Below are 45,932 nucleotides of genomic sequence, written 5' to 3' on the forward strand. Positions count from 1 at the left end.
ACCAACTCCCCGCCAGCGGGGAGAGTCCCGCGCACATGCGCAAGGGCGCCGGCTTCGCCGGCATCGGCCGCACGCCGGACACCCCGCTGTGGACCGCGCACCCACCGCCCTCATGGGCACGGCCTCCAGCTGCACCCTGGCCTCCGCCCGCACCCAATCGGGCGGGCGCGGCCCACAACCGGGCACCGCCGCCCGGACTCCAACGAAGAACCGACCACCCCCAGACCCCCGCCCGCGGGGGATCAAGGGCCGGCTTCGCCGGCATCGACCACCAACGGGCCCGAGATCCTGACCCGGCCACGGCCGGGTGCCCCCCAGCCCCCGCGCCGCGGGGGAGTAGGCCCGGCTGCCGCCGGGAACGCGCCTACGGCACAGCTCTCCCTCCGGGAGTGGGTGTTCTTGAGCCGCAGTCTTTGACGGCCCGGACTTCGCTGCCAAATCGGCACTCACTCGCGCGGGCGCTCCCTCGACCCGGGGCCGGAGATTGGAGCAGAAAACCTTTCCGCCGCCCACACATCCACTCGGACAACCCACCGAGTGGACGGCGAAAAGCTCGCTCGCGAGCTCGCGCCCTACCGGGTTTCACCCCAATCTCCGGCCCCGGGCAAACCGATTTGGCGCTCCGCCCGGGCCGCACAAACGGCGGCCAATACAAGAACACACCGCCCGAGCAACCCGGGCCAGCCCCCGAGGAGGACACCGTGCGCGCACCCCGTCACACCGCCTACTGGAACCGCAAGAGCGGCAACGTGTGGATCCAGCCCGCCGACGGCGGCCCCGCGATCCAGATCGCCCAGGGCATCACCGGCAAGCTCCGCGCCTACGAGGTGGTCAGCGCCGCCGGATACACCCGCTGGAACAACCAGCTCCCCGAACCCGGCACCAGCGGAGCCATCCGCACGTGGACCGTCTCGCTGCTCTCCGACGTCGCGGCCACGAACTAGCCCACCGCACCCCATCGAACGAAAGGCACACCATGACCACCGCGATCGCCACCAAGTGGACCCTCTACCGCGACAGCTACAGCGCCACCGGCAGCAGCCACGGCAAGAGCATCCCCGGCGAGCCCTACACCGACCGCGCCGACGCGCTCGCTGCCGCCGTCGCGATCGCCGAGCAGATCGCCGGCCCCGACCGCGAGGGCTACCGCCGCCCCGTCATCTCCATCGTCGACCGCGCGCCCTACGGCGTCTGCATCCACATCGACGACCAGGACCACGTGACCATCATCGCGCCCGTCGAGCACTACGTGCCCGTGACCATCAGCGCCTAGACCGCTATCCCACAAGCAGATTCGAGGGGAACCGCCATGAACGCCGAATACACCACCCGCCAGATCTCGACTGCCGACACCGCCAAGGAGATCCGCAAGGCCCTGCGCGCCCAGTGGCCCACCGTCACGTTCTCCGTCCGCAAGGGAACCGGCACCGCCGCACTCTGGATCAGCATCGCTTGGGTCGACGGCCCCCGCGAAGACCAGGTCAAGCGCATCGTTGAGCGGTTCGAGGGATCGACGCACGACTCCATGACCGAGTCCTACCAGCAGAACCCCGACCAGCTGGTCGTCACCAAGGCCGGCGAGCTGCCCGAGGTCGTGCACTACTCATGCTGCGGCACCGCGCTCAGCCGCAGCATCAGCGAAGACGCCACCCGCTACGTCGCGCAGCGCGTCGCCGACCAGAACACGCACCTGTTCGCCGACAACCACGCGCCCGACTTCACCGACATGAGCGCCCGCGCGATCTACACCGCTCTCATGCGCGTCGAAGCCCCCGACGAGCACGTGACCTACAACCACCACATCATCCGAAACGAGTTCAACGACTTGGAGATCGTCGTCAGCGCCGCGTGCAACCGCACCGACTTCACCGTCGACTACGACGCCGACGACCGATGCCCCCTCTGCGGCGAGCACATCGCCGAGCCGCACGACCCGCTCTGCCCCCGCGCCGACGCCGACTAGCCCGACCGGCAGACACCCCGGTTCGAGTCCGGGGACGGGCACGACCGCCTCACCACCGAGGCGAAACCCACCCGCAGCAGGAGACCAACCATGCCCGCCAGCACGAAGCCCACCACGCCCACCCTCGACTACCAGGTCGTCGACGGTGCCCACGTGCTCACCATCACCACCCCGGGCGGCGTCCTCACGCTCACCTCCGCGGCGACCGGGGGAGCCGCCACCATCACCGTCGGAGGCGGCACCGCGGCCCTCGACAGCGACGCGATCGACTCCTTGATCCTGTGGACCAGCCGCGCCCAGTTCGAGCAAGAGATCGCCGCCGCCAGCGCCCGCCGCGAGGCGGCCCGCAACGACCCGGGCCGGGACTCGACGACCAAGCTCTACGTCTCGCTCGGCGGCGAAGTCCTATGCACCGAGCACATCGGCGCCGCCGCACAGGCCCAGATCGAGGCCTACCCGCGACGCAAACGGATCGAGACCACCATGACCGTGTGGGAACGGATTTCCCCCGACGACGGATACCCGTGCGAGACCTGCGACCGCAAGGCCAAGAAGGGCTAGCGCACTCCCGGAGCCGCTCCACCGACCAGGTGGGGCGGCTCCCGTCGTTTCCGGGCCCTTGGGCGCCCCCAGGGGCCGGCGTGCCGCCGCCAAGCTGCCCCGACACCCTGCGGGCGCCGGCACAGTGCTCCCCGGGCCCCTCCGGGGCCATCCACCCCCAGGCCCCCGCCCGCGGGGGATCAAGGGCCGGCTTCGCCGGCATCGACCACCACAGGGCGGTGATCCTGACCCGGCCACGGCCGGGTGCCCCCCAAGCCCCCGCGCCGCGGGGGAGCAAGGCTCGGCTGCGCCTCGCAACGACGGCCCGCACGCGGACCGACACCCCTTTCCAGGTCTCGTGTTCTTGACGCCGCATTGTTTGACAGCCCACCCTTCAATCTAAATCGCTCTCACTCACTGCGTTCGCTCGGCGCACTCTCCTCCGAAAATCGCCTAAAAACCTTGCAAGCAAGCTCGGCCAAAGGCCGCCCTAAAGGGTTTTGACGATGTTTCTCCCCCGAGCGCGCACCACGATTTTTCATTCCCGGGTGGGCTGCACAATCGCGGCAAATATCAAGAACACACCGCCCGACCAACCCGCCGCCCAGCGTCAGGAGCCCACCGTCATGAACCTCGGACTGTTCACCTTCCAGACCATCAACCAACCCGGCACCCTGCGCACCGTCGACGCGGTCACCGCGCTCAGCTTCCCGGCCGCCGCCACCACCGTCGCCGAGATCCTCGACCGCGAAGTGCTCTGGGACATGTACCCGGACGGCACCCTCGACGCCCGATTCAACGAGCTCTGCGGCACCGACCCCGCCGGGGGAGAGATCCGAATCCGCTACCGCGGCCCCGTCCCGCAGACCACCACCTAGACCGCCACCAACCTCGCCGCATCCCGCCGAACCCGAAAGGCCCCGCCATGACCACGACCGCCACCCGCAGCACCAAGCGCCGCAGCACCAAGCGCCGGCCCGGCGGCGACGCCGCAACGCGCGCCGAGCAGACCGCCCAGCTGCACGCCACCCTCACCGCCGCCGTCGAGCAGCTCCACCAGACCGACAACTGGACGAACTACCTCGAGTTCCTGCGCAGCTTCCACCGCTACTCGATCCGCAACGTCATGCTCATCATGTCCCAGCGCCCCAACGCCACCGCCGTCGCCGGCTTCCGCGCATGGCAGGAGAAGGGACGCCAAGTCCGCAAGGGGGAGAAGGCAATCAAGATCTTCGGCTACAGCAGCCGCAAGGTCACCGAGACCGACGACCAGGGCACCGAGACCGAGAAGAAGGTGCCGATCTTCCCCATCCTCAGCGTCTTCGACATCTCCCAGACCGACCCCATCGAAGGGCACCCCCTCGCCGGCGCCACCACCGCGCCCGAGACGCCGCGCCTGACCGGCGACGACACCACCGGCATCTACGACCGGCTCGTGCAGGTCCTCGAGGCCCGCGGCTGGACCATCATCCGCGGCGAGACCCGCCACCACGCCATCGACGGCACGACCACCTGGGGCAAGGACGGCACGCGCACCGTTACCGTCCGAACCGACTTCGACGACGCGCACGCGATCCTCACCCTCATCCACGAAGCCGCCCACGTCCTCATGCACGACCCCGACGACGCCCAGAACCGCGCCGGCGGATCCGACCGCATGGAAGTAGAAGCCGAATCAGTCGCCTACGTCGTCGCCGGAATCTACGGACTCGACGCGATCAACAACTCCGGCCCGTACCTCGCCAGCTGGACCCAGAAGAACCCCGACCTCATGCACGAAACGGCCGAGAAAGTCCGCGACACCGTCGCCATTCTCACCGCCGCCATCGACAACAACCCCGACGACAACACCCAGGACGAATAGGAGTCAAGACCAGCCCGCAGGACGGGCCGCCTCACGCAACCAGCGGAGCGCGGCCCGTCCCGCACGCCAGCTGCATGGCCCGGCCGGCGGCGACCGCCGGCACCAGGGCGCCGCCGACGACGTCACCACCGCCGCCACCGCAGCAGCGCGGCGATCCAAGGCCGCCCGGCGGCGAACCGAACAACGAGCGCCGCACGCGGCGCACAGCCCCGCCTCCCCGCACAAACGCTCGCTGCCGCAGGCGAACCCCGCGCGCACACGCAAGCGCGGGGGCCGGCTTCGCCGGAACGACGGCTCCGCCGACCTCCACCCACGCGACCCCGACGTCAGGCAGATCACCACTGCGTCCCACCCCGCCAGGCCCGTTCCAATGACCGCCGGATTCTCTCAACAGCCGCCCCTCTCGCCCAATGTCGATCCGAAAAAACTTTCACGCAATTTCCGGCCTAGCGGCCCCAAGGAAATTACAAAGAAACTTGTTTTCGGCTCTCTATTGTCCTCGCGGGGCGTCTGCGAATCGTCGGCTAATGTCAAGGAAAGGGCACCAACAACGAGCATCAAAACCAGTCCAGCCCACCAAGATTCGTTCAGAAAATACCCGCAGAATGGTAGACAATACCGATCAGCAGGAATAGACTGAAAGAGTCTCGGGGGAGTCATTCACAGAACAGGGGAATGCAATGTCTGTCACCGTCTACACCAAGCCCGCCTGCGTCCAGTGCACCGCCACCTACCGAGCACTCGACAAGGCCGGCATCACGTACACCACCGTCGACATCACCACCGACGAGGAGGCCCGCGAGTACGTCCTGAGCCTGGGCTACCTGCAGGCGCCCGTCGTCGTGATCGACGGGACCGACCACTGGTCCGGCTTCCGGCCCGACCGGATCAAGACGCTGCAGGCCGCCTGACCTGCACCAAAACCCATCGCCACACCCCGCAGCGACCGAGGAAGGACCAGGAGCCGTGACCGCCATGCTCGACCACCCCATCACCGCCGGCACACCGGATCCCGACGCCGGCGACCCGCACGCCGCCGCAGATCCCTTCCTGCCCGACGTCGCCGACCTGCACGACGAGCTCGCCCTCCTCTGGGGATTCATCGCCGCACCCCGTGACGAAGCCCGCCGCATCGCGAAGCACCTTCTGCCCGTGGACTTCTACCACCCTTCCGCAGCAGACCTCTACCGCGCCGCGATCGCCGCACGCCGCGCCCACCGCGACCGGACCACCGAGCCCCGGATCGACGAGGCCCTCACCCACGTCATGGACGCCATCGCCGCCCTCCAGGTCGACCACGAGCGGCAGCGCGACCTCACCCGCAACCTGTTCCTGAGCCTGTTCGGCGGCCACGTCGGCTCCGACGTCGACCCCACCGACCTGCGCCCCCACGCGAACAAGGTCCTGCGCCAGGCCATGCGCCGGCACGCCCAGATGCACACCGAGCGCGTCCGCCAGATGAGCGACGAAGCCAGCCCCGACGAGATGTTCACCATCATCGCCGGCGCCACCGCCGAGCTGCACGCCACCGGCCTCGAGCGCCGCTACCGCGCCCTCAACGACTACCCCGACACCGAGATCACCTGACGGAAGGACCGCGCCATGACGACCCCCGAGCCGATCACCAGCGCGCCGGCACTCCTGACCGAGCTGCAGCAGCTGCACGTCGCCCTCGTCGACGACGGCATCAGTTGCTCGCTCAGCACGCGGCCAGTCGACACACTGCTCATCGGGACACCCAGCGGCGGCATCATCACCGTCGCCCTGACCACCGACCAAGCCACCTGGTGGGCGCACAGCACCCGCGGCCAGGACCTCACCGGCGCCAGCCTCACCGTCGCCGTCCTCGAGGAACTGCACCGGGGCACCCACCACGACCGTGAACAGGACATCGCATGAACCGGACCACCAAGCCCGCCGGCCGATCCGTGATCACCGCGGCCGTCTTCCTCAGCCTCGTCGCCCTTCTCATCATCGCCGTCGGCGCCGCCGCCCGCGCCGCGAGCCCCGACCGCGGCCGGCCCACCGCCACCGCGCCCACGCGGCCCGCCAGCGGCCTCGACGGGCCCTACCGCGTCACCGCCGTCGTCGACGGCGACACCATCCGCGTCGCGCGCGAGAACGGCGGGGGAGCGGTCACCATCCGCCTGCTCGGCGTCGACGCCCCCGAGACCAAGGACCGCCGTACGAGCATCCAGTGCTACGGCCCCGAGGCGTCCGCCCACCTCCAGCAGACCCTCGCCGGCCGCACCGTCGACCTCGAGTACGGCTACGAGAAGCGCGACCGCTACGGCCGCACCCTCGCCTACGTGTGGAGCGGGCCCATCCTCATCAACTACGAGCTCGTCGCCGGCGGATGGGCCCGCGAGTTCACCTACGCCCGGCCCACCGCGCACACCGCGGCCCTGCGCGCCGCCCAGGGCGCCGCCCGCGCCGACGGCTACGGCCTGTGGGCGCCCGCCGGATGCAACGGCGTCACCGACAAGGCCGGCGCATGATCCCCGCCGTCGACGAAGCCGCCCAAGTGATCGAGCACGCCGACGACCGCGTCGGCTGGAACACCATCGCCGAAGCCTTCGACGAGACCATCGCCTACGTCAAGCACCGCGTGCAACGCTACGAAGCCGCCACCGACGCCGCGGCCGCCGAACAGCAAGACGCCCTGTTCTAGCCGCCGATCCCGCACCGGTCGAACGTCGGTCTCGGCACCATCGGCAGCGGATAGACCCGCTCGCAAACCGTCTCGCCCGTCGCGCTCAGCACCGCGAACGAGACGTAGCGCTCCGGGCACGTGATCTTGACCGCCACCTCACCCGAACCCGTCGGCGCGATCGCCTGCTCGCACCGCGTGCCGATCGCCCCGACCGTCGGAGCCATCGTCTCGATCGACGGGGGAGCGATCGCCACCGACGCCGTCGCCGCCGCGGCCACCGCCGCGACCGCGGCCACCAGTCGAAGAACCCGCACGACGATCACCACCTGCCGAGAAGGGGCGCCTGAATCAGCCCCGGTACCGCGGAGCTTCAACCAGACCCGCGCCCCGCGCAACCAACTGCCGACGCGCACGGCGCCCTGGCGCCGCGCTAGAACAGGCGGCCGTCCTGTCGCTCCGCAACGCCGGCGCGCACATCGCGGAGAAACACGAGCTCGGCGAGCAACCGCAACGCCAGCACCGGGTACCGCGCCATGAAGTCCGAATCCGCCCGCCACTCGTACACCGGGCGCTCGACGCCCTCCTCCGACAGTGGCCGGCTCTCCGAGAAGCCCAGCCACGCCCACGGCCGACCGTGCGCGAACCCCGACGCCAGCCGCCACGGCGCCAACGACTCGATCCCGGTCAGCTCGCTGGCCTCCTTGAGGATCTCCGTCATCTGCAGGCCGCCGCGCGGCGGCAGCGTGATGCCCAGCCGCTCCGCGACCGCGACCACGGCGGCCTTGTCCTGGTCGTAGCGATCCCGTCGCGGCGGATCCAAGTCGAGCACGTCGTCACCGACGAACCGTCGCCGGTCGTGGTAGTCCTGCGCGTACCAGCGCAGCGTCCGCTCAAGGCGCACGGTGGGTTGCTGCGGCCCCAGCATCCATAGCCCCGCCGCGGTGCACTCCAGCGCCGAACGCGTCAGCGTTGCCGTCGCGAACAGGTTCTGGCGCCGCACGTCGACGAGCGTCGTCTTCACCACGTCCAGGTGATCGACCGTCGTCGTGATCAGGTGGCGCACCGCCTGGCCGACCTCGAACGGGTGCGCCTTGGCGTCGTCCTCGGCAAGAGGACTTCCTGGCTCGATCGGGAAGCCGGCGGGATCCGCTATCCGCTCGACGAGGAGAGCGACGGACTCGACGAATACACCGCCCAGGGCATCCGCCGTCGACGAGTCGCCGCTGCGATCACTCATGCGAGGACCTCAGCCCATCGGCATCGGCCGGAACACCCCGCGGGAACCGCCGATGCCGCGGCTCGCCTCCCGCAGCGCGGCCGCGCCGGCGATCGCCCCGATCGCGCTGTCACGCTGATCGCGCAGCGTCGCGCCCGCGGCCGCCAGCATCGCGCGCGCCGCCTGGGCCTCCTCAGCCGAGCCGTCACCGGCCGCCACGGCATCGCACCACGCCGCCGCCGCCTCGAGCTCGTCGGTGGTGCACGCCACGCAGTACCGCGGCCCGCCGCAGCGAACCACGACGCCGTCGGGACGGCGATAGATGTGCCCGTGACCGGCATTCGCGTCGCGCGCAGGGTAGTTCGGCCACGAACTGGGGTCCGTCACGGGGATCTGCATATCGCCAACCTCTCTGATCCCGCTCATCATCGCGATCAAGGGGCAAACCGGGCAACCAACTTCTCACCCCGGCGCCGGCGTGCCGACCATGTCGGCCCGCGGCGGTAGATTCCTTCGTCGTGACCGCCGAATACGCCACCCAGGTCAAGCCGACCCGCGCCCGCGTCGCTCTGCGCGAATTGACCCTCATCGTCCGCGTCGACGGGCAGCCCGCCGCGGTCCGAACCTTCACCGCCGACCAGGCCCGCGAGGCTCAGGCCTACGCCGACCAGCACGGCAGCACCGTCGAGACGATGCCGGCCTAACAGCACTCATCGGCCCAGGGGAGCGGTCTCTGATCACTCCGAGTCGTCGTGCTGCGCCGACCGCACCACGTCGTCGAAGTTGATCACGCCGACCTTCGCCCGCAGCGACGCCGTTCCCGTGCGCTCGAGCTGCTTCCGCATAGCGTGCGCCCCCGGCCAGCCGCGCAGCCGACCCAACGACGCCTGCAGCGGTTCCTCCACCAGCGCGTGCAGCTCCGCAATAGACGAGACCGGCGAAAGGTCGAACCCGAGCTGCTCCAGCATCTCCAAGGTCTCCAGGCCGGCACCCGGAACCTTGCCGTGCAGCTCCTCGTCGATCTCGCGCGCGAGCCGCCGGCGCGTGAAGGCATCCATGATCGCCCAGGCTAGCCGCGCAGCCCCCGCGCACACCGCCGATGGGGCATCATCACTGACGTGTCCCAGCGCGGTGTCCAACACGTTCCCGGCGGTGGTGCGCCCTCCGAACTGCACCAATGGTGGCTCTACGCGCGCGCAACAGCACGCGCCCTCGCCGCAGGCGCCCCGCCACCGACCGGCACCCGGATCTACGGACCCATCCTCGAGCCCGACGAAGAACCCCGCGTCGTCGGCGCCGTCGAGCACTCCCGCCTCTACGCCGCCGGCGACGGCAGCTGGTCCGCCCCCGGTGCCGTCGTCTTCGGCAGCAAGGGCCTCCTCGCCGCATCCCTCGCCGGATCCGCGATCGCCCGCTCCCGCGCACGCAACGCCGCCGCCGACGCCGCACAGATCCGATGGCGCGACATCCACTACACCACCGCCATCGCCACCGACCTACGAATCCTCTGCGACGTCCCCGGCTCCGGCTGGCAATCGTTCTGGCTCGACAGCGCCCGCGAGTACCACCCCTCCCTCGACGAATGGACCCTCCTCCTCGGCTGGGACGAATGCCCACCACTCCGTCTCCGCGGTCCCGCCGCGATGGGCTTCATCCCCTGGGTCTCACGCGCCCTCCTCGGACCACGCTGGACCGCTGATCCCCGCCTCACACGCCTGCTCACCGGCTGACGACCTCCGCAGGGCGCGCTGGCTCCACGAGCATCACCCAACGATCCCAACGCCATCGAGAGCGAGCAACGATGAACTTCACCTGCACTCTGCCCAAGGCGCCCGCGCTCGAGGTGGTGTGCACGCTGCCCGACGCGAACGCCTCGTCGCTGACTCCGGCGATCATCGTCGCCAGCATCGCCGCCTTCGCCGCGATCTGCGCCGCCGCGGCCGCGGCGGTCTCCGCGCGGGGCGCACGGCGCGGAGCGAAAAGGGAAGACGCCCGCGACGACCGCGCCAAGCAGCTCGTGCTCCGCGGCCTCTACGAATTCGTCACCACAGGCGAGGTGCGACAAGCGCGAAACACCCTCATGGACAAGCGCTACAGGATCAAGACTGGCCTCGACAAGGTGGAGACGATGGCCACCCACCGGCTCCGCTGTGCGGGTGGTGATAGTTTTGCCGCTGGGATCGATGAACTTTCGTCTACCCAGTCCGAGCCTGGTCAGGTGGCGGGTGACGGTGCGGCGGTTGATCCTGAACCCGAGGTCGGCGGAGCTCATCGGTGATGCGCTAACATTCCGCGTATCAAGTCGTGCATCGTATCCGGTCTGGCAGGTGCTTCTTCTCCCTCGCACCGCTCGGTCCAGACCGTCCGTGATGGTCGTGGTTGAGTAGGCGCATGACGCGCGTGGGCACGAGGGCTCTGCTGGCGGTGTTCACCTGCCTGGCGCTGGTGGCGTGCACGCCGCCCCCGGAGCCTGGACCGGGGCCGTCGGCGGCGGCGCGGGTCCGCGCGGCGGGCATCGGGCTCACCCTCGACGGCGCCCCGTGGTGGCCGCTCGGCGTCAACGCGTACCAGCTGGGCACGGACTGGTCGGTCAACGCCGGCTGCGGCTCCCAGACCGACCTCGACGCCTACTTCGGCTCGCTCCCGCCCCGCACGCTGACCCGCTTCTGGCTCTTCGCCGGCCAGGCGCGGGACCGCACGGGTGCCCTCGACTTCGACCCCCTCGACCGGGTCTTCGCCGCCGCGCGCCGCCACGATCAGCTGCTGTTACCGGTGCTGGGGAACGGCGAGGGCGCCTGCGACGGCGGGTTCAAACAGTCCGGCTGGTACCGCGGCGGGTGGCGCACCGACACCGCGGGCAGCCGCACGTTCCCGGAGTGGATCGACACCGCGGTGCGCCGGTGGCGTTCCGAGCCGACCGTGGCCGGGTGGTCCCTGCTCAACGAGGCCGAGGTGTCGGACTGCGGCGACGCCGCGTGCACGTGGAGCGCACGACGGTGCCCCTCCGACGCCGGCCCCGTGCTCCGCTCCTTCGTCACCGACGCCTCGGCGCTCGTGCGCCGGCTCGACCCCGACCGCCTCCTGTTCGCCGGTATCGCCGGCGGCGGCCAGTGCGGCGCGGCGGGCGACGACTACCGGGCGTTGTCGGCCCTCCCCGCCGTGGACGTCGCCGAGTACCACCACTACGCGAGCGACGGCGCGACCTTCCCCGGCAGCCCGTACGACGGTCTCGCGGTGCGCCTGCGGCAGGCCACACAGGTCGGCAAGCCCTTGTTCATCGGGGAACTCGGCATGGACGCCGGCTCCGGCTGCGCCGTGAGCCGGGAGGCGCGGGCGGGCATCGTCGAGCGGAACACCGCGCGCCTGCGGGAGGCGGGCGCCACGGGCGTGCTCCTGTGGTCGGCGGTGCCGGATCGTCGGGTCAGCGGCTGCACGATGGACATCGGCCCCGACGATCCGGTCTGGGCCGTGGTGGCCGCCGCGGCGACCCACACGCCGCCCTCCTCGCCCGCGCCGCCGGCGTCCGCGCCTCAGGAGCCCGCGCCGAGCACGCGATAGAGCCGCCAGTCGGGCTGGTCCGGGGCGTCGTTGCGCGCCTCCACCTCGAGCTCGGCCACCCCGGCGCCGTCCTCGAAGAGGGTCGGATACCGCAGGTTCAGCGCATCCGCCTCGCCACGGCCGGTCGGCGGCACCGTCAGCAGGTAGCGCACGCCGTGCCGGGTCGGCGCGTTCACCGCCTGCGTGAAGTCGGGGTCGGCGGTCTCGATGAACTGCAGCGGCCGCTGCGACCGCGCGACGATCGCGAACCCTGAGGCCGTGTCCACGGCCACGCTCGCCCGGGGCAGCCCCTTCGCGTCGAGGTACTCCGCGATCCGGCGTTCGGTGGCGAAGGCCAGCGCGGTGCGGCGGGCGCGGTCCAGCTCGGGGCCGGTGTCGGCCGGGCCCGCGAAGACGGTGCGCAGGGCGAACTCCTGCGCCGCGTAGGTGGGCGAGCCCATGCCCACCGTCGTCGTGGGCAGCGCGGCCGCGAGGGCGAGCACCGCCACCGTCGGGGCCACGACGGACCGGCGCGGCGGGCCCGACAGCGCGCCCGTCCACCGGAAGCGACCGGGCCGCGGGGAGGTGACGGCCCGGCCCGCGGGCGTCGCGAACAGCGCGAGGATCGCAGCCAGTGGGATCGCCGTGATGGTGAAGCGGAGGAAGCCGAAGGTGCCGCCGCTGAGGAAGGTCGCCGTCTGGAACAGCAGGACCGCGCCGAAGACCGCGAGCGGCGCGGCCAGCACCACCGGACGCCGGCGCTGCACGACCGCGGCGCACACGAGCAGCACCGGCAACGTGGGCGCCAGGATCACGAAGGACATGGCAGACATCGCCGCCGGGGAGGCGGCGGCACCGTCGGGGCCCCCGGTCTGCGCGAGGATCGCGCTGTTGCCGTACCGGGAACTGAACTGGGCGAACAGGTCGCCGGTGATCATCCAGCCCGCCACGGCCCAGGCGAGGAAGGCCGCGAGGCCCGGCGCGGCCACCAGGTTCAGGTCCATGAAGGCGGTGCCGAAGCGGCGCTCGCCGCGGGCCCGGCGCCAGGTGATCACGAACACCAGCACGCCGGCGGCGGCGGTGGCAACGGCACCGTCGTACCGGGTGAGGTAGGCCAGGGCGAGGGCGATCCCCGCGACGATCAGCTCGTGCACGTCGTCGTCGTCCGCCCAGCGGATCAGCCGGCGCACCGCCCAGACCAGGAAGAACAGGTACGGCGCCTCGCTCATCCCGTTTGCGGCGTAGAAGACGATCATCGGGTTCACGGCGAAGACGACGACCACGGGCACCCGCACGAGGGCCCGCACCCCGCGATCGCGGGCGATGCCGTCGAGCTGGACCACCGTGCCCGCCGCGAACAGCGCGGAGACGATCACCGCGGACATCCCGTCGACGGTGAGCCACGGCGCGATCGGATCGAGCGCGACCAGCGGCAGCTGCGCCAGTGCCGTCAGCGGCGGGAAGACGAAGCCGAGCGAGGTCAGGCCGGGGCTCTGCCCGTGCACCGCCGACGAGGCGGAGGCGACGCGCGCAAGGGCGTCGCCGAGCAGGATCTGGTGCCGGGCCGTGACGACCACGCCGGCGAGCAGGTACAGCGCTGACGCGAGCAGGAAGACGACGGTGCCGGGCCGGCGCAGCGCGGCCCTCACGACGATCCCCCGGGCGGCTTGCTGGCCGACAGTCCGTGGAAGGTCTTCTCCCAGTACGACGGGTTGCGGATCAGCTGGTAGGTGCCCTTGATGGCCGCCACCGACATCATCGCCCAGTACCCGGGCACCAGCAGCGCCGGCCAGAACAGGTCCGGCCGGTGGTCCTCGCGGATGGTCACCAGCGTCATGTACACCGTCGACAGGTTGCCGATCACGAGCGAGGCGAGCGCCGGGTAGTAGACCAGCGGCCCGAAGAGCTCGCGGATGATGGAGTACTGGCCGAAGAACCACAGGATCATGAGCAGCCAGAAGGCCATGTTCATACACGCGATCAGCGGCGTACCCGCGAGCAGTGTGGTGAACCGCAGGAAGCCCTTGGCGCCCAGCTCGCGGACCAGCCGCACGGGGTGCCGGGTGTGCACGAGCCAGGTCTGCAGGTACCCCTTGTACCAGCGCGAACGCTGACGGACCCAGTTGATCCCGTCGATGTTCGCCTCCTCGTAGGTCACCGAGTCCAGCACCGCGGTGCGGTAGCCGCGGGCCGCGATCCGCACACCCAGGTCGGCGTCCTCCGTGACGTTGAACGGATCCCACGAGCCGATCTCGTCGAGCACCGACCGGCGCAGGTGGTTCGACGTTCCGCCCAGCGGGATCGGTGAATCGCTCGCCATCAGACCGGGGAGGATGTAGCCGAACCACACCGCGTAGTCGGCCGTGAACCACGCCGCCAGCACGTTGTCCGAGGCGTTGTGGAAATTGAGGTTCGACTGCACGCAGGCCACGTCGTCGTCGAGATCGGCGAAGGCGACGGCCGTGCGGCGCAGCTGCAGCGGATCGGGCAGGTCCTCGGCGTCGTAGATGGTGATGATCTCGCCGTCGGCGAAGTGCAGGCCGTAGTTGCACGCCTTCGGCTTGGTCCGCGGGTCCGCGGGCGGCACCAGCACCACCGTCACCAGATCGTCCTCCGCCACCTCCCGGGCGGCGTCGATGGTGACCTGGTCGTCGGCCTCCAGGAGCAGCAGCACCTGCAGCTTCTCCGCCGGGTAGTCGAGCGAGCGCATCGCGGCGATGAGCCCGCCCACCACCTCGGGTTCGTCGTAGGCGGGCACGAGGACGGTGTAGCTCGGCAGGTCCGCGTCCGGTACCGCCCGCGCCCGCTCGTCGGACACCCGGATCCCGGCATTGGTCAGCCCGCGGCGGAACAGCAGCAGGCGGTCGACGAGGGTCACGACGTACGCGACGGTCGCGACGGCCACCAGCACGCGCAGCGTCCCGACCAGGTCGAAGACCGCCGCTACCAGCACCACCGCGACGAGGCCCAGCAGCAGGTTGCGCTGCCACGGGTAGAAGGCCACCGACGCCGAGGCGTCCGGGTCGCGCTCGCGCAGCCCGTCGACCGCGTCGTGCAGCGCGGCCGCGCGCAGGGCGGGATCGCTCAGCCCGTCGGAGCGCCGGACCGTCATGCCGAGGCCCCGGGACGCAGGCGGGCGGCGATCATCCGGTTCGCGGTGAGCGTGAGCAGTTCGTCGTCCTTCAGCTCGCCCGAGAAGTCCCGGATCACCAGGTTGCCGCGCAACAGCACCGAGGCGAGGGTGCCGAGGTTCTTCGCGGCCGTCGGCCGGGCCAGGGGGAAGGTCGCCGACTCGCGATGGTCGTCGACGGCGATCATCGACACCGACTCGACGGTCCCGTCCCAGTGCCACTGCCACGACAGCCGGGTGTAGGAGACGCGGGTGCGGTCGTCGACGATGTTGGTCTTCGCGCCCAGCACGCCACCGTCGAGCAGCGCGTCGGCGGGGTAGCTGAACCGGCTGCCGTTCGCCTCGTACAGCAGGAGCAGCGGATACACGCCCAGCGTGATGGGGCGGCGCGTGCGCAGCGTGTCGACGACGATCGTGCGCGGCCGCTGCAGCGGGTCCCAGCGCAGGTCGCCCTGGGCCTGCCGCCAGGTCTGCCGGGTCAGTGTGGCGCCCGGTCCGTAGTACTGGCTCACCCAGTCGGTGCTCGTCTTGCCCAGCCGGTTCCAGCCGGCGGGCGGCTCCACCGTCCGGTCGGCGACGGTCACGGCGCCGCGGTAGGTCTCGCCGGTCACCGTCGGCGTCGGGACGAAGGCGAGTCCCGCGGCCACGACACTGATCACGGCGGCGGTCTTGAGCCCGTTCGGCACCGTGGGGGCGCGGACCGTGCGTGCGAGCGGGTGCCAGTCCGGCGACCGTCGCCGCCGTTCGGCGTACAGGACGAGCGACCCGGTCAGCGCCGCGGCCGTGGCCGGGATCAGCACGTAGAGGTGCTGATCGGCGCCGGGCACGAGCAGGGCGAGCACGGCCAGCGCGATCAGCCCGCCGATCCCGCCGACCGCCGCGCCGAGGAGCGCCCGGCGGCGGGTGCTCCCCGTCGCGACCGCCGCCGCGAGCATGCCGAAGCCGATGTACGCGGCGCCCAGCGCGACCGACGAGGCGCCGAAGGTGATCGCCAGGACCCGGTTCGGCAGCGGGAAGATCCCGAGCGCGACGACCCACACCCAGCGGTAGCGGGCCGTCGGGCGGGTGCCGAACAGCAGCACCGAGCAGCCGAGGAGGAACAGCCACGCCGCCAACAGGTCCAGGTGCAGCGTCAGGTAGACGGGCGAGAAGCGCGGCACCAGCATCACCTGGAAGCCGACCGCCAGGATCAGCACCACGGTGCCCACGATGAGATCGGTCTGCCGGTCCTTGATCGGCGGGCCGGGATCCGCGTACGCCGTGACCCCGACGAAGGCGATCAGCATCAGCAGCGGGACCAGGTAGATGTAGACGATCTCGGTGTGCGCCGAGGCCTCCAGCAGCACCGTCCGCCACGCGCCGTGGAAGGCGACGGCGATCGCGACCAGCAGGAACACCCAGCGCAGCACCGGTCGGATCAGCCGCCCCCGGTCGCGGCCGCGCTCGACCGTCGTCGGCTCAGCCACGACGGCGGCGGCGCACGAGCTCGACGGCCGCCGCCACCGCGAGCAGCACCGCCACCGCACCGGCCGCGGCCGCCGCGGCCACCCATCCACGGTCGGACGACGACCTCGCGGCCGCCGGTGGTGCCGTGTTCAGCTGCACCGGTTCGGCGTTCGGGGTCTGCAGCAGGACGTCGCCGGTCCGGGTCGGCCACCGGGTGGGGTCGGCGGCGAGCCAGTCGAGTTCGGCGTCGAGGAGGCCGGGTTCGCCGTTCGACGTGGCCACCACGAGGGTGCGGTCCGCGTCGGCGATCACCTGCAGCGACGCGGCGCGCAGCTGCGGGTCGAGGCGGAGGACGACCTTCGCACCGTCGGGCCGCGCGGCCTCGACGGTGCCGCCCGACCCGGCCCGCACACGCAGTGGCAGGTCGGCGGAGCGGGCACCGTCGGCGTCGATGAACAGGGCGGGGACGCGCGACCGGACGGCCTCGTCCGCGTCGACCACGTCGACCCCGAGCGGCGCCCGGGCCATCCGCCCGAGCGAGGAGACCACGGCCACGGCGCGGCGCACGTCGGGCAGGTCGCCGCGGGTCCAGGCGACCTGCATCCGGGGCATCAGCGCCTGCGGCAGGGATTGGAAGCCCGACGGGGCGGGCGGCGAGGCGGTGGCGCGCCGGATCTCCGACGAGCCGTCGACCGAGAGCGTCGCGGCACCGCCCTCGCCGCAGCCGCCGCGCGCGACGGGACGGTCGAGCGCGACGGTGAGCGCCGTGTAGCGCGCGAGCAGGTCGTTCGGCACGTCGACCCAGCGGTCGAAGGTCCCGGTGGCGTCGGCCGGCCAGGACGCGAGCGTCCGGTCCCCCGCGGAGACGACGACACGGCCGGCCGCGCCCGTGGTTCCGGGGCTGTAGGTGCCGGCGAGGCGGACCCGGACGTCGCGGACCGGGCCGCCGAGCTGCGTCTGGTCGATCCCGACGGTCACCGTGGGCCGGTACAGCGCCGTGGCGGTGAGGGTCCCGATGCCCAGCTCGTCGAGGGTGCCCATGACGCGGGGCAATTGCGGCGCGGCCACCGGCTGTTCGACGAGGACGCCCGACGAGGCGGCCAGCGGCGCGAGATCGGAGGTGAGCAGCGCCGCGGTCCGGGTCAGGTCGTCGGCTCTGCCGCCGAGCACCGCGTAGGTGCCGGAAGCCCCGCTGCGCAGCTGGAAGCCCCGGGGCTCGGTCCCCGAGATCACGATCTGCCGCTCGAAGGGCGACGTGGTGCCCGCCGCCCCGCCCACGGGGATCGCGCCGGTCGTGACGGTGAGCGGCGCGCCCGGGTAGTGCGCGGACAGCGCGGCCGCGAGCCGGACGGCCGCGGCGCCCTCCTCGCGGGTGGGTCGCGCGGGGAGCAGCAGCGAAACGCGGCTGAGCACGGGCGGGAGGAAGTCGGCGGCGGTCGTGGGCTGAGCGGGAGCACCGGCGTAACCGACGGACGTGTCCGTCAGCCGCAGGGCGTCGGCATCGTCGAACAGGCACTGTCCGTCGGCCTGCAGCCAGGTCCGCAGTGTGACCGTGGTGGAGACCTGCTGCGGACGGATCCCGGTCAGGGGCAGCACGATCGGGGCGTTCACGGCGGGCCGCGGCACGACGGTGCGCGAGAGCGTCCGGCCCTCCTGCAGTACGTCGACGGTGACGGAGGAGACGAAGGGCGGAGCCGTCACCCGCGCGCGGAGCTCCGCGGGGAGCGCCCCGCGGGGCGTCGGGACGGCGAGAGTGCGAGTGGCCTGCAGGCCGGGGAGCACCACGGTCCCGGAATCACCCGTGGCCGCGAGGGGCAGCACGACCGCGCCGGTGTCCGGGGCGGCGTGGGCCGGCGCCACCGTCACCACCTGCATCACGGCGATCGCGCAGACGACGAGCCCGCGCCGTGCAGCCGCGTTCACGACGGCCATCCGTTCTGGCACTGAACACCTGACGCGGCAGCGGCAGTGCGGTGCTTGGCTGTACGACCGAAGCCGGGGCGTGCGCGGCGCTCAGTGGGCCGTCGCACATCCGCGCAATCGGTGATGAGCTGCTGATAGCTGGGTGGCACCATGCGGCAAGAGTAACCCGACCCCTTGGCGCTATCAGGAAGGAATAGGATGTCTATCGGAGAGCAGCGCTCGATGAGGCTCTCCGCATCGAGATTCGACACGATCGACCTTGCGTCCAAGTCCGCGGAGATCATCTCCGGAGCAACTGGACTGGGGGAGGGACCGCGCGTGCACCGGCTCGGCACTGACACCCGCTTGGAGCCGCTGCTGACCCGCTCGACGAAGGCTCCGATCGCGCTGTCGGAGCCGGCGATCCACGATCTTGATTGTCGAGGTATCGCCATCTCCGGGCGACTCTGATTTATTGAGTTGCGGCTCCAGATCGCAGCCGCTCAACAACGCTGCGCCCAGTGCGACGCAAAGCAGAGAGAGCGTACGGATGCTGTTTCGTCGCGCGCTCTTAGAGGAAGGTGTAGCCATATCCCTATTGTACGCGTCCGCTGATAACTCTGGGTGATCCCGATCCGGTTATCAGAAATGGCCGAACACGTCCGTTCTCGCCTTGGTAGTGGAGGAAATTGGATTCCACGTTTGCAAGGGAACTATTGGGGAAGTTTCCGTTGTAGTCGTAACGGTCGGCGATATCGGGGCGATAGGTCAAACTGTACGTTCCGTCCGGATTCATGTGGACAGTTGTGGCAGTGGATACGCCCGCGAGCTGCTCTACGTTGCGGTCACCCGCGGCCGCGACCGCAACGACATCTATGTCTACGACACCGACGACGCCAGCGGTGCGATCGCTGAGCAGCCGGCAACGAACGACCCTCGCCGCCATCGCCGCGGCCCACCAGGCGGGCAACGCCGCCGACTGGACCGGCCGCGCCCGCCAGATCCGCACCGGCATACTCGAGCAAGCCCACGCCGCTCACCATGCTGAGCGCGACCGCGCTGAACGAGCCCGGCAGCGTGGCGAGCAGATCCGCGACGCCCAGCAACAGCACCGATACCGCAGCACCGATCGCGGCCGCATCGATGACGGGTATGACCTCAGCTTCTAGCTCATGTGGCGCAAACCTAACAGCCTGGCTGTTAGGTTTGCGCCACACTTTGTCTGCTGCCGAGGCTGTCGTCGTCGGCATAATCGAGACCATGAGCAGGGATCGCGCCTCCCGCACGCGCCGCACCGTAAGAGGATCGATCCTCCGAGCCGGGATCGCGGTCGGCGCCGCATCGGCTTTGTTGAGCGGGTGCAGCATGGGCCCGACGGTGAGTGGATCCGAGTCCGCCGGCGCCAGCGACACCGCGACGATCAAGAAGGTCGAGGAACGCATCGGCGCGAACATCCCGAACAACGCCGACATCAGGATCGTCTCGACAGCGCGATCGTCTGTCGCGATGACAGGGCCGGACGAGACCTACTCAGTGACCATCGAGGGCAACGAGCAAGCGATCGGCGGGTTCGTCTCGCAGGTCGCGCCGCCCGCGACCCAGCGTGTGACGGTCGAGAGCCGATGCTCCGCCACGACGAGCGCACCGGCGGAGCCGCGCGTCGATGCGGTCGAACGGGGCCAGGCACGGAACATCGTCGCGAACCTGGACATGTTCAACAAGATCGAGCGGTGTGCGCCAATCGGCGTACTGTTCCTGCCGAGCAGTCCGGGCGCTGCGGTCGCCGCGATCTATCACCAAGGCGCCAAGGCGATCATCGCACTGAACACTGGCGCTTGAAATACGTTTGGCGACAAGGCGACCTGACCTGATGGCGGGGCCGAGAGCACAACGTCGTCGCGACCCCGGACACTTTCGACAAGATCGAGCGGTGCGCGCCGGGCGTTGTTGGGATAATCGGAACCAGAGGAGGACGCACGATGACTGCCGATCTGAACGACAGCGCCGAACAGCGCGCGAACGCCGACTACGAGCTGACCGGCGACAGCCCCGAGTCCCGACGTCTCAGCGCTGAGATCCTGGTCAAGGTTGGCCGACTCGAGGGCAAGACCCCCGATCAGTGGGTTCTCGACGTCGCAGAAGGCCGACTGCCCGCCTAATCACAGGCTCCGATTGCCCAGTTGACCTGCTAGTTCAGGTGTCGGTACTCTGGGCGGACAGAGTTGTCACACCAGGTTGGTGCGCTGGCACCCGCGAGGGTGTCTACCAGGAGGAAGGAGGTGGAGGATGCAGGGCGATCGGTATGTGCGGCAGATGATGATGGCGACGACCGCCGTCGAGATTCTCCGCCGTGAGCCTTCCCACCTGTCGGATCCGCGACTGCGCGACCGGCTTAAGAGCAACTACGCCGGCGTCCAGGGTGAGTTCTACGACCGGTGCTACCGGCAGTGGATGGACCTGCTCTCCGGCGGCGACGTCGATCTACTCACCGAGCAGGTGACGGCCAACACCGAGCTCGGTGGCGGTCTGCGCACGCTCTCCCCGCTCGGCACGCTGATCCCGTCCGACATTCGCCAGCAGATCATCACCGATGCGATGATGCACCGCCCGCTGTTGCCGGCTGCTGCGTGAATCAGGACCAACTTCGGCTCGGCATCGCTGCGGCGTGCCAGCTCACCGGTGAACCGTACGTCGTTGTCGTGGGTTCGCAGGCAATCCTCGGCTCGCACTCTCACAACGAGCTGCCCGCGACAGCTGTCCTGTCCCGCGAGATGGACGTCACGCTGTGGACGCAGTTCGTTCAAGAGGCGACGCCAGACGAGATCGCGGACAAGCTCACGAAGGTCAACGTCTACCTCGGTGAGGAGTCCGGTTTCGACTATGAACACGGCTTCTACATCGAAGCGATCCAGCGCGAGACCGTGATCTTCCCTGCAGGTTGGCAGGATCGTCTCGTCCGGTTCGAGTGCGGTATCCCGGGCAAGGCCTACGGCGTGTCCGGCTTTTGCCTCGAGCCTCACGATCTGTGTGTGTCGAAGGCACTCGCCGGTCGCGAGAAGGACTGGGAATTCATCAGAGCTCTCGTCACCGCCGGCGTAGTGCAGGCCGACGTGATTCACGAGCGCATCACCGGCACGATCGAGTGGCCACCTCACTATGAGTTCGATGTCTCGATCGCGGTCGAGCGGGCCGCGTCGACGATCCTCGGCTTCTAGACCTGACCTCCGGCGGTGCTGCAGGGCGGGGACCGCCGCCCCGGCAGGAGAACCCGCACTGGACGTTGTTTCACTCGCACTACGGGTTCGATCCGTTCTACTGCCAGCCTGGTATCGCGCGGGGCGCATGAGAAGGGCGGCGTTGAGGGCGAGGTCGGCTGGTTCCGCCGCAACCGGCTGACCCCGATGCCGCAGGTGGAGTCCCTTGATGAGCTCAACGAGCAGATCAAGGCCCGGGAGGACCGCGACGAGGGCCTGGCGGATCGACGGACGACTGCGCACCATCGGCCAGGACTACCAGCACGACCGGGCTGCGCTGGCTCCGCTGCCGGTGGAGGATTTCGACCCTGGTCTGGTCCTCACACCGTGGGTGGACCGGTCGGCGATGATCACAGTTCGGATGGTCCGCTACTCGGTGCCAGCGCATCTGATCGGCCGCCGGGTCCGCGTCTCGCTGCAGGCCTGGCAGCTGCTGGTCTACGACGGCCGCGCCTGGTCGCGCGGCACCAGCGCGTCGCCGGCCGCGGTATCGCGAAGGTCGACCTCGACCACTACCTCGAGGTTCTCAAGTTCAAACCCGGCGCCCTGCCGGGTGCAGTCTCCGGGGGCTACGCACTCCCGTGCTGCCACCCTGACAAACCGGACTACATGCGTTGGGCGAGCGAAAGCGCCGAAGCCCCGCCTGACCCTTTGATGGTCAGGCGGGGCTTGGACAAGGCTGTGGCCTCCGCCATGCTCACCTCGAGCTGCGGTCTGTTCAGCGTCGCGGAGAGAGGGCCCCGAAGCCTACCAACCATTCGGTCGGCAGTGTTCTCGGGAAGCCACCTAGCCAGAGCAGTGATGCCGCGCGTGGGGGGCGTACCAGCAGCGTTGCTCTGGATCCCATCGTGCACCTGCAGCTTTGGCGTGGTCCTTCTCTTCGAAGGGGACATCGAGCCACTGCCGATCGTTCATGTCGGCTAGTATCCGGCATCTGGTGGTCCATCGCCCGGTCTTCAACTAGTCCCGATGTCTCGGGAGGTTGGGGTGGGCCCCAGACGAACGGGGGTAGCGCGCGCTCGTACAGGTCATCGTTCACATGACTAGAGGTACCAGCTCGGCGTTTGGTTCCGTTCAGTCTGTGGTGGCGTCGACGAGGAGCTGGAGAAGGTCCTCGAGGAGCTGTCCGGCGCGGGCGTCGACGGCGTCGAGTACGTCGTTGACGTCGGCGAGGGCGCTCTGTGCTGCGCGGCGCGCAGCGAGGCCGCGGTCGACGAAGGTCTGCGGGTCCAGCGGCGCCCGGCGTGGGGTACTCGGGGAGCTCAGGTTCGCGTGCCCGGGGCGTGCCGGGCCGGGGCGGGCCGGGGCGAATTTGAACGCTGTTGCTGCCCAATATGATTCGCCGATAAGCTACCTTATGACATATCGCCGATATATCGCGATGCTATCGCCAGTCCTAGACTGGTCTGATTCGCTGCCGACCGTCACCCTCTTCGGTGCGCTCGACCAGCAGGTTTCCTCGCTACGCTCTGGGTATGACGATCCGGCCGACGGTGATGATTGACCCGGACACGTTCTCGATCTGGATCGAGATCCGCGGCCGCGCCGGCGCCCGCTGGCTCTCGCACCGCGGCGAACGCGCCAACGCTGCCGATCCCCGCTGGCGTGCGATCCGTGGGTGCTGGCGGCGCTGAGCGCCGAGGCGCACCGAGATGATGGATCACCTGGTGCGCCCCTTGCTGTTAGAGCGTCGTGTCTCGAATCGACGCGAACCACTCTTGGGTGCGCGTGTAGCCGTCCTCCGCGTCCGCCGCTGCGGCCGCGGTGCCCCACAGCTCCACCGCCCATTCGCCCAGCGCCGCTGTTTCGCTCCCGGCCGCCTCCACCGTCGTCGCCGTGTCGCCCAAGACCAGCGCGACGCCGACGACCTCGATCCGCTTCCACTCCGAGCGGAGATCGTCCCATCCCAGAGCCTGGACTGTCTGCACCCGCTGCACCAAGGTCTCGGCGAACCGTCGACGGTGCGCCTCCGCAGGCGCCCCGTCCGTGGCCAGCTCCTGGCTCGCCTCGGCGCCGCGCTCTCGTCGCGCCAGCAGCCGCGCGTTCGTCATCGCCTGCTTGTGACTCTTGATGATCTCCTGCAGCGCATCGGCTGTCGCGCTCCCGAGGTTCACCTGTCCGGATATGGTCGACGACAGCGGACCCGCTTCACCCCACGGCACCGTCTCGTCGATCCGCGTGATCTGCATGACGAGCCGATCACCGTCGCGGAAGGGGGCTGCGACCGCGCGTGCGAGATCAAACGGGTACCGGGATGCGTCAGGCGGCCCGAACGTCGCCACGGCGTTTGCGTACACCTCTAGGCGGCCGATGATCCTGTCCGTCAGCTCGACGCGCGCCAGGTGCGCGGTGGTCACCTCGTCGCTCACTGGTGCGATCCGTTCGTCCTCATTCATGCTGCCCCCTTTGGTCTCTCAGTCTTCTTTCGAGCAAGGCCACCACTCCTTCGGGCGGCTTACCCTCCGCCGGCGGCCGTCAGGTTCCGTGGGCATCCCTCGATCACCGCGGACGCGATGATGTCCGTCGCCTTGTCGAGGTCGAGTCCGTAGGCCTTCTCGAGGCTCTGCGCGATGGCCGCGTTCGACGCCTTGTTGTCGAACTGCGTGCACACGCTCTTGACGGCGTCACCGAGCGTCGCGTCCGGCTGCGTGAAGCCCTTCTCGCGCAGGGCGGCGATCGCCGCATCCACGTTGACCGACGCCTCCGCCGTGCTACTCGCGGCGCTGCTCGAACTCGTCTTCGTCTCGTCACCGCCCCCGCACGCGGCCGTCGCGCCGATGACCGCGACCGCGATCGCCAGGCCGGCGCCACCCCGCCTCAGCACCTGTAGATTCATCGAATTCCTCCCCTATTCGGTCGGCGGCACACGCCGCCGATGGTCCGTTCCAGGCGGTGGTGCTGCGCGCACCGCCGCGATGATCTTCGCGTCGAGCTCCGGACACGGCCCGGGCCCCTCCTCTGCCAGCTGGTCGACCCACCGCAGCAGGTAGTCCTCGAGTGCAGCATCGACGACGTTCCGCCCGGCGTTGCAACCGTAGCGGCTGTTCGTGTAGTTCGCGCCCATACCAATTGGACGCACCAGCGAGTCGATCGGTTCCCGATCGTCACGACCACGTCCAGGGCACCGTCACCTCGAGGCCGGCGAGCAGATCGCCAGAGAACGCGGCAGCATCGTCGACGTGGACGAGGTACGGCACCCGACGGGGCAGCCAGGTCACTCCAGGGTCGACGTAGACGGTGGTGAACAACCCGCCGTCGGTGCCGGCCGGGATCCGCGCGTACTGCGCACCGAGCCGCTCGCGCACCTCGACGCAGCCGGGATCCTCGCAGTGGTCCTCGTGCGCCAGGTTGTCCACCGCGACCAACGTCCACACGCAGTCCGCGCCGTACATCGCGATCAGGTACCGATCCCGCGCCCCCTCGACGGGGTACATCATCGTCGGCGACATGAAGCAGTACACCGCGTCCTGGTCGACGAGCCCGTCACGTGTCGGCAACAGCTCCGGGACGTGCGGCTCCTCCCCGATCGATGCGAGGTGCGCCAGGCGCTCGAGGATCTCCGGCGGAAGCGTCGTGCTCGTCATGACGTCTACACCTCCTGCTGCACGGTCGCGGCGGCGTGATGCGCCGCCGGCAGCGTCAGCGGCCCGTCGCCACTCCATCGCCATCCGTTGTCCGGGATCCCGATCGGATCGTCTTCCGGGGCCGCTCCCACGTACACCGGCACGGGATCGCCCTCCGTGTCCGTCAGCACCACGATCGGCACCTCGGCAGCGCCGGAGATCCCGTACTTCTGGCCGACAGCGAACCGGCGCCCCTCCGCGACTGCAGCGTCCAGCACCGCGCGGTCCTGGACGCTGGCGAACGGGAGCCACTGCTCCGTCATCGTTATCAGCGTCAGCTCATGCGCCCGCGCGGTGCCCGTGCGGCCCACCGAGAAGGTCGCGGCCACCACCAGGCGGACCGTCGGATCCGCGTTCCACAGCTCGAGCTCGTCGGCGAACCGAGACTGCATCCGACGGTGCAGGTCCTCGTCGAGCACGATTGGCGCATCCGGCGCGTGGCGCACCGTCAGCAGGTGCCCGCCGAACCGGCCGACGTCGATCTTCTTGACCTCACCGACCAGCACCATCAACTGCGTCGTCCGCGCCGGCACCTCCCGCGCGAGACGCCACGCCTCCTCCCGCCGTGCCGCGATCTCACGCTTGTGATCCGCGTGGAACGGTTCCGGCAGCCACACCCGGGCAGCTAGCGACCCACCGCGCACCTGCTTGTCGGTCGCCGCCCCTCGCACGTACCAGCTCACTACCCTCCACGACCGCTTCCCGACCATTCCCGGGCTCCAGGAGGTCATGCCCGCCTCATCCCACAGCCAGCAGAGCAGCCCGTGCAGGGTCATCTTCGCCCCGTCGGCACGGACCACCTTCGACTCGCTCGTGCTCGCCGCCGGCGGACGCCCCTTCCCGGGCCGCTTCGACAGCGAGAAGTCCAGCCGCACGTCGGCCAAGCCATCCTCGCGGATCCGCACCGCGTCCAGGACGCGACCGATCCCGGTCAGCGACTCCGACGGTGACCACGACTCGCATCCCGGCTCGTGATCGCCACCCGAACCGGGCATCCGCTTCACCACGAACCGATCGCCCACCTTCGCCACGTACAGCTCCGGTCGCGCGCCGCACCCGCACATCGGTCGCCGCCGAGCGCTATGCGCCGCGGCGAGCAGCTCCTGGACGCGGTCGTCGCTCGAGGTGTCGTCGAGCCAGACGCCCTCGACGAGAATCCCCCGCCGGCGCATCACCGATGACATGCGCCGTCCCTCGCTGTGCCCGTCGGCTTGCTCGACCGCGAGGGCTTCGCGCCGTTCGGCGCCCAGCCCGCCGCCCCCGGTCCGGGCTTGGTGATCGTGAGCCCGGAGCCGGCGGGCCCCGGCGGAACCGTCTTCGGGACGGTCACCTTCGGCGACGGCGGCCGGCTCGGGTCGGCCGGCATCGACTGATAACAGTCCACGTTCGGGCGTGCGGGCTGCGTCGTCGCGCACACCCCGCGGCTCCCGCTCCCGCACGCCTCCCGCGGTGCGGCAGTCGCCAACGGCGTCGCCGCCGCCGTGATCGCGGCCGCGGCCAGCACCGCCGCCGCCCTTCGCGCCACTCGGACTCGTCGCTGATCGGTCATCTTCGTCCCTCCCACATCGGATCTATTCGAGTCGGAGTATCGGCACGAAGGCCGCTTTCGCGCGACCAACTACCACAGCAGCAACTCGTCCAGGGCCCCGCTCTCGTCGGTCCCGGCGCTGCGCGCCGCGGCGTACTCGGCCGCCGACCAACAGCCGGACCGGACCAGCTCTCGTACGCGGAACGACCGCTCAGCGCGGCGCGCCGAATCCACGACCAGGTCGCTTCCCCGGTGCCGCCCGGAGTCGATCGCGTGGAGCATGTTCGCCGACTGCGTCGACGCGTGCACGTGCTCGTCGGCCACCCGCACGCACAGCGGCTCGTTGCAGTCGTGCTCGGCCACACCTTCCGCCTCGAGGTGCCCAGCAGCCAGCCATAGCGCGAAGCGGTGCGCCGACACCGTCGCGACCTCGGACCGCGCCGGGCCCGTGCGCACGCGGATCCGGCCGTACCCGTCAGGTGTGCTGATCGCGCCGACCCACACCATGCAGCCCGTCGGGATCTCGACGATCCGCGACCGGAACGCAGCAACCGCGTCCGCCGGTGGCGCCTCGCGCCACCACCTGCGCGCCGGCCTCGGCGACGCCCGCTCCGTCGGCACCAAGAACGCCAGTCCCGGCAGCGGAAGGGCGTCGCCGTCGCCGGCGTCCCGCTCAGTTGGATGTGCGGAGCTCACCTTCGGGCCTACCCTTCCGGCGCGGTGACCGCCGCGCCCGCTCGTGGGCCAGTAAACACCGGCCCACCGACAGGAACAGGAGAGCTGCGATGCGAGTAACCGTCTATTCCAATCCCGAGTGCGGCCAATGTTTCGCGACACAGCGCGCCCTCGAAAAGGCGGGAATCGAATTCCGCCACGTCGATCTATCGACCGATGAGACCGCCCGCAATCACCTTTCCGAACAGGGCTATTCGACTGTGCCGCTCGTCGAAGTCGACGGTGAGATTCTGTGGACCGGATTTAGGCCGGAACGAATCGACAAACTCGCTCAAATGCCCACCGCTGCAGAGGTATAGACACCCCCGCCACGTTCAGTTTCATGGTAAAATGAAGCTCTACAACGAGGGGTGATCATCATGGCTGAGCAGACGTTCGAGCAGTGGCGCGCGCAGTACCGCGATGTCTTCGACCGCCTCGAGCCGCGTCAGGCTGAGATCCTGCTCGACGTCTGCTACTCGAGCTGGCTGGAGAACGCCGCGCCCTCGCGCCGCGAGCTCGAGGTGCTCGGCCAGCAAGTCGCCGGCGAGATCAGCGCCTCGCAGGCCCTCGACGGTGCCCGCCCGGCCGCGGCTGGCGTGAGCGGCCGGCGTTGAGCGATGCCGAGCGAGCCGCCGAGCTCGCCCGGTTCCACGCGCTGTTCTACCCGGGCACGACCGTCCTCCAGAACAAGTACGGCCTCCGCGACGCTGACGAGCTCCACGCCCGCGAACGCCACGCCGCGAACGTCCGGGCCGTCGAACTGCGGACGAACCCGGGGCTCATCCCACGCTCGCACGACCTCGCCCAACTGCAGGCCATCCATCGGCACCTCTTCCAGGATGTGTACGCGTGGGCGGGCGAGGTCCGCGAGTTCAACATCGCCAAAGGCGGGAAGCCGTTCGCCCACTACGGCAACATCCAGCGGTACTACTTCGCCGGCATCGAGTACGACCTTCGACAGCACGACAACGGCCTCAGATCGGCCGATCGCGACACCTTCGCGCTCGCCGCGGCAGACCTGTTCGCCAACGTCAACCAGGCCCACCCGTTCCGTGAAGGCAATGGACGCTCGACCCGGATGTTCATCGAGTCCGTCATCCGAGACGTCGCCCCGCACTACCAACTGAACCTGCGCACCGCCGCCGCCTCCAAGGAGGCGTGGAACGACGCGTCGCACCAGTCGCGGCCCGACGTCGACCACCTCGCTCCCGATCCCACGCCACTGCTCGACGTCTTCCGCGCCGCCACCCACACCAGGACCCGACAGCGGTACCGCAGTCTCGATCGCGGCAGCTCCGCGTCCGCTGGCTACGGCGCCGAGCTGTAGTCGATCGACCCCAGCACCGCGGCATAGATCAGCGCCGCAAGCGCCGCACCTGATCTGTCCGCGGGGGCGAGTTCAGCAAGACCCTCCCGGTCGATGGGCTCGCCGGCCGCCGCGGCCACGATCACCGCGCGCGCCGGCACCGGGGTGCACTCCACATCTGCGGGCAGCGCGACGAACCTCTCCGGAGACTCCGAGACAACCGCGCGCACGGCCTCGATGCCGAAGCCAGCGCGCGCCGCTTCATCCGCCACCGCGCGGCCGAGCCGCTCGATTACACAAGCCCCCAGCACACCCGATGCGAACATCGTCTGCAGCGTTCCCTCGTCCGCGATGCTCGTCAGCGACAGGTCCTCCGGCGGCTCTTCGGTGAAGCACTCGCGGACCACCTCGTCGCACGCGTCGAGCACGTGCGCGACGTCGACGACGCCGACACCGATCGATGCGGCGGCCATCGCGCTCACCGCGTCGACGGGGCTTCCCGCGTCGGTCGCTTCCGGCTGCTCCATCGCTGCGCCCTCCGTGCTGTTCGTCTGCATGTCGATGCTCTCGACCCTAGGGCCGCGCGTGCCGCGGTGCGACCACCACGGCACGAGACAGAAGTGTCCCGCTCGGCCGAGGTGACCACGCGACCGCGATGCGGAAACGAGGGGAGGCTGCGACGCGGAGCCCATACCGACCGAGCGGGACGGGGCGGAGTTTGGCACGAAACTTCATGACCGCGCGAACATCTCCCTTGCTACGCATTTATTCGAGACATATAATCGAGGTACACCGAGGAGGAGGAACCGCCCCATGAAATTCGATCCGAACACCGCCCCACCCTGCACCGAGCACCCCGACTGGTTCGATCTCGAGACGTCGAACGCTGCCCTCGCGCGTCAGGCGATCGACCTCTGCGCAACGTGCCCGTTCCTCGACGCGTGCGAGGCGCTGCGACTGGAGCTCGCACAGGATGGCAACCTCGCGTTCGCGATCTACGCCGGCCGGATGCACGCCAAGCGCGGCGTGGAGGTCCCTATCGCAGACATCGCCCGTGTCGATCGTTTCGGCCACCGCGGACGCCCTCCGCGCATCACTGCCGCGGCGTGACGTTCCGGCCAGCGCGCAGCGCGCTCGGCCACCAGGCATCAAACTCCGCCGGGCTGCCCTGTCGCCGCGCCGTCCACAGAAGCCGTCGCTGCCGGCGGTCCAACTCGCGGCGGATCGCTGCCGCCCGGGGCGCCTCGGTCTCTCGGCCGAGCAGGTTCGCCAGCTCCGCCGACAAGGCGGGATAGTCAGACGTGCGATCAGCAAGCAGCGCCTGGTGGCATTCGTCTAGTTCAAGGTCCTCGACCACCGTCGCGTACTCCAACGACTGCGTCCACGGACGTCGGCCCGCGGCGCCGTCGCAGCATCCAACGACACGCTCGAGGATCCGGAGCTGCGCCGCCGCGTCGCGACCGCCCGCATCCTCCGCCCGCATCACGTTCCCCCGATGCTCGCCGCGCAGTTCACAAGGAGGTCACCGCACGCGATGAGCTTGGCATCGCCCGAGCGGTCCAACTGCGCGGCGACCTGCCGCCACTGCTCTGCCACGGATGCCGGCCACGGCACACACAGTGCCGGCTGCTCCGGCGGGAGCTCCGGCGGCACATCCGGCTCCTCGAAAAGAACCTCCGGGACCGGTCCGAGCGCGGCCGCCCGAACCTGGAGGATCGCAGCTACTCCCGTCACTCGGCCCGCCAACCACATGCTCGCGCGGTGGCGATACGCCTCGTCTTCGATCGGCAGCGATGTCACGAGCCGGTCCGCGAGCTCCGCGTACAACAGCGGCGCCGTCACGACGCGCCCGCCGCGCGTGGGCTCCCCTGCGGCACTGCCCTCGGTGCCCCCCTCCTCGACGAGCCCCGCCTCGCTGTGGACCTCGGCGCCGCCGGCGCCGACAAGCCGAACTTCTCCAGCGCCGCTGGCGTGAAGAACTCCGCCCCGTTCCATCGCGCCGTGTACTCCTTGTCCGCCGCCGCGAGACCCGCTTCCAGCCGCTCGATCTCCGACCGGATCTCTCGCCGGTGGGTGTCCAGCCGCGACAGCTCCGCGATCTCGCGACGCTGCGCCTCGATCTGATTCTCGAACAGCGCAACTGCGCCCGACTCCTGTGCGTTCATCGTGTCCTCGCTCATGAACTATTCGTAGCGCCGGCACGCCGCCCGCGCGACCAACTGCCGCGCGCTCGCGCTCGTCCTGGTCGACGGTGCCGCGTCGTCGCGCGCTGCCGCGCGCTCGCGCTCGTCCTGGTCGACGGTGCCGCGTCGTCGCGCGCTGCCGCGCGCTTTCCTCCGATCACTCCCCTCCTCCAGAGCTCTTGAGTTCAGAGCACCTCTTCATGCACATCGAGAGATTCCCCAGCTCAGCAACTTCCTCACCAATTGGCACGACCTCTCCGATTTCAGTGCAGTCCCCGCAAGTAGTTAGCTTTCCTTTGGAAAGCCCAAGAAGATACCTGGCACATTGGCACAATGTGCAAGAATGAGCTGTCGCTGCGCTCCAGCTGCGTCGCTGCGCTCCGCTCGGCCCTGGTCGGGCCGGGTCCCCCGGACGGTCGTCCGGCCGACAGAAGGGAGGTCAGGGCCGATGCTGACGATCGCGCGCCTGGGCTCCTGGGGCATCAACTACTACGAGAAGACCGCGGACCGATCCGGTCCTGAGGGCGGCCTGACGGAGTACTACAGCGAGGGCAATCGCCGCGCGCCCCGCATGGTGCTTGCCGGCGACCAGGAGGCCGTCGCTGAGCTGGTCGGCCTGCCATCGGGACATGTGATCTCGGAGAAGCAGATTCATGCGTGGTGGTCCGAGGCGCAGGCGCCCTCAGGTGCGATGGGTCGCGCCTTCGCTGCGCCGACCGTCGATGCACTTGGCCGCTCACGCGACGGCGTGCACGGCTTCGACCTGACCTTCGCCGCTCCCAAGAGCGTCTCCGTGATGCGAGGCATGGCTGACCCTCAGATGCTCGGCCAGTTCACCCGGGCGCACCGCGACGCGGTGAAGGTCGCGCTCGAGTATCTGAACCAGCACGCGGGCTACACGCGGCGGCACAACCCGGTCACGGGGAACAAAGACCTCGAGAAGCTTCCCGGGCTCGCACTCATCGAGTACAACCACGAAACGAGTCGCGCCGGCGACCCTCACCTGCACTCGCACATGATCCTCCCCAACCGCCAGGCCCGCGCCGACGGCAAGCTGGCCTCGCTCGACAGTAAGTCGCTCTACCACGAGGCCCGCGCCGCCGGCATGGTCTACCAGACGGCACTCCGCGACGGCCTCTCGCAGCGCCTCGGCGTGCTCTGGGGAGAGGTGAACCGCGACAGCGGCGTCGCCGAGATCGTCGGCGTCAACCCCCAGGCGATCAAGCTGTTCTCCAAGCGCAAGACCCAACTCGACGAATGGGTTCGCGAGAACGTCGACGGCCGCGTCGGCGCCGCGGCGACCGCCGCAGGGCAGCGGGCTACGAAGGTCGTCAAGGGCGAGGATCAGACGCTCGACGAGCTCCGAGACGCATGGGAGTCCGAGCTGGCGGAGCACGGCATCAACGTCGTCGAACGCGGCAACGCGATCGCCCCGCACAACATGCAACCACCGACCGTGGACGAGGTCCTCGAGTTCGTCCGACAGGGACGCTCGACGTGGACGCGTGCGGACCTCGTCGAGGCCGTCGGCACGCTGTGGCCGCCGAGCAACGACGATCCCCGCGAGGTCCTCCGGCAGATCGAAGCACTCACCGACGAAGCGGTCGCGCAGTGCTGGCAGAGCAGCGTCGATCGCGCCGCGCACCACCGCGAAGGCAGCATCCGATTCACCAGCGAGGAGGTCGTCGTCGAGGAGGCCGCCGCGCTCGAAATGGCCGGACGCCAGGATCCCCGCCTGCGGATGGCCGTCGGCGCGAACACCCACCAGGTGCTCGCCGAGAAGATGTCCGAACAGCAAGCCGAGACGATCCGCGCAGTCGTCACTAGCGACCGTGGACTCAACTTGATCGAGGCCCCCGCCGGCGCGGGAAAGACCACCTCGCTGCGCGGCCTGCGCGCGGCGTGCGAGGAGAACGGCCGCGACATGGTTCTGCTCGCGCCGACAGGCCGCGCGGCCGACGCCGGCGCATCCGAGGACGTCGCGCCGCGCACCGCCACGGTCGACAGCGAGCTATCCAAGATCGCCGACAACAAGCACAACTGGACCACCAAGTCCGTCATCGTCGTCGACGAGGCCGCGATGACCAGCAACCGGAAACTGACTGACCTGCTCCGCGCCGCGCACACCTCCGGCGCGAAGCTCGTCTTCGTCGGCGACTCCCACCAGCTCGACCCGGTCAAGGCCCGCGCCGGCCTGTTCGCGATGCTCCACAACGACCTCCCGTGGAGCCAGGAACTGACCGAAGTGTTCCGCCAAAAGGACCCACACGAGCGCGAAGCCGGCCTCGCACTGCGCAACGGATCGAAGGCAGGCCGCGCGCTCGCCGTCGACTGGTATGTCGAGCATGGGCGCGTGCACGCGGGCAACGACGTCGCGATGGCGCACGACGCGCTCCGCGGCTTCCTCGGCGACGTCGACGCCGGGAAGGACGCGCTTCTCATCAGCGACACGTGGGCGGTCTCCGATGCGCTCAACGCGCAAGTCCAGCACGCCCTCGGCCAACAGCGCGCGGGCCACGACTACCGTCGCACGCTCCCGTCGACGACCGTCGCGCGCGAGCACACCGTGTACCTCGGCGACACCGTCATGACGCTGCAGAACCTGAGCCCGCTCGACGTCGAGGTCACCGACGCGCACCACAACGGGATCCCCGACGACAGCCTCCGCGTCCGCAACGGCCACCGCTGGACCGTCATCGGCCTCCGCGACAACGGAGACCTCTGGGTCCAGCGCACCACCGACTCCGCGCAAGCGTGGATCCCCGCCGAGTACGCGCGCACCAACGTCGTGCTCGGCTACGCCGGCACGGTGCACTCCGCGCAGGGCGCGACTGCCGACACCTGCCACACCGTCATGTCCAGCGAGTCCGGCCGACGCGAGCTGCTCTACCCAGGGCTCACCCGCGGCAAGGAATCCAACCAGCTCTATCTCACCGAGAAGATCAACGGCGAGGCCGAGCACCAGCACGGCACCGGCCCCGAGAAGGGCTTCACCGAGATCCGGTTCCAACCAGCCAAGGCGCGGCACCTCATGGCGTCCGTCGCCGACCGGAGCACCGCCGACCAAGCCGCGCACCGCGTCGCCGAGATCGCGATCCTCGAGCACACCGACACGGGCGCCCCCCTCACCGGCAGCGGCATCGCTCCACGCATCGTCGCCGCCCACCGCACCCGCGACGAGCTCCGCGCACAACGACTCCACGAGTACCTCACCGAACAGCGCGCCGCGCGCCACCGCGCCGCGGCCCACGCCGCCGCTCGCGCCCGCGATACCGCCCGCGGGCACGACCTCAGTCGGTAGCCGGCGCAGGCGGCTCGGGATCCTCCACACGTTCGGCGGCCTCCGCGGCGCGGAACAACTCGACCGCCGCGATCGACGCCACCGGCAGCTCGAACGAGCCCTCGTTGTGCGTGCCATAGGGCTTGGCCGTGAGCGTCCACTCCACCGGCAACGACGTCGCCGATGGATCTCGGGCCAACACGATCAGGTCCGTCTCATCCTCCGACGTCCACGCGGGAGTACTCCGCAGAGTGTCCAGCTTCACCCTGACCTCCAAGGACCCGCTCGCGTCCCGGTTACGCCACGTCACCGCTCCATCCGGCCGCAAGTACGCCAAGTCGTCGAAATCCAGGGCCACGGCGCCCCCGGGACCCGCGGGCCGCCGCCACTCCGGGTCGAGCATCTTCTCCAGCACAAAGTCCGTGCCGGTGAAGCGCACACCACGAGCGCCGGCGATCGTCGCGACCAGCTCCACGTCCTCCAGGAACGAGAGCTGCCGGTTCGTGAGCGTCACCTGCAGCAGTGGGAGGCCCCGCGCGGCCATGTAGCCGATCGCCGACGGCCAGTCGCGCTCCACCTGTTTGCGCTCCTCCGCCTGCTGCTGATCGAGCTCCGCGGCGGTCGGCGGGGGCGGCGGTTCCGCGGGGCGACCAAACGGGCCCCGCATGAGTGCCGCCGTCAGCGGGTCCAACTGCGGAGCGTCGGCGGCCTCACGCCGCTGCTGATCGGCGTAGTCCAGCAGAGCCTCGCGCAGCTTGTTGTCGTCGTCGAGCACCGCCCACCCAGCAACGCCCATGTGCACGTCGACCTCGAGCTCCGGCTGGTAGTCGATATGCAAGAACTGCTTGCGTGTCGAGTGCATGTCTGGCCGATCAAGGATGGCCGCGACGCGCTCCATGTGGAACAGGTCGAGGGTCAGCCCGAACTCCTTGGCGGCCGCGTGGCACGCATCGCGCTCACTGAGCGTGATTTCTTGGCCGGTGACGAAGGCCATTCGCGATACGCCCCACTTCGGAATCTTTTCCGCGTCCTCTTTCAGTTTAGAGACAATGGTATTTATAGTTTGCTTCCCGCGTGGAAAGTAGCACGCCATAATGCTTTCGTTTCCATCGCGGTCTATCACGTGCCCGTCGCGCCCACCGTCTTTTCCACCGTTAGGATGTGACGGATCCACAGACTGGTATCCGTCGCCATACAAGACTTGCGTTGCGAGGCGCTCGCCGAAGCCCTTGGCCTCTGACCAGTTGAGAAGCCGTTGCTGGGTTTCGTCTATCCGATACTCCGTCACCCGCTAACGGTACTACCGCCTGGCCGCAGCGGAAACGCGCAACCAACCGGCGGCGGCGAGACCCCGTCGCGCCGTGCGCACCGTGCCGGCAGTTGGTTGCACGAGCAGCGATCACTATTGGAGAGTCCCCGTGCCGGGGCCGAATCCAGCGCGCTCCGCTCTCATCCTGAAAGGCGAAGACATGAGGGTTCTTCGATGGGGACTAGCTGTTGCGTTGGCGCTTTCGGCGGGCACCGCGGCAACAGCTGCGCCGGCGAGCGCGATCGATACTCCGTGCCGCTCGTGGACGGAAGTCAGACAGGGCTACACCTACGGGGTCATCACGTGCAAGACGCTCGTGACGTACTACATACTCACGCCCGACGGGTCCACGAAGTGCCGGCGGCAGTACCCGTTGCCAGGTCGGGGGCACAGAACATATCCCTGCTGCTGCGGGATCGACTACTAGCGGCGTGCATCGTTCCCGCCCAGGAGTCCGGACAGACAAGCGGGTGCTCAGTTGATCGCGCGGAGACCTCGTTCGGGCGAGACTGCGCCCATGAGCACCGCCGTGATGGAACGCCCCGAAACCGCGCCCAGGCCGCCGCAGAGCCCCTACTGCGGCCTCGTCCAGGCCGCCGATCGCGAAGGACAGGACGACCACCGCGGCTACCGGTTCGCATCCACAGGCCCGCACCTGCTCGTCAGCGGCCCCACCGGCGTCGGTAAGACCCGCCGAGTCCTCGCCCCCGCCGCGGCGGTCTGGCAAGGACCGGCCGTCGTCGTCTCCTCCAAGCGCGACCTCATGGAGCTCGTCGCGCAGAAGCGCTACGGGGAAGCTTGTGTCATCGACCTGCGGCCGATCAGCGGATCGGCGTACCCGGCCGACCTGAAGGTCTGCCGCATCGACCCCACCATCTCCATCGAGACCGTCGACGACGCACTGATCGTCGCCGAGACGCTCATCGCCATGTCCGCCGTCGGCTTCGGCGGCAGCACCGAGCAGGTCACCGACGGCGGACTCTGGGACAGCGTCGCGGAAGGTCCGCTCGCCGCGATCCTCTACTACTGCTCCCCCGCCTCCGTCGGCGGCGGAATACCGCTCGCCCTCGAGATCGCCGAGAACCTCCACGAGCCCGAGGACGCCGGTCCGAACGCGCTCCCCGGCCCCTCCTGGGAAAGCGTCGCCGACCAGCTCTCCGGCACGATCATCGGCCGGCGCCTCGGCCGCGTCCTGACGATGGACGCGCGCCAACGCGACTCCGTCGCCCTGGCGCTGACGAAGGCGCTCACCCCGTGGGTCCGCGAGGCAGTCCGCAACGAGGCCGCACCCGCCTTCGACATCCGGTTCCTCAACAACCCGGACACCACGCTCTACCTGCTGGCCCCGCCCGACGGCAGCGCCGCCGGTGCCGCGGTCGCCTTGCTCGAATCGATCATCCGGACCTGGCGCGAACTCGAATCCGCCGGCGAACTCGAATACCGCTTGCTGATGGTGATCGACGAGCTCCCCAACACCGCTCCCTTACCGAAGCTCGCCACCTACGTCGGCGAGGCCCGCGGACTCGGCGTCGCGCTCGTCGCCGCGGTCCAAGCGACCAGCCAGTTCGACGTGAAATTCGGTCACGCCCAGGCCGAAGTGCTGCGCGACATCTTCCCGGCGTTCGGCCTCCTCTACGGCGCACCCGAGAAGGACATCATCGAGCAAGCGTCCATGTGGGCCGGCCTCGCCGAGCGGCGCACCGAGGCCTTCACCCAGAACTCCAGCGAACGCTCGCACGAAGCCCGGTTCGGCAACCTCATCGAATGGCAAGAGATGCTCCCCACCAGCAAGGACTACTGCCGCTTGATCATCCGCGGAACACCCGGCGTGCGCGCCTACCTGCCCGACTGGAGCAAGCTGTGGCCGATGCTCGAGCGCTACCAACACACGCGCGTCACCGGCACCGGAAACGCGACGGTGATCCGATGAACAGGAACAAGATCGCCTTCTACGCCGCGATCATCTGCACCATCCTCGGCATCGGCCTGTTCCTCACGCTGTACTTCGGCGCCGTGTTCAGCTTCGCCCCAACCGGCACCAGTAGCGATCCGCTCGGCGGAACCGGCTTGACCATCAGCACCGACTTCGGAGGCACCCCGTGAACCGCCGCGCCCGCACCCTGCGCCGCTACGAACCGACCCGGGCCGACTGGATCGCCAACCACGCCGGGCCGTTCGCCTTCCAGAAGCGGCGCGCCGAGATCATGTGGAAGAACATCCGCCAGGCGCAACGGGCCAACGCCGGCGTCGAGCCGAACGTCCGTGCTGAGGTCGTCACCCAGGCCTTCGCCTACCGCAAGCACGCCACCGTCGTCGACGGCGTCGAAGCCGCCGTCATCGCCGTCGCCGCGGTATGCGCCCCGATCGGGTGGGCCGGCGGCCGCCTGCTCTACAAGGCCATCGAACGCCGCATCCCCGACCAGCTCCCCAGCTACCCCATCACGCTGCTCCTGTGGTGCAACGTCCTCGTCGGCCTCGCCGTCCTCGTCGCCATGCCGACGAGCGGAGGCCTCGGCACCGTCATCCTCGGCGGATGGCTCCTCGCCCAGCTCCCCGCGGTCTTCCTCGCCGCCGGCATCTACGGGATCCTCGAAGGATGGCTCGCCGTCGACGGCAGCACCGACCTCTTCCCCGTCGGATACGCCGACGAGGAGCGCCGGATCTACGAGGCCCCGCCCATGCTCAGCAGCCCCGCCGACCTCGATGACCACCCCTGGTACCCCACCGACGACCCAGACGAGGGATACGGACTCCCTCCGCTTCGCAGATAGCGGTGACCTGGAGTTATCTACTTGGCATGAGTTTCTGAACAGGGCTTATCTAGCTGGACCTAGATAGTTTGAGCCACGAGAACAAATATTGGTGTAATCTCGGCGTATGAACTTTCGCACCGCTTCCCCGGTCCACGAGATTCGTCGGTGGTCCACGCACGCGGAACTTTCCGCTGACGCCACGGCCGAGCAGCTCGGCATCACCGCCGCGTCCGTCGCCACAGCGCGGCGGCGCTACGACACCTTCCCGGCTCCCGTCTCCGGCGCAGCCAGCGGTCCAACTGCGCGGTACCGGGCGAGTGAGATCTACGATTTCCAGCTCTCCCTCGCCAAGGACCAGCGGCGCCGCCCCCGACCCGTGCCGCGGCTCCATCCGCGCCGCGTATTCGGCGCCGCGACCCTGACCACCTCGATCACGCTCCGTGCGATCGATCCTCAGGGGCGGTCGATCACCTGGATCGCGTACCTGATCGACCCTCACGACGACGGCGAGCATGTCGCCCTGACCTACCGCCTCGACCCATCGGGCATGATCCCGCCGCTCGCAGAGCTGGAGCAGGTTCGCGACGCCTTGGCCCAGCAGGGCGCCGATCACGCCGCGATCATTCTGCCGGGCAACGACTTTTACCCGAGCGGTGATGGCTCCGTCGCGCCGTACATCACCGTTCTTGACGGGGCCGGTGCCTGGTCCGCCGGATGGACGGACCTCGTCGAGGCTCTGCCCGGCGTCCAACTCCCCTGGTGGCCGCAGCCGCTGCGGTCGGCTGCGGTGATGCGGCGGTGGCGCCCCGGCGACGACCCCGTTGTGGTCGTGCCCGTGGACTGGACCAGCGGCCCCGTCCGCACCGCCGAGCGCCTCCGCGACGCCCCGGACACGCATCCCAACGCCGTTGACGCGCTCCAGAACCTCCTCGACCGGTGGCGCTTCACGCACACTCCGCTCGCAGTCGACCGCTTGTCGCGCTCCGTCGCCAGCGCCGCGGTCCTCCCGCCCCTCCCCGACGGCGTGCCGGAGCATCCGACCGCCGACATGAGCGCCGCGTTGCTCCACCAGGTCGTCACCGACCTCGACGGGGAAGATCTGCTTGCTCTGCTGCCCAGCGGTGTCACCCCCGGCGCAGCCGCGCACGTGCGCATCATCGGCGGCGACGAGCTCGCCGGCAACGCTCTCGCCGAGCGGTGGCGCGGGCGCCTCGTCGACGCCGGCCCCCGCGCCGGCGAGTTCGGGTTCACCGTCGCCCGGTCCGCGATGCTCTCCGGCGACGAGCTGGTCCAGCTCGTCGACCCGCTCGCCCCCGACGTCTGGGTGGTCGAGGACCGCGCCACCGGCACGATCACCCACACCGTCGGTGATCGCACCCCCGCGGCACGCGGCGCCCTCACCACCGCGGCGATCACGGCTGGGTCCCGCTCCGCGATCGCCTTCTACACCGACGCAGCCGGCGTCGAGTGGCCGATCCCCGCCGCGGAAACCGACGAATTCTGCATCGGCTACGTGGGCGACGGCCCGCGGCGCCTGGTGAAGATACTCAAGCTCCTCTCCGACGACGCCGCGGCGGACACACTTGCGGCGCGGAAGATCACCGCGCCCGCGAACCGCGCCGCCGACGAGATCTTCGCCGAGGTCGACGACACCCCGATCCTGCTGCGCCAGGCGGACTGCCGCTAGGAAGATCCGTCCGGCCGGGAGTGCTTGTAGATCAGGGCTTCCCGTCCTCCACCACGTCGACCATCCCGTCCTCGAGCAAGCGGAGCAGAAGCGCAGACTTCGTTCCTGCAGGACGCCCCGCCGCCTGGTACTTCGCGCGGACGCGGGCCACGTACGTCGCCATCGTCGACGTCGAGATCGAGAGTTGTCGGGCCGCTTCCTCCTTCGAGCTCGACACGATCCAGGTGGCGATCGCCTCCCGCTCGCGATCGCTCAGCGCAGCGGGATTCTGCACATCGCTCTTCGCCGACCGGGCCCGGCGGATGATCGCCTCCCGTTCGCGATCTGCGAGGCGAGACTTGGCATGACCGCCGACGAACTTGTGCTTGTCCGAGACGAATTCGAGCTTTCCCGGCGGGAATCGCTCGACCGGCACACTCGGTGCCGGCATGACCTTCTGCGGTGCGGATCGTTCCTCAGCGACGCCGCGCGTCCACAAACCCTGGAGATCGCCGGCATCGTCGCTCAGTCGCCCCTTCAACAGGTCGACGACCCGCTTGCTCGGCATGCGAGGCCCTGTCAGGGCCTGATAGACGGTCTGGTGCGACAGGCCTACGTCCGCGGCCAGCGCCGCTACCGCGGGATCGCCAGCATCCAAGACCAGCTTCTGTGCGCGCAGGAAGAACTCGCGCCGGGCGTCCGCGTCCGAGGTGCGAGGGAGCCGTGGAGGCCTGAGTGGCCGCTTCGCCATGTTGACATCCTAACCCCGCCTTGACTGGACGCACGTCTAGTTTTTATCAGGTGTTCTACCGGGAGATATCTTGAAACAGATGACACCAGTTTGTCCTCTGATGCGGGGTTGACGCCACGGAGGCCGGGGCCTCATATTTGAGGTATCAGCTCACGAGGAGCTGGTGAAGAGAAGGGAGCAGGTGATGGCGGTGAAGAACCGGCTGTCGGTCCCCCGATGGCTCTGCTGGAGTGACGGCCTCGTCGTCCTCGGCATGGTGCTGGTGGCTTCGGTCGCCTTGGTCTGGGTCGGTGCTAACGCCGCCCTCGTGGTGGCACTCACCGTGTTCGTGGTTCGGATCCTCGCGGCGTGGGCGGCCTTCAAGCTCGCCTCCGCCCCGTGGCCGAAGGGAATCGCGCCGCCGGCTGCCTAGCCTGCGAGATACCGCCGATTGCTCACGAATAGCCAAGCCCGCCTGCTCGATTCGGAGCAGGCGGGCGTTTATGTGATCGCGACACCGCGATCAGCCTCCGGCCAGGTTGAGGATCCCCTCTGCGTGCTCCGGGCGCACCGTGTCGAGGATCGTCGACCGAAGCGCCTCCTCCACGATCGACGGCGTCAGAGTACGGACCTCCTCGCGACTCGGCCGGCTCCCGGCCTTCAACATCTGCGCGGTCTGCCGCTGTAGCAACTTGTTCCCCTGCCGCGTCCACTGCCGGACGAACCGGGCGTTGCCCACCAGGTCGGTGCCGGTGGCCTGCACGCCCCGCTTGTTCAGGGCCTCGAACTTGCCGAGCGCCTCGTAGTAGCGGCGCATCGTCTCGTGCGCGTCCGGGTCGATCGACGTCGACCGGCGCTCGCACATCAGGTCCGCGATCCCCGACAGCTCCACGCTGTTGTAGCTGCGGAATGTCACCCGCTGCGCGAACCGTCCACGGAGGCCCTCGTTGACGTCCAGGACCTCCTCGATGGCGCCGTTGTAGCCGGCCGCGATCACGATCAGGTTGGCCCTGGCGTTCTCCATCACCGGCAGCAGGGTGTTGACGATCGCGTTCCCGAACGCGTCGCCCTTGTGATAGCCCTGCTCATAGAGGTCGTGGAACTCGTCGAAGAAGATCGTGCCGCCGTCGGCCTCCTCGAGGACCGCCTGCGTGGCCTTCTCCGTATCGCCGAGCACGTTGCCGATCAGCTTCGCCCGCGAGGTCTCGATGAACTTGTCGGTCGGCAGCAGGCCGTGCCCGTAGAAGAACCCCGACAGCAGTCGGCCGACCTCGGTCTTGCCCGTCCCGGGCGGGCCGACGAGAAGCACGTGCTGCGAGTCCTCCGGATCGTCCAGCTCCTCCTCGAGCTCGTCGCGCCGGTACGCGAGCACCATCGCCCGATCCGACAGATCCTCGACCTGCTGCTTGACGTCCTCGAGGCCGACCATCGCGTCGAGCTCGGCCTGCGCCTTCGCCAGGCTGTCCGCGGCGCCGGCCGCGGCCTTGACCGCGATCCGCTCCTCCTCGGTCGGCTGCGTCGCCGGGTCCCACCGGTCCGCGCGCTCCGAGATCCGGGCAGGGTTGACCACAACTAGCCCGAGCGACGGATCATCGAGCGCCTCCTGCGCACCGGAGAACCCGGGCAGCACCGCCAGCGCCTCCCGCAACAGCGACTCGGCCAGCGCGCCGTCGCCGGTCGCGCGCGCGGCCATCGCCCGGTAGTACAACCCGGTCGCGCGCACCGCCTCCGACAGATCCGGCGCCGGGCGGCGCCGGCCGACCTCGCTGTCGAGCAGCTCGGAGAACAAGCCCACCCGGGCCTGCGCGTGCAGGCGAAGCTCGGTCAGGAGCTTCCCGACGTACGGGTCCGCCGACGACACCAGCGCCGACCTGTCCGTGGCCGCCAACACGTCGGTCCAGCGCTCCGTGCGCATCGCCAGGACCACGCGGGCGTAGACGGTGTAGTCGTCGGCCGGCTCGCCGGCCAGGGCGCGATCGGCCTCGTCGAAGCGCCCCTCCTCCACCAGGCGCACCGCGTACGCCGCGGTGATCGCGCCCGGATGGAAGAGGTTGTCGATCATGATGTCGGCCACCGCGGTCGACGTGTCCAGCGCCGTCGCCTGCACCCGGATCCGCTCGAAGCCCTCGCCGACCCGGTCCTTCGCCGCGTGCAGACCGGCAAGGACGTCGACGCCGCGATCTCCCGCAGCGATGAGCGCCAGCCACCCATCCGCGAGCCGAGGATCCGCGGCGACCGCCTTGCGGAGCACCGCGCGGGCCGTCACCGGGTCAGGGCGGCTGCGCCGCCCGTCGATCGGGACACCGAGCGCCGAGACCCCCGCGGTCAACGCCTCCATTGCTGCACTCACTGCTCGCTCGATTCTTCTACTGCGGCTGCGGCTGAGCCAGCGGGATCGTCAAGAACTGCTGCTCGGACCGCGCCGCGCCGACCGTCAGCGTGAACGGCGCCCGGTCCCCGACCGCCACCTCCATCTTGTCGGCCGCCGTCTGGCGGATCGAGACGTCCCAGGGGCCCGGATCCGGTGCCGAGTACTCGACCACCGTCATCACTACGGCCGCCGAGCGGGTCACGCTCACACCGAGATCCGCGACCACCATCGCCGGGCTGTGCATCGTCTCGCCGCCACCCGGTGCCGCGATCATCAGTTCGCTCGAGGCCAGGCGCGCCCACACCTGCGGGCGATCCGTGTACACGACCGTCCGCGCGCCGCCCGAGACCGCACGCAGTACGCGTTGCTGGATCAGCGGCAGGTCTGCGCGGACGACGATGCGGGTGGGTTCGGCCGGGTCGCTCAGCGGCATCAGCGCGGGGAAGCCGCGCGACGTGGTGCCCATCAGCTGTCCGTCGGAGCCGACCGGCAGTCGCAGCTCGTCGAGCTGTTCTGCCGGCACGCGCTCGGCGAAGGTCGGGTCCGTCTGCGCGGTACCCGCCGGCACCCCGTACATCAGCGCGTCGAGCTGACGCGCGGGCAGCGACTCCAGCTCGAGCGCGGGAGCCTCCGCCATCGGCGACGCGGTGTGCATCCGCACCACCGCCGAGGCGTCAACCGCACCACTGAACTTCCTGCTCAGCCGGATCGTCGTCACGGTCAAGTTGGTCCGCGGCGACCACATGCGGCCCAGGAAGTCCGAGGTGATGTTCGCCGCCGGCACCGCCCACACCTGGATGAAGTCCCGCGGGCCGCGGATGTCGCGCCACCCGACGGTGATCTGGTCCAGCGTCGTGCCGCCCAGCAGCGTCCGCGTGGCCGCGTCCAAGCGTGCCGCGTTGAGCGGGCGCACCCGCTGCCCGGTCTGCAGGGTGATCTCGTGCGCGATCCGCTGCGTCGCCGCCACCGCCGCGGCCGCGGCGTCGCCGCGGTACTCGACCGCCGCCAGACACTGCTTGGGATCGAGCCGCAGAATCAGCCATGACGCTCGCACCGCGGCCGCCGGTCGCGACGCCAGCAGCGCCTCGTAGACGTCGGTGTAGGCCGACGGTGTCGCGCCGTGCCGCCTACCCGCGGAGACGATGTCGACGGTGTTCAGGCACAGCCCGCCGTACTGCTCCATCATCCGGCGGGCGACCGCGATCGGGATCACGTCCTCGTAGCTGGCGGTCTCGCCGGTCAGGGCCGTCATCGTGTGCGGCTTACCCAGCAGCGCGACCGCGGTGATGATCTCGTCCCCGTGGTAGCGGACGCCGACCTCATCCGCCCACGAGCCCTCCGGCTCGATCGCGATCGCGGCAGGCAAGTCCGCGCGCGGCTGCCGCGCGACCCGACGGGCCCGCAGCGACTTGCGCACCCACCCCGCCGCGGTCAGCCCGCGGTAGGTGACCGTCGCGATGAGCAGCAGCACGACACCCACCACAACCCACACCCACCACGGCGGGACGCGCAGCGCCAGCATCAAGCCGGCGCCGATCGCCTCCGCGATCACCAGCGCTTTCAGATTCGCATCGAGGCCGAACTGCTTCACGACTTACTCCCCTTCCGCCGCCGGCTCACCAGCAGCTGTACCGCCACGATCAGAACTGCTCCGACGCCGATCACGATCCAGCCGACGTTCAGCGCCCGGTGATCCGCCGGCGGTGGTGGCGGAGCGACCTCGAGGACCTCACGGGTGGCCGTCGGTGGGGCCACCGAGGCCGCGACGGGCGCGCCGTTGAGCGCGGCGGCCGCGTCGACCACCCCGTAACCGACGACGGTGTCCCGGCCGCCCGCCGGATGGTGCGCAGTGGAGGTGAGCCGTTCGCGGACCTGCGCCGCTGTGAGTTTCGGCTCCGCCGAGCGGATCAGCGCGACCAGACCAGAGACGTACGCGGCCGAGAAGCTCGTCCCCGCGATCGGCTTCGGCGTCACGTCGTCCATCACCCGGTTGATCAGCTTGCCCTCGCGGCCGAAGCCGATCACGGGACCGCCGGGCGCCGCGACGGTCACCCACGGGCCATGCAGCGAATAGTCCTCCTTGCGGTCGCCGTAGAGGCCGGCGCCGCGCGAGTCCGTCGCACCGACCGAGATCACCAGCTCGTGGAACCACGACGGTGCCGAGACCGTCTTGACGTTGTTCCACCCGCCCGTCTTGTCCGTCACCTCAGGATTCGGGTTCTGTCCGCAGTTCGAGTCCGTCGTGTTGCCCGCGGCCGCGACCACCACCACGTCGCGCTTCGCCGCGAAATCCAGTGCGCCGCCGAGGGCGTCCTGCGGGACCAGCTTCCGCGCGTCGAAGCACGAGGTCACCGACAGGTTGATCACCTTCGCCCCCATGCTCACCGCGTGGACGATCGCCCGCGCCAACGACTCGAGGTCGCCGGCCGTGCGTTTGGTCTGGTCCCCGTCGAGGCCGACCCGTCCCGACCACGCTCGCGAGGACTGCCGGATCGAGATCAGCTGCGCCTCCGGCGCGAGCCCGCTGAACGAGTCCGTGCTACTCGGCTTGCCAGCGATCAGCGACGCCACGACGGTGCCGTGGGGGTCGCAGTCGTCGAGGCCGTTGCCCGATGCGACGATGTAGTCCCCGCCCGGACGGGGCGTCAGCCGCGGATTCGGGGTCACGCCGGTGTCGATCACCGCGACGGTCACGCCCGCCCCACGGGTCTTCTTCCACAGCTCCGACGGGTTGAAGAACCGCGTCGACTCCGGGACCGCCTTCGGGTCGTCACCCTCCCACCGGCCGATCCCGCACCCACTGTCCTGACGCATCTCCATCGCCGGCGACGGATCACCGTCTGGCTATGTCAAGTTGATCTGGCCCCGGTAGGGCGGTTTCATTCGGCCCCACCTGAGTGGGGCCCTGAGCCGCTAGAGTCCGGGGTGTGGATGGGCGGCCGCGGGTGCGCAGTGTGGTTG

The 45,932-nt window shown here is 69.7% G+C and carries 57 protein-coding genes and 1 pseudogene; 33 read left to right on the forward strand and 25 right to left on the reverse strand.

Annotated features, from left to right (window positions below):
- The first annotated feature begins 701 nt into the window (after nt 1-701).
- From ACM9LD_RS22545 to ACM9LD_RS22595, 11 genes are all read left to right on the forward strand, one after another.
- A complete protein-coding gene (locus tag ACM9LD_RS22545) occupies nt 702-944 on the forward strand; it encodes a hypothetical protein (RefSeq protein WP_415678754.1) in 243 nt (80 codons plus the stop codon).
- 32 nt (nt 945-976) lie between these two features.
- Complete coding sequence (locus ACM9LD_RS22550; RefSeq protein ID WP_415678755.1) at nt 977-1,273, forward strand: hypothetical protein; 297 nt, start codon at nt 977-979, stop codon at nt 1,271-1,273.
- 36 nt (nt 1,274-1,309) lie between these two features.
- Nucleotides 1,310-1,963: an LPD29 domain-containing protein gene (locus ACM9LD_RS22555; protein ID WP_415678756.1), complete on the forward strand. Its 654-nt coding sequence runs from the start codon at nt 1,310-1,312 to the stop codon at nt 1,961-1,963.
- Nucleotides 1,964-2,053: 90 nt separating this feature from the next.
- Nucleotides 2,054-2,524: a hypothetical protein gene (locus ACM9LD_RS22560; RefSeq protein WP_415678757.1), complete on the forward strand. Its 471-nt coding sequence runs from the start codon at nt 2,054-2,056 to the stop codon at nt 2,522-2,524.
- A 605-nt stretch (nt 2,525-3,129) separates the two neighbouring features.
- A complete protein-coding gene (locus ACM9LD_RS22565; RefSeq protein WP_415678758.1) occupies nt 3,130-3,381 on the forward strand; it encodes a hypothetical protein in 252 nt (83 codons plus the stop codon).
- Between the two features lie 47 nt (nt 3,382-3,428).
- Nucleotides 3,429-4,367 carry an ArdC-like ssDNA-binding domain-containing protein gene (locus ACM9LD_RS22570; RefSeq protein WP_415678759.1) on the forward strand — a complete coding sequence of 313 codons (939 nt, stop codon included), beginning with the start codon at nt 3,429-3,431 and terminating at the stop codon, nt 4,365-4,367.
- Nucleotides 4,368-5,047: 680 nt separating this feature from the next.
- Nucleotides 5,048-5,278: a redoxin NrdH gene (locus ACM9LD_RS22575; RefSeq protein ID WP_415678760.1), complete on the forward strand. Its 231-nt coding sequence runs from the start codon at nt 5,048-5,050 to the stop codon at nt 5,276-5,278.
- A 64-nt stretch (nt 5,279-5,342) separates the two neighbouring features.
- The gene (locus tag ACM9LD_RS22580; RefSeq protein WP_415678810.1) at nt 5,343-5,954 is read left to right on the forward strand and encodes a replicative DNA helicase; all 612 of its coding nucleotides are present in this window, start codon (nt 5,343-5,345) and stop codon (nt 5,952-5,954) included.
- A gap of 15 nt (nt 5,955-5,969) precedes the next feature.
- A complete protein-coding gene (locus ACM9LD_RS22585) occupies nt 5,970-6,266 on the forward strand; it encodes a hypothetical protein (RefSeq protein ID WP_415678761.1) in 297 nt (98 codons plus the stop codon).
- Nucleotides 6,263-6,865 (forward strand): thermonuclease family protein, encoded by a 603-nt coding sequence (locus ACM9LD_RS22590; protein WP_415678762.1) that lies wholly within the window; start codon nt 6,263-6,265, stop codon nt 6,863-6,865. The genes ACM9LD_RS22585 and ACM9LD_RS22590 overlap by 4 nt, the downstream gene beginning before the upstream one ends.
- A complete protein-coding gene (locus ACM9LD_RS22595) occupies nt 6,862-7,038 on the forward strand; it encodes a hypothetical protein (RefSeq protein WP_415678763.1) in 177 nt (58 codons plus the stop codon). Before ACM9LD_RS22590 ends, ACM9LD_RS22595 begins: the two co-directional genes overlap by 4 nt.
- On the opposite strand, the gene ACM9LD_RS22600 is transcribed toward ACM9LD_RS22595, so the two are convergent.
- The 3 genes from ACM9LD_RS22600 to ACM9LD_RS22610 form a co-directional block, all read right to left on the reverse strand.
- Entirely contained in the window at nt 7,035-7,334 is a 300-nt protein-coding gene (locus tag ACM9LD_RS22600; protein ID WP_415678764.1) for a hypothetical protein, read from the reverse strand. The genes ACM9LD_RS22595 and ACM9LD_RS22600 overlap by 4 nt on opposite strands.
- A 116-nt stretch (nt 7,335-7,450) precedes the next feature.
- A complete protein-coding gene (locus ACM9LD_RS22605) occupies nt 7,451-8,257 on the reverse strand; it encodes a hypothetical protein (RefSeq protein WP_415678765.1) in 807 nt (268 codons plus the stop codon).
- Between the two features lie 9 nt (nt 8,258-8,266).
- Nucleotides 8,267-8,635: a hypothetical protein gene (locus tag ACM9LD_RS22610; RefSeq protein WP_415678766.1), complete on the reverse strand. Its 369-nt coding sequence runs from the start codon at nt 8,633-8,635 to the stop codon at nt 8,267-8,269.
- Between the two features lie 119 nt (nt 8,636-8,754).
- Between ACM9LD_RS22610 and ACM9LD_RS22615 the strand changes: the two genes are divergently transcribed.
- On the forward strand, nt 8,755-8,940 hold the full coding sequence (locus ACM9LD_RS22615) for a hypothetical protein (RefSeq protein ID WP_415678767.1): 186 nt from the start codon (nt 8,755-8,757) through the stop codon (nt 8,938-8,940).
- A 33-nt stretch (nt 8,941-8,973) separates the two neighbouring features.
- Here the strand turns inward: ACM9LD_RS22615 and ACM9LD_RS22620 are convergent, their stop codons facing one another.
- Nucleotides 8,974-9,294, reverse strand: a complete 321-nt coding sequence (locus ACM9LD_RS22620; protein ID WP_415678768.1) for a hypothetical protein — start codon at nt 9,292-9,294, stop codon at nt 8,974-8,976.
- A 60-nt stretch (nt 9,295-9,354) separates the two neighbouring features.
- Here ACM9LD_RS22620 and ACM9LD_RS22625 point away from each other — a divergent pair, with 60 nt between their 5' ends.
- The 3 genes from ACM9LD_RS22625 to ACM9LD_RS22635 all read left to right on the forward strand — a co-directional run bounded on the left by ACM9LD_RS22625 (nt 9,355) and on the right by ACM9LD_RS22635 (nt 11,794).
- The gene (locus ACM9LD_RS22625) at nt 9,355-9,966 is read left to right on the forward strand and encodes a hypothetical protein (protein ID WP_415678769.1); all 612 of its coding nucleotides are present in this window, start codon (nt 9,355-9,357) and stop codon (nt 9,964-9,966) included.
- 71 nt (nt 9,967-10,037) lie between these two features.
- Entirely contained in the window at nt 10,038-10,514 is a 477-nt protein-coding gene (locus tag ACM9LD_RS22630) for a hypothetical protein (protein WP_415678770.1), read from the forward strand.
- Nucleotides 10,515-10,627: 113 nt separating this feature from the next.
- Entirely contained in the window at nt 10,628-11,794 is a 1,167-nt protein-coding gene (locus ACM9LD_RS22635) for a beta-mannosidase (RefSeq protein WP_415678771.1), read from the forward strand.
- Here the strand turns inward: ACM9LD_RS22635 and ACM9LD_RS22640 are convergent.
- From ACM9LD_RS22640 to ACM9LD_RS22655, 4 genes are read right to left on the reverse strand one after another with little or no spacing between them, the layout of a single operon-like run.
- Nucleotides 11,767-13,422: an ABC transporter gene (locus ACM9LD_RS22640; RefSeq protein ID WP_415678772.1), complete on the reverse strand. Its 1,656-nt coding sequence runs from the start codon at nt 13,420-13,422 to the stop codon at nt 11,767-11,769. The genes ACM9LD_RS22635 and ACM9LD_RS22640 overlap by 28 nt on opposite strands.
- Nucleotides 13,419-14,885, reverse strand: a complete 1,467-nt coding sequence (locus tag ACM9LD_RS22645) for a glycosyltransferase (RefSeq protein WP_415678773.1) — start codon at nt 14,883-14,885, stop codon at nt 13,419-13,421. The genes ACM9LD_RS22640 and ACM9LD_RS22645 overlap by 4 nt, the downstream gene beginning before the upstream one ends.
- On the reverse strand, nt 14,882-16,369 hold the full coding sequence (locus tag ACM9LD_RS22650; RefSeq protein WP_415678774.1) for a hypothetical protein: 1,488 nt from the start codon (nt 16,367-16,369) through the stop codon (nt 14,882-14,884). The genes ACM9LD_RS22645 and ACM9LD_RS22650 overlap by 4 nt, the downstream gene beginning before the upstream one ends.
- On the reverse strand, nt 16,362-18,272 hold the full coding sequence (locus ACM9LD_RS22655; protein ID WP_415678775.1) for a hypothetical protein: 1,911 nt from the start codon (nt 18,270-18,272) through the stop codon (nt 16,362-16,364). The genes ACM9LD_RS22650 and ACM9LD_RS22655 overlap by 8 nt, the downstream gene beginning before the upstream one ends.
- Nucleotides 18,273-18,494: 222 nt before the next feature.
- Here ACM9LD_RS22655 and ACM9LD_RS22660 point away from each other — a divergent pair, with 222 nt between their 5' ends.
- Entirely contained in the window at nt 18,495-18,722 is a 228-nt protein-coding gene (locus ACM9LD_RS22660) for a hypothetical protein (protein ID WP_415678776.1), read from the forward strand.
- A 374-nt stretch (nt 18,723-19,096) separates the two neighbouring features.
- Here the strand turns inward: ACM9LD_RS22660 and ACM9LD_RS22665 are convergent, their stop codons facing one another.
- Complete coding sequence (locus ACM9LD_RS22665; protein ID WP_415678777.1) at nt 19,097-19,618, reverse strand: hypothetical protein; 522 nt, start codon at nt 19,616-19,618, stop codon at nt 19,097-19,099.
- Here ACM9LD_RS22665 and ACM9LD_RS22670 point away from each other — a divergent pair.
- The 5 genes and pseudogenes from ACM9LD_RS22670 to ACM9LD_RS22690 all read left to right on the forward strand — a co-directional run.
- Complete coding sequence (locus ACM9LD_RS22670) at nt 19,617-20,090, forward strand: hypothetical protein (RefSeq protein WP_415678778.1); 474 nt, start codon at nt 19,617-19,619, stop codon at nt 20,088-20,090. The two genes, ACM9LD_RS22665 and ACM9LD_RS22670, sit on opposite strands and share 2 nt — an antisense overlap.
- A gap of 140 nt (nt 20,091-20,230) precedes the next feature.
- Nucleotides 20,231-20,410, forward strand: a complete 180-nt coding sequence (locus ACM9LD_RS22675; protein ID WP_415678779.1) for a hypothetical protein — start codon at nt 20,231-20,233, stop codon at nt 20,408-20,410.
- A 127-nt stretch (nt 20,411-20,537) separates the two neighbouring features.
- A complete protein-coding gene (locus ACM9LD_RS22680; protein ID WP_415678780.1) occupies nt 20,538-20,882 on the forward strand; it encodes a hypothetical protein in 345 nt (114 codons plus the stop codon).
- A complete protein-coding gene (locus tag ACM9LD_RS22685; protein WP_415678781.1) occupies nt 20,879-21,466 on the forward strand; it encodes a DUF6036 family nucleotidyltransferase in 588 nt (195 codons plus the stop codon). Before ACM9LD_RS22680 ends, ACM9LD_RS22685 begins: the two co-directional genes overlap by 4 nt.
- 41 nt (nt 21,467-21,507) lie before the next feature.
- Nucleotides 21,508-22,069 (forward strand): annotated as a pseudogene (locus ACM9LD_RS22690) (Mu transposase domain-containing protein); the annotation flags it as partial.
- 222 nt (nt 22,070-22,291) lie between these two features.
- On the opposite strand, the gene ACM9LD_RS22695 reads toward ACM9LD_RS22690, so the two are convergent.
- A complete protein-coding gene (locus ACM9LD_RS22695; RefSeq protein WP_415678782.1) occupies nt 22,292-22,420 on the reverse strand; it encodes a DUF5710 domain-containing protein in 129 nt (42 codons plus the stop codon).
- Between the two features lie 560 nt (nt 22,421-22,980).
- Here ACM9LD_RS22695 and ACM9LD_RS22700 point away from each other — a divergent pair.
- Entirely contained in the window at nt 22,981-23,139 is a 159-nt protein-coding gene (locus tag ACM9LD_RS22700) for a hypothetical protein (RefSeq protein ID WP_415678783.1), read from the forward strand.
- 48 nt (nt 23,140-23,187) lie between these two features.
- Here the strand turns inward: ACM9LD_RS22700 and ACM9LD_RS22705 are convergent, their stop codons facing one another.
- The 5 genes from ACM9LD_RS22705 to ACM9LD_RS22725 are packed head-to-tail and all read right to left on the reverse strand — an operon-like array spanning nt 23,188 to nt 26,312.
- Nucleotides 23,188-23,901: a hypothetical protein gene (locus ACM9LD_RS22705; RefSeq protein ID WP_415678784.1), complete on the reverse strand. Its 714-nt coding sequence runs from the start codon at nt 23,899-23,901 to the stop codon at nt 23,188-23,190.
- A gap of 59 nt (nt 23,902-23,960) precedes the next feature.
- Entirely contained in the window at nt 23,961-24,329 is a 369-nt protein-coding gene (locus tag ACM9LD_RS22710; RefSeq protein ID WP_415678785.1) for a DUF732 domain-containing protein, read from the reverse strand.
- 24 nt (nt 24,330-24,353) lie between these two features.
- Complete coding sequence (locus tag ACM9LD_RS22715; protein ID WP_415678786.1) at nt 24,354-24,569, reverse strand: hypothetical protein; 216 nt, start codon at nt 24,567-24,569, stop codon at nt 24,354-24,356.
- Nucleotides 24,570-24,609: 40 nt separating this feature from the next.
- Nucleotides 24,610-25,089: a hypothetical protein gene (locus tag ACM9LD_RS22720; RefSeq protein WP_415678787.1), complete on the reverse strand. Its 480-nt coding sequence runs from the start codon at nt 25,087-25,089 to the stop codon at nt 24,610-24,612.
- 5 nt (nt 25,090-25,094) lie between these two features.
- Nucleotides 25,095-26,312: a DUF1173 family protein gene (locus tag ACM9LD_RS22725; protein WP_415678788.1), complete on the reverse strand. Its 1,218-nt coding sequence runs from the start codon at nt 26,310-26,312 to the stop codon at nt 25,095-25,097.
- A gap of 15 nt (nt 26,313-26,327) precedes the next feature.
- Between ACM9LD_RS22725 and ACM9LD_RS22730 the strand changes: the two genes are divergently transcribed.
- Nucleotides 26,328-26,501 carry a hypothetical protein gene (locus ACM9LD_RS22730; protein ID WP_415678789.1) on the forward strand — a complete coding sequence of 58 codons (174 nt, stop codon included), beginning with the start codon at nt 26,328-26,330 and terminating at the stop codon, nt 26,499-26,501.
- 245 nt (nt 26,502-26,746) lie between these two features.
- Here the strand turns inward: ACM9LD_RS22730 and ACM9LD_RS22735 are convergent, their stop codons facing one another.
- Entirely contained in the window at nt 26,747-27,352 is a 606-nt protein-coding gene (locus ACM9LD_RS22735; protein WP_415678790.1) for a hypothetical protein, read from the reverse strand.
- Nucleotides 27,353-27,441: 89 nt separating this feature from the next.
- On the opposite strand from ACM9LD_RS22735, the gene ACM9LD_RS22740 reads away from it, so the two are divergent.
- The 3 genes from ACM9LD_RS22740 to ACM9LD_RS22750 are packed head-to-tail and all read left to right on the forward strand — an operon-like array spanning nt 27,442 to nt 28,700.
- The gene (locus tag ACM9LD_RS22740) at nt 27,442-27,690 is read left to right on the forward strand and encodes a glutaredoxin domain-containing protein (protein ID WP_415678791.1); all 249 of its coding nucleotides are present in this window, start codon (nt 27,442-27,444) and stop codon (nt 27,688-27,690) included.
- Between the two features lie 60 nt (nt 27,691-27,750).
- Complete coding sequence (locus ACM9LD_RS22745; protein ID WP_415678792.1) at nt 27,751-27,987, forward strand: hypothetical protein; 237 nt, start codon at nt 27,751-27,753, stop codon at nt 27,985-27,987.
- Entirely contained in the window at nt 27,984-28,700 is a 717-nt protein-coding gene (locus tag ACM9LD_RS22750; RefSeq protein ID WP_415678793.1) for a Fic/DOC family protein, read from the forward strand. Before ACM9LD_RS22745 ends, ACM9LD_RS22750 begins: the two co-directional genes overlap by 4 nt.
- On the opposite strand, the gene ACM9LD_RS22755 is transcribed toward ACM9LD_RS22750, so the two are convergent.
- Nucleotides 28,682-29,236 (reverse strand): hypothetical protein, encoded by a 555-nt coding sequence (locus ACM9LD_RS22755; RefSeq protein WP_415678794.1) that lies wholly within the window; start codon nt 29,234-29,236, stop codon nt 28,682-28,684. The genes ACM9LD_RS22750 and ACM9LD_RS22755 overlap by 19 nt on opposite strands.
- A 256-nt stretch (nt 29,237-29,492) precedes the next feature.
- Here ACM9LD_RS22755 and ACM9LD_RS22760 point away from each other — a divergent pair, with 256 nt between their 5' ends.
- A complete protein-coding gene (locus ACM9LD_RS22760) occupies nt 29,493-29,789 on the forward strand; it encodes a hypothetical protein (RefSeq protein ID WP_415678795.1) in 297 nt (98 codons plus the stop codon).
- On the opposite strand, the gene ACM9LD_RS22765 is transcribed toward ACM9LD_RS22760, so the two are convergent.
- From ACM9LD_RS22765 to ACM9LD_RS22775, 3 genes are read right to left on the reverse strand one after another with little or no spacing between them, the layout of a single operon-like run.
- Complete coding sequence (locus ACM9LD_RS22765; RefSeq protein WP_415678796.1) at nt 29,773-30,165, reverse strand: hypothetical protein; 393 nt, start codon at nt 30,163-30,165, stop codon at nt 29,773-29,775. The two genes, ACM9LD_RS22760 and ACM9LD_RS22765, sit on opposite strands and share 17 nt — an antisense overlap.
- Nucleotides 30,162-30,521: a hypothetical protein gene (locus ACM9LD_RS22770; protein WP_415678797.1), complete on the reverse strand. Its 360-nt coding sequence runs from the start codon at nt 30,519-30,521 to the stop codon at nt 30,162-30,164. Before ACM9LD_RS22770 ends, ACM9LD_RS22765 begins: the two co-directional genes overlap by 4 nt.
- A complete protein-coding gene (locus ACM9LD_RS22775) occupies nt 30,518-30,859 on the reverse strand; it encodes a hypothetical protein (protein ID WP_415678798.1) in 342 nt (113 codons plus the stop codon). Before ACM9LD_RS22775 ends, ACM9LD_RS22770 begins: the two co-directional genes overlap by 4 nt.
- Before the next feature lie 451 nt (nt 30,860-31,310).
- On the opposite strand from ACM9LD_RS22775, the gene mobF reads away from it, so the two are divergent.
- On the forward strand, nt 31,311-34,163 hold the full coding sequence (gene mobF, locus ACM9LD_RS22780) for a MobF family relaxase (RefSeq protein ID WP_415678799.1): 2,853 nt from the start codon (nt 31,311-31,313) through the stop codon (nt 34,161-34,163).
- On the opposite strand, the gene ACM9LD_RS22785 is transcribed toward mobF, so the two are convergent.
- Nucleotides 34,153-35,430 (reverse strand): hypothetical protein, encoded by a 1,278-nt coding sequence (locus ACM9LD_RS22785; protein WP_415678800.1) that lies wholly within the window; start codon nt 35,428-35,430, stop codon nt 34,153-34,155. The two genes, mobF and ACM9LD_RS22785, sit on opposite strands and share 11 nt — an antisense overlap.
- A 538-nt stretch (nt 35,431-35,968) precedes the next feature.
- On the opposite strand from ACM9LD_RS22785, the gene ACM9LD_RS22790 reads away from it, so the two are divergent.
- The 4 genes from ACM9LD_RS22790 to ACM9LD_RS22805 all read left to right on the forward strand — a co-directional run bounded on the left by ACM9LD_RS22790 (nt 35,969) and on the right by ACM9LD_RS22805 (nt 39,891).
- The gene (locus tag ACM9LD_RS22790; protein ID WP_415678801.1) at nt 35,969-37,381 is read left to right on the forward strand and encodes a type IV secretory system conjugative DNA transfer family protein; all 1,413 of its coding nucleotides are present in this window, start codon (nt 35,969-35,971) and stop codon (nt 37,379-37,381) included.
- Nucleotides 37,378-37,554 carry a hypothetical protein gene (locus ACM9LD_RS22795; protein ID WP_415678802.1) on the forward strand — a complete coding sequence of 59 codons (177 nt, stop codon included), beginning with the start codon at nt 37,378-37,380 and terminating at the stop codon, nt 37,552-37,554. The genes ACM9LD_RS22790 and ACM9LD_RS22795 overlap by 4 nt, the downstream gene beginning before the upstream one ends.
- Entirely contained in the window at nt 37,551-38,222 is a 672-nt protein-coding gene (locus ACM9LD_RS22800; protein WP_415678803.1) for a hypothetical protein, read from the forward strand. Before ACM9LD_RS22795 ends, ACM9LD_RS22800 begins: the two co-directional genes overlap by 4 nt.
- A gap of 106 nt (nt 38,223-38,328) precedes the next feature.
- On the forward strand, nt 38,329-39,891 hold the full coding sequence (locus ACM9LD_RS22805) for a hypothetical protein (protein WP_415678804.1): 1,563 nt from the start codon (nt 38,329-38,331) through the stop codon (nt 39,889-39,891).
- 31 nt (nt 39,892-39,922) lie between these two features.
- On the opposite strand, the gene ACM9LD_RS22810 is transcribed toward ACM9LD_RS22805, so the two are convergent.
- Nucleotides 39,923-40,621, reverse strand: a complete 699-nt coding sequence (locus tag ACM9LD_RS22810) for a helix-turn-helix transcriptional regulator (RefSeq protein ID WP_415678805.1) — start codon at nt 40,619-40,621, stop codon at nt 39,923-39,925.
- Nucleotides 40,622-40,784: 163 nt separating this feature from the next.
- Between ACM9LD_RS22810 and ACM9LD_RS22815 the strand changes: the two genes are divergently transcribed.
- On the forward strand, nt 40,785-41,033 hold the full coding sequence (locus ACM9LD_RS22815) for a hypothetical protein (protein WP_415678806.1): 249 nt from the start codon (nt 40,785-40,787) through the stop codon (nt 41,031-41,033).
- Nucleotides 41,034-41,123: 90 nt separating this feature from the next.
- Here the strand turns inward: ACM9LD_RS22815 and ACM9LD_RS22820 are convergent, their stop codons facing one another.
- From ACM9LD_RS22820 to mycP, 3 genes are read right to left on the reverse strand one after another with little or no spacing between them, the layout of a single operon-like run.
- Complete coding sequence (locus ACM9LD_RS22820) at nt 41,124-42,950, reverse strand: AAA family ATPase (RefSeq protein ID WP_415678807.1); 1,827 nt, start codon at nt 42,948-42,950, stop codon at nt 41,124-41,126.
- Between the two features lie 16 nt (nt 42,951-42,966).
- A complete protein-coding gene (gene eccE, locus ACM9LD_RS22825) occupies nt 42,967-44,562 on the reverse strand; it encodes a type VII secretion protein EccE (protein ID WP_415678808.1) in 1,596 nt (531 codons plus the stop codon).
- On the reverse strand, nt 44,559-45,785 hold the full coding sequence (gene mycP / locus ACM9LD_RS22830; protein ID WP_415678809.1) for a type VII secretion-associated serine protease mycosin: 1,227 nt from the start codon (nt 45,783-45,785) through the stop codon (nt 44,559-44,561). Before mycP ends, eccE begins: the two co-directional genes overlap by 4 nt.
- Between the last annotated feature and the right edge of the window lie 147 nt (nt 45,786-45,932).

The organism is Tsukamurella hominis (assembly GCF_965137015.1).
In the GTDB taxonomy this organism is placed as follows: Bacteria; Actinomycetota; Actinomycetes; order Mycobacteriales; family Mycobacteriaceae; genus Tsukamurella; species Tsukamurella hominis.

Coding starts and splice junctions, on each gene's coding strand:
- ACM9LD_RS22550 (WP_415678755.1), top strand. CDS start 977: ATGACCACCGCGATCGCCACCAAGTGGACCCTCTACCGCGACAGCTAC.
- ACM9LD_RS22555 (WP_415678756.1), top strand. CDS start 1,310: ATGAACGCCGAATACACCACCCGCCAGATCTCGACTGCCGACACCGCC.
- ACM9LD_RS22560 (WP_415678757.1), top strand. CDS start 2,054: ATGCCCGCCAGCACGAAGCCCACCACGCCCACCCTCGACTACCAGGTC.
- ACM9LD_RS22565 (WP_415678758.1), top strand. CDS start 3,130: ATGAACCTCGGACTGTTCACCTTCCAGACCATCAACCAACCCGGCACC.
- ACM9LD_RS22570 (WP_415678759.1), top strand. CDS start 3,429: ATGACCACGACCGCCACCCGCAGCACCAAGCGCCGCAGCACCAAGCGC.
- ACM9LD_RS22575 (WP_415678760.1), top strand. CDS start 5,048: ATGTCTGTCACCGTCTACACCAAGCCCGCCTGCGTCCAGTGCACCGCC.
- ACM9LD_RS22580 (WP_415678810.1), top strand. CDS start 5,343: ATGCTCGACCACCCCATCACCGCCGGCACACCGGATCCCGACGCCGGC.
- ACM9LD_RS22585 (WP_415678761.1), top strand. CDS start 5,970: ATGACGACCCCCGAGCCGATCACCAGCGCGCCGGCACTCCTGACCGAG.
- ACM9LD_RS22590 (WP_415678762.1), top strand. CDS start 6,263: ATGAACCGGACCACCAAGCCCGCCGGCCGATCCGTGATCACCGCGGCC.
- ACM9LD_RS22595 (WP_415678763.1), top strand. CDS start 6,862: ATGATCCCCGCCGTCGACGAAGCCGCCCAAGTGATCGAGCACGCCGAC.
- ACM9LD_RS22605 (WP_415678765.1), bottom strand. CDS start 8,257: ATGAGTGATCGCAGCGGCGACTCGTCGACGGCGGATGCCCTGGGCGGT.
- ACM9LD_RS22610 (WP_415678766.1), bottom strand. CDS start 8,635: ATGCAGATCCCCGTGACGGACCCCAGTTCGTGGCCGAACTACCCTGCG.
- ACM9LD_RS22620 (WP_415678768.1), bottom strand. CDS start 9,294: ATGGATGCCTTCACGCGCCGGCGGCTCGCGCGCGAGATCGACGAGGAG.
- ACM9LD_RS22630 (WP_415678770.1), top strand. CDS start 10,038: ATGAACTTCACCTGCACTCTGCCCAAGGCGCCCGCGCTCGAGGTGGTG.
- ACM9LD_RS22635 (WP_415678771.1), top strand. CDS start 10,628: ATGACGCGCGTGGGCACGAGGGCTCTGCTGGCGGTGTTCACCTGCCTG.
- ACM9LD_RS22645 (WP_415678773.1), bottom strand. CDS start 14,885: ATGACGGTCCGGCGCTCCGACGGGCTGAGCGATCCCGCCCTGCGCGCG.
- ACM9LD_RS22660 (WP_415678776.1), top strand. CDS start 18,495: ATGAGGCTCTCCGCATCGAGATTCGACACGATCGACCTTGCGTCCAAG.
- ACM9LD_RS22670 (WP_415678778.1), top strand. CDS start 19,617: ATGGGCCCGACGGTGAGTGGATCCGAGTCCGCCGGCGCCAGCGACACC.
- ACM9LD_RS22665 (WP_415678777.1), bottom strand. CDS start 19,618: ATGCTGCACCCGCTCAACAAAGCCGATGCGGCGCCGACCGCGATCCCG.
- ACM9LD_RS22675 (WP_415678779.1), top strand. CDS start 20,231: ATGACTGCCGATCTGAACGACAGCGCCGAACAGCGCGCGAACGCCGAC.
- ACM9LD_RS22680 (WP_415678780.1), top strand. CDS start 20,538: ATGCAGGGCGATCGGTATGTGCGGCAGATGATGATGGCGACGACCGCC.
- ACM9LD_RS22695 (WP_415678782.1), bottom strand. CDS start 22,420: ATGAACGATCGGCAGTGGCTCGATGTCCCCTTCGAAGAGAAGGACCAC.
- ACM9LD_RS22700 (WP_415678783.1), top strand. CDS start 22,981: ATGACGATCCGGCCGACGGTGATGATTGACCCGGACACGTTCTCGATC.
- ACM9LD_RS22705 (WP_415678784.1), bottom strand. CDS start 23,901: ATGAATGAGGACGAACGGATCGCACCAGTGAGCGACGAGGTGACCACC.
- ACM9LD_RS22715 (WP_415678786.1), bottom strand. CDS start 24,569: ATGGGCGCGAACTACACGAACAGCCGCTACGGTTGCAACGCCGGGCGG.
- ACM9LD_RS22720 (WP_415678787.1), bottom strand. CDS start 25,089: ATGACGAGCACGACGCTTCCGCCGGAGATCCTCGAGCGCCTGGCGCAC.
- ACM9LD_RS22725 (WP_415678788.1), bottom strand. CDS start 26,312: ATGTCATCGGTGATGCGCCGGCGGGGGATTCTCGTCGAGGGCGTCTGG.
- ACM9LD_RS22740 (WP_415678791.1), top strand. CDS start 27,442: ATGCGAGTAACCGTCTATTCCAATCCCGAGTGCGGCCAATGTTTCGCG.
- ACM9LD_RS22745 (WP_415678792.1), top strand. CDS start 27,751: ATGGCTGAGCAGACGTTCGAGCAGTGGCGCGCGCAGTACCGCGATGTC.
- ACM9LD_RS22755 (WP_415678794.1), bottom strand. CDS start 29,236: ATGCAGACGAACAGCACGGAGGGCGCAGCGATGGAGCAGCCGGAAGCG.
- ACM9LD_RS22760 (WP_415678795.1), top strand. CDS start 29,493: ATGAAATTCGATCCGAACACCGCCCCACCCTGCACCGAGCACCCCGAC.
- ACM9LD_RS22775 (WP_415678798.1), bottom strand. CDS start 30,859: ATGAGCGAGGACACGATGAACGCACAGGAGTCGGGCGCAGTTGCGCTG.
- mobF (WP_415678799.1), top strand. CDS start 31,311: ATGCTGACGATCGCGCGCCTGGGCTCCTGGGGCATCAACTACTACGAG.
- ACM9LD_RS22790 (WP_415678801.1), top strand. CDS start 35,969: ATGAGCACCGCCGTGATGGAACGCCCCGAAACCGCGCCCAGGCCGCCG.
- ACM9LD_RS22795 (WP_415678802.1), top strand. CDS start 37,378: ATGAACAGGAACAAGATCGCCTTCTACGCCGCGATCATCTGCACCATC.
- ACM9LD_RS22805 (WP_415678804.1), top strand. CDS start 38,329: ATGAACTTTCGCACCGCTTCCCCGGTCCACGAGATTCGTCGGTGGTCC.
- ACM9LD_RS22810 (WP_415678805.1), bottom strand. CDS start 40,621: ATGGCGAAGCGGCCACTCAGGCCTCCACGGCTCCCTCGCACCTCGGAC.
- mycP (WP_415678809.1), bottom strand. CDS start 45,785: ATGCGTCAGGACAGTGGGTGCGGGATCGGCCGGTGGGAGGGTGACGAC.